At 65.5% G+C, this 57671-nt stretch carries 47 protein-coding genes and 2 pseudogenes (2 of these 49 only partly in view); 26 read left to right on the top strand and 23 right to left on the bottom strand.

The genetic code is table 11. The annotated features are described in order from the left end of the window. The 3 genes from EDF39_RS03610 to EDF39_RS03620 form a co-directional block, all read left to right on the top strand. Positions 1–666, top strand: partial view of a carbohydrate ABC transporter permease gene (locus tag EDF39_RS03610; protein WP_123940561.1) — the 3' portion only. Its footprint begins 279 nt before the window's first position; only the last 666 of its 945 coding nucleotides appear in the window; the start codon falls outside the window, past its left edge; its stop codon occupies positions 664–666. A 31-nt stretch (positions 667–697) separates the two neighbouring features. Beyond that, positions 698–2623 carry an alpha-amylase family protein gene (locus EDF39_RS03615; RefSeq protein ID WP_123940563.1) on the top strand — a complete coding sequence of 642 codons (1926 nt, stop codon included), beginning with the start codon at positions 698–700 and terminating at the stop codon, positions 2621–2623. 227 nt (positions 2624–2850) lie between these two features. After that, positions 2851–3318, top strand: a complete 468-nt coding sequence (locus EDF39_RS03620) for a hypothetical protein (protein ID WP_123940565.1) — start codon at positions 2851–2853, stop codon at positions 3316–3318. A gap of 302 nt (positions 3319–3620) precedes the next feature. Here the strand turns inward: EDF39_RS03620 and EDF39_RS03625 are convergent, their stop codons facing one another. The 3 genes from EDF39_RS03625 to nirB are packed head-to-tail and all read right to left on the bottom strand — an operon-like array spanning position 3621 to position 8133. Beyond that, complete coding sequence (locus EDF39_RS03625; protein WP_123940567.1) at positions 3621–4763, bottom strand: uroporphyrinogen-III synthase; 1143 nt, start codon at positions 4761–4763, stop codon at positions 3621–3623. Positions 4764–4768: 5 nt separating this feature from the next. Further along, positions 4769–5545, bottom strand: a complete 777-nt coding sequence (cobA, locus tag EDF39_RS03630; protein WP_123940569.1) for a uroporphyrinogen-III C-methyltransferase — start codon at positions 5543–5545, stop codon at positions 4769–4771. After that, positions 5542–8133 carry a nitrite reductase large subunit NirB gene (gene nirB, locus EDF39_RS03635; protein WP_123940571.1) on the bottom strand — a complete coding sequence of 864 codons (2592 nt, stop codon included), beginning with the start codon at positions 8131–8133 and terminating at the stop codon, positions 5542–5544. The genes cobA and nirB overlap by 4 nt, the downstream gene beginning before the upstream one ends. 162 nt (positions 8134–8295) lie before the next feature. Here nirB and nirD point away from each other — a divergent pair, with 162 nt between their 5' ends. The 3 genes from nirD to EDF39_RS03650 all read left to right on the top strand — a co-directional run bounded on the left by nirD (position 8296) and on the right by EDF39_RS03650 (position 10743). Then, complete coding sequence (gene nirD / locus EDF39_RS03640; protein WP_123940572.1) at positions 8296–8619, top strand: nitrite reductase small subunit NirD; 324 nt, start codon at positions 8296–8298, stop codon at positions 8617–8619. Next, positions 8616–9383 carry a sirohydrochlorin chelatase gene (locus EDF39_RS03645; protein ID WP_123940574.1) on the top strand — a complete coding sequence of 256 codons (768 nt, stop codon included), beginning with the start codon at positions 8616–8618 and terminating at the stop codon, positions 9381–9383. The genes nirD and EDF39_RS03645 overlap by 4 nt, the downstream gene beginning before the upstream one ends. 100 nt (positions 9384–9483) lie before the next feature. Continuing rightward, positions 9484–10743, top strand: coding sequence for an NADH:flavin oxidoreductase/NADH oxidase (locus EDF39_RS03650; RefSeq protein ID WP_123940576.1), 1260 nt, complete (start codon positions 9484–9486; stop codon positions 10741–10743). Positions 10744–10873: 130 nt separating this feature from the next. Here EDF39_RS03650 and EDF39_RS03655 read toward each other — a convergent pair whose 3' ends face one another. Continuing rightward, a complete protein-coding gene (locus EDF39_RS03655) occupies positions 10874–11797 on the bottom strand; it encodes a helix-turn-helix domain-containing protein (RefSeq protein ID WP_123940578.1) in 924 nt (307 codons plus the stop codon). 102 nt (positions 11798–11899) lie between these two features. Here EDF39_RS03655 and EDF39_RS03660 point away from each other — a divergent pair, with 102 nt between their 5' ends. Further along, entirely contained in the window at positions 11900–12769 is an 870-nt protein-coding gene (locus EDF39_RS03660) for an oxidoreductase (RefSeq protein ID WP_123940580.1), read from the top strand. A 63-nt stretch (positions 12770–12832) separates the two neighbouring features. Here EDF39_RS03660 and EDF39_RS03665 read toward each other — a convergent pair whose 3' ends face one another. From EDF39_RS03665 to EDF39_RS03680, 4 genes are all read right to left on the bottom strand, one after another. Further along, positions 12833–14803, bottom strand: coding sequence for a glycoside hydrolase family 127 protein (locus EDF39_RS03665; protein WP_123940582.1), 1971 nt, complete (start codon positions 14801–14803; stop codon positions 12833–12835). Between the two features lie 3 nt (positions 14804–14806). Then, positions 14807–15607 (bottom strand): carbohydrate ABC transporter permease, encoded by an 801-nt coding sequence (locus EDF39_RS03670; protein ID WP_123942250.1) that lies wholly within the window; start codon positions 15605–15607, stop codon positions 14807–14809. A gap of 86 nt (positions 15608–15693) precedes the next feature. Next, positions 15694–16671 carry a carbohydrate ABC transporter permease gene (locus tag EDF39_RS03675; RefSeq protein ID WP_123940584.1) on the bottom strand — a complete coding sequence of 326 codons (978 nt, stop codon included), beginning with the start codon at positions 16669–16671 and terminating at the stop codon, positions 15694–15696. Between the two features lie 28 nt (positions 16672–16699). Continuing rightward, positions 16700–17959 carry an extracellular solute-binding protein gene (locus tag EDF39_RS03680; RefSeq protein ID WP_233572950.1) on the bottom strand — a complete coding sequence of 420 codons (1260 nt, stop codon included), beginning with the start codon at positions 17957–17959 and terminating at the stop codon, positions 16700–16702. 164 nt (positions 17960–18123) lie between these two features. Here EDF39_RS03680 and EDF39_RS03685 point away from each other — a divergent pair, with 164 nt between their 5' ends. From EDF39_RS03685 to EDF39_RS03700, 4 genes and pseudogenes are all read left to right on the top strand, one after another. Further along, positions 18124–19146 (top strand): LacI family DNA-binding transcriptional regulator, encoded by a 1023-nt coding sequence (locus tag EDF39_RS03685; RefSeq protein ID WP_123940586.1) that lies wholly within the window; start codon positions 18124–18126, stop codon positions 19144–19146. A gap of 356 nt (positions 19147–19502) precedes the next feature. Beyond that, positions 19503–20411 (top strand): hypothetical protein, encoded by a 909-nt coding sequence (locus EDF39_RS03690; RefSeq protein ID WP_123940588.1) that lies wholly within the window; start codon positions 19503–19505, stop codon positions 20409–20411. Further along, a complete protein-coding gene (locus EDF39_RS03695) occupies positions 20402–21679 on the top strand; it encodes a hypothetical protein (RefSeq protein WP_123940590.1) in 1278 nt (425 codons plus the stop codon). Before EDF39_RS03690 ends, EDF39_RS03695 begins: the two co-directional genes overlap by 10 nt. Further along, positions 21676–22194: pseudogene (locus EDF39_RS03700) on the top strand (ABC transporter ATP-binding protein); the annotation flags it as partial. The gene EDF39_RS03695 and the pseudogene EDF39_RS03700, both read left to right, overlap by 4 nt. A gap of 287 nt (positions 22195–22481) precedes the next feature. On the opposite strand, the gene EDF39_RS03705 reads toward EDF39_RS03700, so the two are convergent. After that, a complete protein-coding gene (locus EDF39_RS03705) occupies positions 22482–22667 on the bottom strand; it encodes a hypothetical protein (RefSeq protein ID WP_123940594.1) in 186 nt (61 codons plus the stop codon). A gap of 9 nt (positions 22668–22676) precedes the next feature. Further along, complete coding sequence (locus EDF39_RS03710; protein ID WP_123940596.1) at positions 22677–23237, bottom strand: hypothetical protein; 561 nt, start codon at positions 23235–23237, stop codon at positions 22677–22679. A gap of 216 nt (positions 23238–23453) precedes the next feature. Between EDF39_RS03710 and EDF39_RS03715 the strand changes: the two genes are divergently transcribed. Both EDF39_RS03715 and EDF39_RS03720 read left to right on the top strand, forming a co-directional pair. Beyond that, entirely contained in the window at positions 23454–24260 is an 807-nt protein-coding gene (locus EDF39_RS03715) for a nuclease-related domain-containing protein (RefSeq protein ID WP_123940598.1), read from the top strand. 60 nt (positions 24261–24320) lie between these two features. After that, entirely contained in the window at positions 24321–24932 is a 612-nt protein-coding gene (locus EDF39_RS03720) for a class I SAM-dependent methyltransferase (protein WP_123940600.1), read from the top strand. Positions 24933–24970: 38 nt separating this feature from the next. Here the strand turns inward: EDF39_RS03720 and EDF39_RS03725 are convergent, their stop codons facing one another. Further along, on the bottom strand, positions 24971–25753 hold the full coding sequence (locus EDF39_RS03725; protein WP_123942254.1) for an alpha/beta fold hydrolase: 783 nt from the start codon (positions 25751–25753) through the stop codon (positions 24971–24973). A 171-nt stretch (positions 25754–25924) separates the two neighbouring features. Between EDF39_RS03725 and EDF39_RS03730 the strand changes: the two genes are divergently transcribed. The 6 genes from EDF39_RS03730 to EDF39_RS03755 all read left to right on the top strand — a co-directional run bounded on the left by EDF39_RS03730 (position 25925) and on the right by EDF39_RS03755 (position 31842). After that, on the top strand, positions 25925–26740 hold the full coding sequence (locus EDF39_RS03730; protein WP_123940602.1) for a G5 domain-containing protein: 816 nt from the start codon (positions 25925–25927) through the stop codon (positions 26738–26740). Between the two features lie 315 nt (positions 26741–27055). After that, entirely contained in the window at positions 27056–27637 is a 582-nt protein-coding gene (locus tag EDF39_RS03735; protein ID WP_123942256.1) for a recombinase family protein, read from the top strand. A gap of 273 nt (positions 27638–27910) precedes the next feature. Beyond that, positions 27911–28438, top strand: a complete 528-nt coding sequence (locus EDF39_RS03740) for an RNA polymerase sigma factor (protein WP_158613148.1) — start codon at positions 27911–27913, stop codon at positions 28436–28438. Positions 28439–28934: 496 nt separating this feature from the next. Continuing rightward, on the top strand, positions 28935–29819 hold the full coding sequence (locus EDF39_RS03745; RefSeq protein WP_158613149.1) for an META domain-containing protein: 885 nt from the start codon (positions 28935–28937) through the stop codon (positions 29817–29819). 635 nt (positions 29820–30454) lie between these two features. Then, a complete protein-coding gene (locus EDF39_RS03750) occupies positions 30455–31096 on the top strand; it encodes a hypothetical protein (RefSeq protein WP_123940607.1) in 642 nt (213 codons plus the stop codon). Beyond that, entirely contained in the window at positions 31093–31842 is a 750-nt protein-coding gene (locus EDF39_RS03755; protein ID WP_123940609.1) for a hypothetical protein, read from the top strand. Before EDF39_RS03750 ends, EDF39_RS03755 begins: the two co-directional genes overlap by 4 nt. A 39-nt stretch (positions 31843–31881) precedes the next feature. Here EDF39_RS03755 and sigK read toward each other — a convergent pair whose 3' ends face one another. Continuing rightward, positions 31882–32460 carry an ECF RNA polymerase sigma factor SigK gene (gene sigK / locus EDF39_RS03760; RefSeq protein WP_123940611.1) on the bottom strand — a complete coding sequence of 193 codons (579 nt, stop codon included), beginning with the start codon at positions 32458–32460 and terminating at the stop codon, positions 31882–31884. A gap of 243 nt (positions 32461–32703) precedes the next feature. Here sigK and EDF39_RS03765 point away from each other — a divergent pair, with 243 nt between their 5' ends. Genes EDF39_RS03765 through EDF39_RS03780 form a run of 4 tightly spaced genes read left to right on the top strand, consistent with a single transcriptional unit; the run spans position 32704 to position 37258 of the window. Beyond that, entirely contained in the window at positions 32704–33843 is a 1140-nt protein-coding gene (locus EDF39_RS03765) for a glutathione-independent formaldehyde dehydrogenase (RefSeq protein ID WP_123940613.1), read from the top strand. Next, positions 33840–34178, top strand: coding sequence for a DUF3140 domain-containing protein (locus tag EDF39_RS03770; RefSeq protein WP_123940615.1), 339 nt, complete (start codon positions 33840–33842; stop codon positions 34176–34178). Before EDF39_RS03765 ends, EDF39_RS03770 begins: the two co-directional genes overlap by 4 nt. Before the next feature lie 33 nt (positions 34179–34211). Continuing rightward, positions 34212–35432, top strand: coding sequence for an alcohol dehydrogenase catalytic domain-containing protein (locus tag EDF39_RS03775; RefSeq protein ID WP_123940617.1), 1221 nt, complete (start codon positions 34212–34214; stop codon positions 35430–35432). Beyond that, the gene (locus EDF39_RS03780; protein ID WP_123940619.1) at positions 35432–37258 is read left to right on the top strand and encodes a thiamine pyrophosphate-requiring protein; all 1827 of its coding nucleotides are present in this window, start codon (positions 35432–35434) and stop codon (positions 37256–37258) included. The genes EDF39_RS03775 and EDF39_RS03780 overlap by 1 nt, the downstream gene beginning before the upstream one ends. A gap of 26 nt (positions 37259–37284) precedes the next feature. Here the strand turns inward: EDF39_RS03780 and EDF39_RS03785 are convergent, their stop codons facing one another. The 5 genes and pseudogenes from EDF39_RS03785 to EDF39_RS03805 form a co-directional block, all read right to left on the bottom strand. After that, complete coding sequence (locus EDF39_RS03785) at positions 37285–37974, bottom strand: DUF1345 domain-containing protein (protein ID WP_123940621.1); 690 nt, start codon at positions 37972–37974, stop codon at positions 37285–37287. 67 nt (positions 37975–38041) lie between these two features. After that, positions 38042–40453 (bottom strand): annotated as a pseudogene (locus tag EDF39_RS03790) (phosphoketolase); the annotation flags it as partial. 334 nt (positions 40454–40787) lie between these two features. Further along, positions 40788–41750 carry a helix-turn-helix domain-containing protein gene (locus EDF39_RS03795; RefSeq protein ID WP_123940625.1) on the bottom strand — a complete coding sequence of 321 codons (963 nt, stop codon included), beginning with the start codon at positions 41748–41750 and terminating at the stop codon, positions 40788–40790. 82 nt (positions 41751–41832) lie between these two features. Then, positions 41833–42444: a TetR/AcrR family transcriptional regulator gene (locus EDF39_RS03800; RefSeq protein WP_158613150.1), complete on the bottom strand. Its 612-nt coding sequence runs from the start codon at positions 42442–42444 to the stop codon at positions 41833–41835. Between the two features lie 727 nt (positions 42445–43171). Continuing rightward, entirely contained in the window at positions 43172–44416 is a 1245-nt protein-coding gene (locus EDF39_RS03805; RefSeq protein WP_158613151.1) for a GAF domain-containing protein, read from the bottom strand. 1360 nt (positions 44417–45776) lie between these two features. Here EDF39_RS03805 and EDF39_RS03810 point away from each other — a divergent pair. Further along, positions 45777–46685, top strand: a complete 909-nt coding sequence (locus tag EDF39_RS03810; RefSeq protein ID WP_123940631.1) for a PhzF family phenazine biosynthesis protein — start codon at positions 45777–45779, stop codon at positions 46683–46685. A 489-nt stretch (positions 46686–47174) separates the two neighbouring features. Continuing rightward, positions 47175–47747: a recombinase family protein gene (locus EDF39_RS03815; RefSeq protein ID WP_123940633.1), complete on the top strand. Its 573-nt coding sequence runs from the start codon at positions 47175–47177 to the stop codon at positions 47745–47747. A gap of 239 nt (positions 47748–47986) precedes the next feature. On the opposite strand, the gene EDF39_RS03820 is transcribed toward EDF39_RS03815, so the two are convergent. From EDF39_RS03820 to EDF39_RS03835, 4 genes are all read right to left on the bottom strand, one after another. Further along, positions 47987–50578, bottom strand: coding sequence for a S8 family peptidase (locus EDF39_RS03820; protein WP_233572953.1), 2592 nt, complete (start codon positions 50576–50578; stop codon positions 47987–47989). Next, on the bottom strand, positions 50571–51539 hold the full coding sequence (locus EDF39_RS03825) for an AAA family ATPase (RefSeq protein WP_123940635.1): 969 nt from the start codon (positions 51537–51539) through the stop codon (positions 50571–50573). Before EDF39_RS03825 ends, EDF39_RS03820 begins: the two co-directional genes overlap by 8 nt. A gap of 453 nt (positions 51540–51992) precedes the next feature. Further along, complete coding sequence (locus tag EDF39_RS03830; protein ID WP_123940637.1) at positions 51993–53642, bottom strand: UvrD-helicase domain-containing protein; 1650 nt, start codon at positions 53640–53642, stop codon at positions 51993–51995. Then, on the bottom strand, positions 53639–55348 hold the full coding sequence (locus EDF39_RS03835; protein ID WP_199726131.1) for an ATP-dependent endonuclease: 1710 nt from the start codon (positions 55346–55348) through the stop codon (positions 53639–53641). The genes EDF39_RS03830 and EDF39_RS03835 overlap by 4 nt, the downstream gene beginning before the upstream one ends. Before the next feature lie 185 nt (positions 55349–55533). Here EDF39_RS03835 and EDF39_RS03840 point away from each other — a divergent pair, with 185 nt between their 5' ends. Then, on the top strand, positions 55534–56127 hold the full coding sequence (locus tag EDF39_RS03840) for a L,D-transpeptidase (protein WP_123940639.1): 594 nt from the start codon (positions 55534–55536) through the stop codon (positions 56125–56127). Between the two features lie 138 nt (positions 56128–56265). On the opposite strand, the gene EDF39_RS03845 is transcribed toward EDF39_RS03840, so the two are convergent. Both EDF39_RS03845 and EDF39_RS03850 read right to left on the bottom strand, forming a co-directional pair. Beyond that, positions 56266–57084: a hypothetical protein gene (locus tag EDF39_RS03845; RefSeq protein ID WP_123940641.1), complete on the bottom strand. Its 819-nt coding sequence runs from the start codon at positions 57082–57084 to the stop codon at positions 56266–56268. 332 nt (positions 57085–57416) lie between these two features. Beyond that, positions 57417–57671 carry the 3' portion of a hypothetical protein gene (locus tag EDF39_RS03850; protein WP_123940643.1) on the bottom strand. 12 nt of this gene lie beyond the right edge of the window, so 255 of the gene's 267 nt are visible here — the last part of the coding sequence; its start codon lies off the right edge, out of view; it ends in the stop codon at positions 57417–57419.

The raw sequence follows: 57671 nt of genomic DNA on the forward strand, positions 1-57671 counted from the left end.
GCGGGAACGGGCCAGAGCCTCGGCGGCGAGTTCTTGAACAGCCTCGCCGTCGCGATCCCGGCGACCGTCCTCCCGATCATGTTCGCCGCCTTCGCCGCCTACGCCTTCACCTTCTTGGAGTTCCGCGGCAAAGAGCTCTACTTCGCCGTGATCGTCGGCCTCCTCGTGGTGCCGGTGCAGATCGCGCTGATCCCCGTGCTGCAGACCTACAAGGCGATCACCCAGGCGACGGGCATCCAGATCACGGGCACCTACCCGGCGGCCTGGATCGTCCACTCCGCCTTCGCGCTTCCCCTGTGCATCTTCATTCTGCGCAACTACATGTCGACCCTGCCGAACGCGCTCATCGAGGCCGCTCGCGTGGACGGCGCCTCGCACTTCCAGATCTTCTGGCGGCTCGTCATGCCGATGTCGATCCCGGCGCTCGCCTCGTTCGCCATCTTCCAGTTCCTCTGGGTGTGGAACGACTTCCTCGTCGCCTACATCTTCCTGGGCAACGGTTCGCCAGTGCTCCAGCAGGGGCTCCTGGGCCTCCTCGGCCAGTACAACCAGGGCTGGAACCTGGTCGCGGCCGGCGCCTTCATCGTGCTGCTCGTGCCCCTCGTCGTGTTCCTGTCGCTGCAGCGGTTCTTCGTGCGGGGCCTGACCGCCGGATCGGTGAAGTAGAGGCCGGCCGGGCGCGGATCCTGGGCTTCCGATGACGATCCACAGCGACGTGGCCGCCACCCAGCGCGAAGAGTTCACACGGAGGGTCGAGGTCGAGGAGCTCCGGCTCCGCGAGCTGTTCGGGCGTCTCTACGGAGGCGACCCGCGGCTCGCGGAGACCCTCGACGGGCTGCTGGGCGACGTGCGCGAGGCCTGGTACTCGCGGCCTTCTGAGCTCAAGGCGCTCGACGAGCAGCGCCAGCGTGACCCGCGCTGGTTCGAATCGACCAGGATCCTGGCCGGCGTCTGCTACGTCGACCTCTACGCCGCTACCTTCGCCGATCTCATCGAGCGCATCCCGTACTTCGAGGAGCTCGGGCTGACGGTGCTGCACCTGATGCCGGTGTACGACGCGCCCGAGCCGAACTCCGACGGCGGGTATGCCGTGTCGAGCTACCGGGCCACGAAGCCCGCGCTGGGCTCGATCGAGCAGCTCCGCGACCTGGCGACGAAGCTGCGCGCAGCAGGCATCTCGCTGGCACTCGACTTCGTCTTCAACCACACCTCCGACGAGCACGAGTGGGCGCAACGGGCGCTCGAGGGCGACCCCGAGTACGAGGACTACTACTGGATCTACCCCGACCGCGAGATGCCCGACGCGTTCGAGCGGACCACGCGCGAGATCTTCCCCGACAACCACCCGGGCAGTTTCGTACCGGTGCAGGGCGATCGGTGGGCGTGGGCGACGTTCCACTCGTTCCAGCTCGACCTCAACTACTCGAACCCCCGCGTCTTCCGGGCCATGGCGCGCGAGATGCTCTTTCTCGCGAATCTCGGCGTCGAGATCCTGCGCATGGACGCGGTGGCCTTCATCTGGAAGCGACTCGGCACCTCGAGCGAGAACCTCCCCGAGGCGCACCTGCTGTTGCAGGCGTTCCACGCGGTGGTGCGCATGGTCGCACCCGGGGTGCTGTTCCTGTCTGAGGCGATCGTCCACCCCGACGACGTCGTCGACTACATCAGCCCCGACGAGTGCCAGCTGAGCTACAACCCGCTGCAGATGGCGCTGCTCTGGAGCACCCTCGCCACCCGCGACGTCGGCCTCCTCGCCCAGGCGCTCGCGCACCGGCACGCCCTGCCTCCGGGCACCGCGTGGGTCAACTACCTCCGCAGCCACGACGACATCGGCTGGACCTTCGCCGACGAAGACGCACGCCAGCTCGGCATCGACCCCGACGCGCACCGGCAGTTCTTGAACCGCTTCTACGTCGGACGCTTCGAGGGCAGCTTCGCTCACGGCACCCCGTTTCAGACCAACCCGAAGACCGGCGACAGCCGGGTGTCGGGGGCGACGGCGTCACTGGCCGGCATCGAAGTCGACCCCGAGGGGGCGATCCGGCGGATCCTTCTGGCGCAGTCGATCGTGCTGTCGACCGGCGGAATCCCGCTGCTCTACCTGGGTGACGAGGTCGGGCAGACGAACGATTCGAGCTACCTCGAGGATCCCGGAAAAGCCGCTGACAGCCGATGGTCGGGCCGACCTCCCTACCCCGGGGCGCGGTACGCCGAACGGCACGATCTCGCGAGCGCTTCCGGCCGCCTCTACGCCGGGGTGCGGCGGCTCCTCGCGGTGAGAGCGGAGCTGCCCGCGATGGCCGGCGGGGCGCTTATGCCGTTCGAGACGCATGACCCGCGGGTGCTGGGGTTCTTGCGGCCCGGGGGTGAGGTTGGCGGTGCTGGTACCGGTGCCGGTGCCGGTGCCGGTGCCGGTGCCGGTGCCGGTGCCGGTGCTGGTGCTGCTGCTTGGGCTGCGTCTATGCTCGTTCTCGCGAATTTCGGGGACGACGCTGCGAGCGTCTCGGCGCTGACCCTGTCGGGGATGCCCGCTTCGGCCGTCGACGCGATGTCGGGCGAGACGTTCGACGTGCGGCAGCCGTTGGTGCTCGGGCCGCAGCGGTTCGTCTGGCTTCTGGTCTGAAGGTGGGCTCGGCGTCGGATCCGCGGGCCGAGCTCGAGCGCGCCGCCTACTCGCCGGGCGCCACACCCGAGGAGGCCCGCCTGGCGCTCGCGCGGCTGCAGGCGTGGGATGCGGCGGCTTCTCTGCCCTCCGCGCCGACTTTTGCTCCCGTCTCTCCTGCGACTCCGCTTTCCCCTCCTGCCTCTTCTCCTCTGGTGACTTCGCGCCCTCGAACCCCGCATCGCCGAATGGCCCTCGTCGCCGGCATCGGCGTGCTGCTCGTCGCAGGCGGCGTCACCGCCGGCATCCAGCTCGCTCAGCACAACGCCATCACTACCTCCGCCACCGCGCTGGCTCGCGCCGAAACCGACTCCGACCTCGGTCGTGCCCTCGCCCGCCCCCAGCAGCCCTCCGACCTTCCGCTGGGGTACCAGTCGGGCTCGGGCTCGGCCTACCCCGGCGACTCCTATCGCCTGGTGTTCGATGGGCAGCCGCGCGCCGGCTCGGCCGTGCTCCGCTGGCGCGTCTGGATCGGCCAGGGCATCGACTCGGGCCACCTCTGCCTCGTCGCCGCTTACAACTCGGCGCGCAGCGTGTCAACCTGTCTGCCCCGAGCCGAGATGCTCACCTCGACGGTCATGCTGACGAGCCCCGTCGGCGTGCAGCCGCTCTCGGTCACCATCACCGCCGGTCGGGTCGTCGTCGACGTCGGGTGAGTGCCGGTCGCTCACCACTGCGCCCGGCCCCGGCCCCGGCCCCGGGTGACAATTCAGGCCATAGCCGTCAGCCTGGGCCGGTCGCGGCCGGTTTTGCGGGGCGCAGATGCTTGTGGCCTGAATTGCCGCACCCACGTGAGCGGTGGCCGGGCCGGGGTCGGAGCTGGCCGGCTGTTGCGGTAACTCAGGTCATAGACGCGCGGATGGGCTGAGCGCCGCTGGTCTATGGGTGCCGGGCCCCTCTGGCCTGAATTGCCGAACGGAACGAACGCCGGGGGCTCGGCGGCAATTCTGACCGCTCGTCAGAGGGCCAGTCGATATCCGCGCTTGATGACCGTCTCCACGAGCCCCGGCACCTTCACCGTCTGCCGGAGGCGGCTCAGGGCTACCTCCAGCGCGTGGTCGTCGAGGAGTGCGGGGGTCGAGGCGGCCAGTTGGGCCCGTGAGACGACGTCTCCGCCAGCGGTGACGAGGGTGCGGAGCAGCGCGAGGGCCGTCGGAGGGAGGACGGCGCGCTTGCCGTCGATGCGGACGACGGCGCCGCGGAGCTCGAGTGGCCCGTGACGGGTATCAATCCGGGTGACTCGCTGCTGTTCGAGTTCGTCGCAGACGAGTTTGATGAGAGCCCCGAGGCGGAACCGATCGGGTTGTATGACGGGGATCCCCAGGCTGATCAATGGGCTGGCGGTGACGGGCCCGACGGCTGCGGCGAGGACCGCGGAGCGGAATCCCTCGGCGACCTCGGATAGCCGTCCGAGCGCTTCGGCCGTGCTGAAGAGAGCGTCGACGGCTGGCGCGCTCGTGAATGTGACCGCGTCGAGCTGTTGGCCGGAGATGGCCTCGATGAGCCGCTCGACACGGGCGTCGGAGGTGTCCGGGCTCAGCCAGCGGTAGGGGGCGACCGTCAGGACGCGGTGGCCAGCGGCGCGAAGCCGGTCGAGCTGGTGCTCGTCGGTGTAGCCGTGAAGCTGAATGGCGACGGTCTTCGGCTCCGGGAAGTCCGCAAGCGTCTTCGTGACGAGGCTCGCGGTCGTCTCCTGGTCGCTCATGCCGGTGTCGTTGAGTCCGGCGGCTCGGATCCCGCCTCGGGCTTTGGGGCCACGCACGAGGATGGTGGTGTCGGCGAGGCCCTCGACGAGCTCGTCGCCGAGACCCCCCGCATCGGCGACCTCGAACCAGCGGCGTATTCCGTACGAGGTCGTGGCAAGGAGAACGTCCGGTCGGGTGTCGATCATCGCTCGGGTGTCAGCGAGGATGGGGTCGTCGTCGACCTTGTCGGCCATCGTCAGGGTCGGTGCGTGGAGGACCGTCGCTCCACGTCGCTTGAGCGCGTCGATGAGGTCGGCCGACCGGCGGTCACTGGTGACGCCGATACGGAAGCCGTCGAGCTGGTCGGAGCGGAAGCCGACCGAGGCCGATTCGCCGCCGGAGGGGACATCGTTCATGGCCGCTATTCCAGTGGAGCGAGCGATGTCGCCGCGTCGAGGACGAACGTGCAGTTCGGGTCGTCCCGGTTCGCCAAAGCGACCACTTCGCCGATCACGAGCACGGCAGGCGAGGTGACTCCGGCTGCCGCGGCGTCGTAGACGATCCGGTCGAGCGAGGAGAAGAGCGAGCGTTGTTCCGTGGTGTAGCCGCGTTCGATGACGGCGATAGGAGTGGCCGCCGACAGTCCGTGCCTCATGAGTCCCTGGGTGATCTGCGGCAGGTTGGACACGCCCATGAGGACCACGATCGTGCTGGCGAGCCCCGCGAGTCCTCTGAGCTCGGTCTCGCTGAGGGGCGCGTGGCCCGAGACGACCGTGAACATCCGGCTGACCTCGCGGTGGGTGACCGCGATACCGGCGGCGGCGGGCACGGCCACGGCGCTCGAGACGCCTGGGATCACCGACACCTCGATCCCGGCCCGGCGGCAGGCCAGAACCTCCTCGCCACCGCGACCGAAGACAAACGGGTCGCCGCCCTTGAGGCGGACCACGCAGGATCCTGCGCCCGCGTGGTCGACCAGCAGCTTCTCGATCTGAGCCTGGGGTATGGGGTGGTGCCCCGGTGTCTTGCCGACATCGATGAGAACGGCATGAGGAGCAAGCTCAGCGAGACGTCGATGGGGTGCGAGACGGTCGAACAGCACCACATCGGCCTGGGAGAGGGCTTTGACGGCTCCGAGGGTCAGGAGGTCTTCGTCGCCGGGGCCGCCGCCGACGAGGAAGACGCGGCCGAGCGTCACAGGTCGGACCGCATCGGGATGCGGGGGCCGGAGAGGAGCACTCCCTGGCCGTCGGCCTTCTCGGCGTCGCTGGCCGGCCGGACCTGGCCGCGGGTCGGCACGCGAACGTGGCTCGGGTCGGGCTCGTGCGGGGCGTTCACGAAGGTGCGGAAGCGGCGGAGGCGCTCGGGGTCGCGGAGGGTGGCGGCCCACTCGTCTTCGTAGTTGTCGACGTGTTTCGCCATGGCCGACTCAAGTTCGGCGGCCAATCCGAGCGAGTCGTCGACGACTACCTCGCGGACGTGGTCGAGGCCGCCGTCCATCTCATCGATCCAGCGGGCGGTGCGCTGGAGGCGGTCGCCGGTCCTGATGTAGTACATCATGTAGCGGTCGATGTACTTGATGAGCGTCTCGTCGTCGAGGTCGGCGACTAGGAGCTGCCCGTGGGCCGGCTGGTAGCCGCCGTTGCCGCCCACGTACATGTTCCAGCCCTTGTCGGTGGCGATGATGCCAACGTCTTTGCCGCGGGCTTCGGCGCACTCGCGGGCGCAGCCCGAGACCCCGAACTTGAACTTGTGCGGTGCGCGGAGGCCGCGGTAGCGCAGCTCCAGGCGAACCGCCATCGCGACGGCATCCTGGACGCCGAACCGGCACCAGGTCGAGCCGACGCAGCTCTTCACGTTGCGGAGGGCCTTGCCGTACGCCTGCCCCGACTCGAAACCGGCGTCGACGAGCCGACGCCAGATGTCCGGCAGCTGGTCGAGGCGCGCCCCGAACATGTCGATCCGCTGTCCGCCGGTGATCTTCGTGTAGAGGCCGTAGTCGATGGCCACCTGAGCGATTACGGCGAGCTTCTGCGGCGTCACCTCGCCGCCTGGCATTCGAGGCACGACCGAGTAGGAGCCGTCGCGTTGGAGATTCGCCAGGGCGCGGTCGTTGGTGTCCTGGAGGCCGGCCCGACCTTCGCCGAGGATGTAGCCCTGATGCTGGCTGGCGATGATGGAGGCGATGACCGGCTTGCAGATGTCGCAGCCGCGGCCCGACCCGTAGGTGGAGATGATCTCGTCGAAGGAGGTCAGCCCGGTGACGCGAACGGTCTCGTAGAGCTCCTGGCGCGAGAGCGGGAAGTGCTCGCAGAGCGCCTTGGACACGGCGAGGCCCGACTTCGCCAGCTCCGTCTCGAGGATCTTCTTCACCAGCGGCACGCAGGATCCGCACTGCGTCCCGGCCCGTGAGCAGGTCTTCAGGGGGCCGAGCTCGGTGCAGGCGTCGCCGTCGGGTGTGCCGATGCCGTGGACGGCGTCGCGGATGGTGTGGGCCGCGACGTTGTTGCACGAGCAGACGAGGGCGTCGTCGGGAAGTTCCGTGTTCGCCGGCCCGTCGCCGCCGGCCGCGGAGAGGTAGACGCCGGGTTCGTCGGCGAGCTCGGTTCCGAGCAGCGGCCGCAGAAGCGAGTACGGGCTGGCGTCGCCCACGAAGATACCGCCGAGGAGCGTCTTGGCGTCGTCGGTCACGACGAGCTTCTGGTAGACGCCGCGCACAGGATCCGCGTAGACGACCTCGAGCGCTCCCTCTGTCGATCCCAGCGCATCCCCGAAGCTGGCGACGTCGACGCCGGCGAGCTTGAGCTTCGTCGCGTCGTCGATGCTGGTGAACTCGGCGGTGCCGCCCAGCAGCCGGTCGGCGACGACTTCGGCCATTGCGTTGGCGGGCGCGACGAGCCCGGTGCAGCGACCCTCGAACGACGCCACCTCGCCGACGGCGAAGACGTCGGCGACGGAGGTGCGGCAGTCGGTTCCGATGGCGATGCCGCCGCGGGGTCCGAGGTCGAGGCCGGCGGCGCGGGCGAGTTCGTCGCGAGGGCTGATGCCGATGGCGAAGACGACGAGGTCGGCGTCGAGCTTCTGCCCGTTGTTCAGCCGCACGCCGGTGACTGTGACGCCGTCGGCGGCGAGTTGCAGGTCGCGGGGCCGGGTGCCGAGGTGCAGGGCGATCCCCTTCGCGGAGATCACCCGGCCGAGTGCCTGACCGGCGCCCTGGTCGAGTTGCGCCGACATCAGCCATGGTCCGGAGTGGACGAGTGCGGATTCGGCGCCCCGGGCAGCGAGACCGCCTGCGGCCTCGAGCCCGAGCAGGCCGCCGCCCGCGACGACGACCCGGGGGGCGCGGCCGAGTGCCGCCGCGAGGCGATCGACCTCGTCACGGAGCCAGTCGACGTCGTCGATGGTCCGGTAGACGCGGATCTGCTCGGATCCGGCGATGTCGGGAACCGGAGCCGAGGATCCCGTCGCCAGCACGAGCTCGTCGTAGGGCAGGCGTCGCCCGTCATCCGTCTCGACGACGTGCCCGACCGTGTCGATCGCTGTCGCTCGCACACCGGAGAGGACGGCGACATGGTCGGGGTGCCACTCGCTCTGCGGCCGGAGCGACAGATCGACCGCCTCGTGCAGGCGCTGACTCAGGGCGACCCGATCGTAGGGCGCATGCGTCTCCTCGGAGACGACGGTGATGCGGGTGGTCAGCTCGGGATCGCGAGCGCGGAGGGCGTCGGCCGTGCGGTGCCCGGCCGGGCCTCCTCCGATGATGAGGATCTCGCGAGGGGTGGTCATGTCAGCAGACGTTACGGCGTGGCCGTGACGCCGTCGTTTCTGTCGTGTGTCGAGATCTTTACGACCACCCCACAGCAGGTGATGGGCGTTGTGAGGCTGGTTTCACGCGCGCGTAACCAGACTCAGCCGCTGGCTGAAACACGGTCCACGTAGCGTCATCCCATGACCTGGACGACCGCCTGCGCCGCCGCCGAGCTGGAGCCCCTCTGGGGCGAGACCGTGCTGCTCGACGGCCATCAGATCGCTCTCATCAAAGTGTCGGACGACGAGCTGTACGCGGTCGGAAATCAGGATCCGCACACCGGCGCCTTCGTGATGGCGCGCGGCATCGTGGGCTCCCGCGGCGATGCACCGACGCTCGCTTCGCCCCTCCACAAGGAGGTCTACGACCTCCGCACCGGCGCGGGTCTCTCGCATCCGGGCCTCAGCATCGACAGCTATCCGAGCCGCATCGTCGACGGCATGGTCGAGGTGCAGCTGCCGTGACTCTCTCGCTCGCTGCGAGCCCGCCCGCCCTGCTCGCCATCTCGCACGGGACCTCCTCGCCCGCCGGCCAGCTCGCCGTCGAGAACCTCGTGGCGGCGGTCGCCGAGGTCGCCACCGCATCGGTCCGCGGTGGTCACGTCGACGTGCAGATGCCCGACGTGCCCGCCGTCCTGTCGTCGCTTCCACCGGACGCCGACGCCGTCATCGTCCCCCTCCTGCTCAGCGCCGGCTTCCACGTCCACGTCGACCTCGTGAACGAGGCCGACAAGGTCGACCGCGACGTGGCGATCGCCCGCGCACTCGGGCCCGACGACCGCATCGCCCGGCTCCTCGCCCGCCGGCTGGGCGAAGCGCGCCTCCGCCGGGCCGATCGCGTCGTGCTCGCTTGCGCCGGCTCGACCGACGCCCGGGCCGTCGAGGACTGCTTCGAGATGGCACGGCGCCTCGGGGTGCTGATCCACCGGGAGGTGAGTGTCGGGTTCATCAGCGCGGCTCAGCCGCCATTGGCGGACGCCATCAGGAACTCCCGGGAGGGGGAGCCTGACGCTCGCGTGGTCGTGAGCACTTACCTGCTCGCGCCCGGCTACTTCAACGACCTCGCCCACGCGATGAACGCCGACCTGATATGCGACCCCCTCCTCATCACGGAGGGGCCAGCCCCGCGCGAACTCGTCGAGGTCGTACTCGATCGCTACGCCGACGCCGCCGCCCGCTACGCCGACACCCGCGCGCACCGACCTCTCACCCGTCGTCAGCGGGCGTGAGCAGAAAGTTACCGCTCGGCAACGGCCGCGTAATCGCCGCGGGCACATGCCGATGGTCCACTGATCTCACTCCCACCCCCGCCCCCTCGAAAGGATCCCGATGCCGAACCTGTTCACGCCCTACACGCTGAAGGGCGTCACGCTGCGAAACCGCATCGCGATGTCCCCGATGACCATGTACCGCTCGACCGACGGCAAGTTGGACGACTTCCACCTCATGTACCTCGGCGCCCGCGCCGCCGGCGGATTCGGCCTCGTGTTCCCCGAGCAGATCGCGATCACCCCCGACGGCCGCACCACCACGCATTGCGCCGGCCTCTACGACGACGACCAGATCGAAGGCCATAAGCGCGTCGTCGACATGATCAAGTCGATGGGCGGCGTCGCGGGCATCCAGCTCGGCCACACCGGCCGCAAGGGCAGCCTCGTCACCCCGTGGGAGGGCGGCCACATGCTTCCCCCGGAGCACGAGGCCGGCTGGCAGACCCGCGCTCCCTCCGCCATCGCCTACGGCGGGTCGATGCCGTACGTGCCGCGCGCGCTCACCGTCGAGGAGATCGCACAGCTCATGCAGGATTACGCCGACACGGCTCGCCGTGCCGTCGAGGCCGGCTACGAGTGGGTCGAGATGCACTTCGCTCACGGCTACCTCGGCAGCGAGTTCTTCTCGCCGCTCGCCAACCAGCGCACCGACCAGTACGGCGGCAGCCTCGAGAACCGCACCCGATTCCACCTGGAGGCGCTCGACGCCGTCCGCGCCCTTCTGCCCGACCACATCCCGCTGACGATGCGGCTCGGCATCGACGACCTGCACCCGGGCGGCGCCACCGTCGACGAGTCGATCACCGCCATCGGCTGGATGAAGGAGCACGGCCTCGACCTCGCCGACCTCAGCATCGGCTTCAACACCGACGACATGCGCGGGGACATCCCCATCGGCACCCTCGGCGGCATGGTCAAGAACGCCACCCGCGTGAAGGAGGAGGTGGGTATCCCGGTCGCCACGAGCTGGAACCTCGGCCAGCCCGAGATCGCCAACCGCGTGATCGAAGGCGAACTGCTCGACCTGGTCTACCTCGGCCGCCCGGCCCTCGCGAATGCCCACTGGCCCGTGTACGCCGCGCGCCTCCTCGGCTACGCCGACCCGTTCAGCCTCGTTCCCGAGGACTGGGCCTGGTGGCTGCGCAACCTCCGCGGCGCAGACGAGGCCATCGGCTGGCCCGCCGCTACCGACGGCGCGTCGCTCACACAGGTCGCCGGGGTCGCCGCCGCGGCGCCGATCGTCGACGAGACGGTCGCGGAGCCTGCCGAGGCTCTCGCCGAGGACGCTGTAGAGGAGCGCGAGCTCGAAGTCGCCTGACCGCCCCCGCGCCGAAGCCCCGAACCGTTCGCGGTTCGGGGCTTCGGCGTGCCCGAGCACGGCAATAGTGCGAGCCGCGCGGCCGGTGCGGCAATTCAGGACTAAGGCACGAGACGGGGCGCGGCGGGGGCTAGTTGCCCGGGCCCCGCTGCTTATGGCCTGAATTGCCACCAGCAGCCGCAACACCCGCAGCGGCCGCCCCACCCGCACCCGCCCCACCCGCACCCGCCCCAACCCCCACGCTCAGCGTCGCGAGCAGCCGCAGCAGCCCGGCCGAGTCGGCGTCGTCGGCCGCGTGCAAGATGACCAGGAGTTGCCCGTCGGTCCCGCGGATGGCGAGCTTCTCGCGACGCAGCGTCAGGTCGCCGACCTGAGGGTGGCGGTACTGCGTGGTGCCGCCCTGGCCCGCACGCACATCGTGTCGGGCCCACAGGCGGCGGAACTCGTCGCTGGCGAGCGACAGCTCACCGACGAGCTGCACGACGCGCGGATCGTCGGTGTCGGTGCCGATCGCCGCCCGGAAGTTAGCGACGATGCCGGGGAGGAGGCGCGACCAATCGGGGTAGAGCGCGCGCTCATCGCGGTCGAGAAACACGTCGCGAAGCCGGTTGCGGCCGACGGCGAGGCTGGGGTTGAGGGCGGTCGCCAGGTCGTTCGTGGCGAGCACGTCGAGGGCGCGGCTCTCGACGAAGGCCGGCAGGCCGAGCACTCCGAGCAGCTGGCGGATGGATTCGGGGGCGACTTCGCGTCGGATCCTGGGCTTCGCGGTGCGAGCGGAAGCTGGCTGACCAAGCCGGACCAGATGCTCGGTCGCCTCGTCGTCGAGCTGGAAGACCCCGGCGAGCGCGGTCAGCACCTGCACCGAGGGGTTGCGGTCGCGGCCCTGCTCGAGGCGGAGGTAGTAGTCGGCGCTGATCCCGGCGAGCATCGCGACCTCTTCGCGGCGGAGTCCGGTGACGCGGCGGATGCCCCCGACCCGCAGGCCCACGTCGCTCGGCTGCACGAGTTCGCGGCGTGCGCGGAGGAACTCGCCCAGCTCCGTCGACTCGCTCATGGGGCAACGCTAACCCCGCGCGCCCCGATCGTGCCTGGCCCTGCCAGACCCAGGAACGCCGGGGCACTGCCGCCCGCGCTCCACCAGGCGCACGATGGATGCATGACCAACACCACTCTTCCCGGCGGCGTCTTCTCGGCCGCGCCCGACCTCCAGCTCACCCGCGTCGGATACGGCGCCATGCAACTCGCCGGCCCCCACGTCTTCGGCCCGCCTGCCGACCGCGACGGGGCGCTCGCCGTGCTGCGCGAGGTCGTCGAGCTCGGCATCACGCACATCGACACCGCCGACTTCTACGGCCCCTTCGTCACGAACGAGCTGATCAAGGAGGCGCTGCACCCCTACACGAGCGACCTCCGCATCGTCACGAAGGTCGGTTCGCAGCGCGATGACGAGGGCAACTGGATCCCGTCGACCACCCCCGAGTCGCTGACGAAGCAGGTGCACGACAACCTCGGCCGTCTCGGCGTGGAGGCGCTCGACGTGGTGAACCTGCGTATGGGCGGGTTCGACGCCCCCGAGCCGGGCTCGATCGCGACCGAGTTCGAGGCGCTCGTCGCCCTGCAGAAAGAGGGGCTCATCAAGCATCTCGGGCTCAGCACCGTCAACGCCGAGCAGATCGCCGAGGCCCAGGCCATCGCGCCCATCGTGACCGTGCAGAACTTGTACAACATCGCCAACCGCCGAGACGACGCGCTGATCGACTCTCTCGCGGCGCAGGGCGTGTCGTACGTGCCGTACTTCCCGCTGGGCGGCTTCACTCCACTCCAGTCAGAAACTCTAGGATCCGTCGCGGCCGAACTCGACACCACCCCGATGTCCGTGGCCCTCGCCTGGCTCCTTCAGCGGTCTCCTAACCTGCTGCTGATTCCGGGTACCTCGTCGCGCGCGCACCTCCGCGAGAACGTGGCCGGCGCCGGGCTCGAGCTGTCGGCCGATGTCGTCGCGCGCTTGGATGCGATCGGCGCCTGACACCGGCGCTCACGTGATCGCAGGCGGGGCGGCGGATCAGCCGCCCCGCCCGAGAAAGGGCGATCAGTCGGTCGGCAACCACACCCGCATGGTCGACGGGCCCTCGTTCGCCCAGGTGGCATAGGGGCGAAGGATCCCCTCCGACGCCCCCCGACCCTCGTCGGCAGGGGCTTCGCCGTACGGCCACCCCGCCCGTCCGAGGCCGTCCGTGCCCAGGGCTCCGGCCGTTCCGGGCGCGGCAGGCGTCACCAGCGTCACGCCGGCCCCGGTGTCGGTCGTCACCAGCGGCGCGGTGGTGTCGACCCGCACGTCGTTGACCGTGCGCCCGGAGGCGGGCTCTTCGAGGCAGAGCACGAGCGGCCCGCGCTCGACGGCGACGGTGCCGCGAACGGCGTCGATCCGCGGGTCGGGTGTGACCCAGCGCGCCTCCATCGGCAGGTCGAGAACGACGGTGTCGCCGGGGGCGAACCGGCGCGTGACGCTGACCGTCTCGCCGTCGACCCGCTCGGGAGCGTCGGATCCGACGGTGACGTCGGCGTGGCCGGCCCAGGCGGGGATCCTCAGGGTCAACGTGACCTCGCTGGTCGTCTGCTCGCGCGAGGTGACCACGATGCGGCCCTCGGCCGGGTAGCCGCTGACGACCGAGAACGAGACCGGGGTGCCCGAGTCGAGCGTCGTGTCGATGTCGTAGCTGCCGTACTGGTGCAGCTGCAGGCCGTCGTGGGTCTTGGTCGCGAAGTAGAGCTCGACGCTGGCGAGGGTGCGGGCGACGTTCGTCGGGCAGCACGAGACCTCGAACCAGGGTGCGCGGAGGCTCGACAGGGCCCGGGCGTTCAGCTCGTCTTCGTCGGGCACGGTGCCCGGAACGCGCTGGTGCAGCGTGTTCGTGTAGAAGAACGCCCGACCGTCTTCGCGCGGCGACGCCATGACGTTGTTCAGCAGCGTCCGCTCGAGCAGGTCGGCGTACTTCGTGTCGCCGTGCTGCAGCAGCAGCCGCCACGACAGCATGTTCGAGCCGATGCCCGCGCAGGTCTCGGAGTAGGCGCGGTCGGGCGGCAGCTCGAAGTCGGCGCCGAAGGCCTCGTCTTGGTGGTGCGATCCCATTCCGCCGGTGATGTAGGTGCGAGTCGCGACGGTGTGGCTCCACTGCCGCTCGACGGCTGCGGCGAGGGCCTGGTCGCCCAGCTCGACCGCGACGTCGAGCGCTCCGGAGGCGAGGTAGAGGGCGCGCACGGCGTGACCGCGGAGGGTCTCCGCTTCGCGCACCGGCTGGTCGTCCTGGAAGTACTCCTGACCGTACTCGATCGGCTTCAGTAGACCGTGGCCGCGACGCTCGACGAACAGCGCCGCGAGCTCGAGGTAGCGGGCGTCGCCGGTGGCGCGACCGAGCTCGGCGAGGGCGGGTTCGATCTCGGGGTGTCCGCACACGGCCTCGCGCCCGGACGGGCCGAAGGTGGCATAGAGGTGGTCCGCCAGGCGGATGGCGACATCGACGAGGCGGCCGGATCCTGCGGTTCGGATTCGCGCGACGGCCGCCTGAATCAGGTGACCGAAGCAGTACAGCTCGTGGCCCCACTCGAGGTTCGAGTAGCGGGCGGGCTGGCCGGGGCGGCCGAAGCTGGTGTGCAGGTAGCCGTCGGCCTCCTGCGCCGAGGCGACCCGGTCGACGAGGGAGTCGTAGCGCTGCTGCAGGTCGGGGTTCTCGCCGTGGCCGAGATCCCACGCCATCGCTTCGAGCAGCTTGTAGATCTCGGAGTCGACGAACTCGATGCCGGAGTGCTCCCAGTCGGTCTCGCCGCTGGCCGCCCGGTCGAAGTTGCCGATCCAGCCGATCCTCTCCATCCACGCCTCGCAGTGGGCGAGGACGACGTCGGAGTTCGTACGCTGCCACGAGCGCCAGTAGCCCTGGGTCAGCCGGATCTCGGTGGAGTCGAGCGGGGTGAGCTTCGAGGTGGACGGGGCGACGGGACCGCCTCGGAAGGTGGAGTGCGTCTGTGGGTCGGAGGGGATCGGGGTGTCGATGAGCTGGGTCATGGGTCAGTCCTTCACGGCGCCGGCGGTGACACCGGCGGCGACATAGCGTTGGGCGACGACGAGGAGAATCGTCGCGGGGATGGAGGCGACGACGGCGGTGGCCATGATCGCGTTCCAGTCCTGGTTGTTGTTGCCGATGTAGCGGTAGATGCCGAGCGTGATCGTCTGCGACGTGCCGCCCGAGTTGAGGGTCGACGAGAAGACGAAGTCCGACCAGGCCCAGAGGAACGCGAAGAGGCTGACCGTGACGACCGAATTGCGGCTGACCGGCAGCACCACCGAGGTGAACGTGCGCCAGGTGCTGGCGCCGTCGAGCTTCGCGGCCGACATCAGCTCGTCGGGGATCCCCGACATGAACGCGGTGAAGATCAGCACGCCGAACGGCACGGCCAGGGTCGAGTCGGCGATGATGAGCCCGCCGGCCTGGTTCAAGATGCCGAGGTTGAGGTAGATCGCGTAGAAGCCCATCGCGATGATCACCTGCGGGATCATCTGCGCGACGATCAGGATGAACGACAGCGCGCCACCGCCCCGGGGGCGGAGCTTGGCCAGCGCGAACGCGGCCGGTGCCGAGACGGCGACCGTCAGCACGACGGTGCCGAGGCCGACCAGCAGGCTGGTGCCGAGGTAGGGCAGCTGCTGCTGGATCACCTGCGTGTAGCCGTCGAAGGTCGCGTTGAAGGGGAACCACGACGGCGGGGTGCTGCGCATCTCGGAGGCAGGGGTCAGCGAGACGTTGACCATCCAGTAGACGGGAAACAGCATGATGGCGGTGAAGAGCACGCCGAGGGCGGTCTTCCACATCGTGCGCGGGCCGCGGTTGCGTTTGGGCGCGTTCGCCGATGCTGTTGTCGGGCGGGCCCCGGCGGGCCGGGTGAGGGTGGCGGACATTACTGAGCCTGCTTTCTCTGCACGCGCAGGTACAAGAACCCGAAGATCAGGGCGATGACGATGAGGAGGTTGCCGACGGCCGCGGCCGGGCTGAAGTTCGGCAGCGTCGAGCCGAATCCGAGCTGGTACGACCAGATGGCGAAGGTGGTCGACGCGTTGCCGGGGCCGCCCTTGGTCATGATCCAGATGATGTCGAAGACCTTCAGCGTGTAGACGAGGCCGAGCAGGATCGTGATCGCCGAGACCGGCTTGAGCAGCGGGAAGGTGATGCGCCAGAACTTCTGCCAGGCGTTCGCCCCGTCGAGCGAGGCGGCCTCGTAGATGTCGGTCGAGATGTTCTGCAGCCCCGAGTAGAGAATGACGAGGTTGAACGGGATCCCGATCCAGATGTTCGCGATGATCACCGCGACCAGCGCCCACTGCGGCGACGTGAGCCAGTTGATGCCCGGGCCGCCGAACGACGTCATGACCGAGTTGATCACGCCAGAGTCGCTGTTCATCATCCACGACCAGGTGGACGCCGAGACGATCAGGGGCAGCAGCCACGGCACCAGGAACAGCGCTCGAAGGGTCGACGAGAGACGGAAGTTCTGGAAGAAGAACACCGCCAGCGCCATCCCGATCGAGAACTGGAAGGCGATCGACACCCCGGTGAAGAGGAGCGTGTTGCGAAGGGCCGGGCCGAACGTAGGATCCTGGAACACGGCTACGAAATTGGCCAACCCGACGAAGGGCGCTGTGCCGTCGATGAACGACCGCACCGTGTAGTCGCGCACCGCCAGGTCGACGTTCTTGATCAGCGGGTAGGCGTAGAAGATCACCAGGTACGCCACGACGGGCAGGATGAACGCCCACGCGGTGAGCTGGTCGGCACGGAAGCGCCTCTTCAGCGAGGGGCGGACCGGGGGCCCGGCGTCGACGGCCGGGCTCCCGGCCGGCGGAGCGGCCTCGGGGCGTTCGATGATGGTGTTGCTCATGGTGCGTGCTCCTTCGAGGCCGCTGGTGCTACTTGGTGGCTGCTGCCGCAGCCGTTTGGGCCTGCTTCAGCGCGTCCTCGGCCGACTGCGAGCCGCTGAGGCTGTTCTGCACGGCCTTCCACATCTGCTCCGAGATCTTCGGGTACTTCGTGCCGAGGTTGTCGCTGGTGCGGCCCTTGGCATCGCCGACCGCGGTCACCCACGGCTCGAGGTCGGGGTTGTCAGCGACTTGCTTCTCTTGCGCGGCCTTCGTCGGGGCGACGTACGAGAGCGTGTTGTCGGTCGAGACGACGTTCGCGGTGCTCGTGAGGCACGACTGAATCTTCGCCGAGACGGCGTAGCGGGCGGAGTCTTTCTGCACGGGGATCGTCAGGAACTCGCCGCCGGTCGGAGCGGGAGCGGCGCCGCCGTCTTTGGCGGGGATCGAGATGATGCCGTAGTCGATCTTCGAGGCCTTGACGCCGGCGAGCTGCCAGGTGCCGTTCTCGCTGAAGGCGAAGTCGCCGGTGAGGAACTCCTGCCACGACGTGGTCTGGGTGTTGTTGATCACCGAGTTGGGGGCGTAGCCCTTGTTGACCCAGTCGGTCCAGAGCGACAGGGCTGAGACGGCGTCGGACGAGTCGAGCTGGTCGAGGTTCGCGCCCGACCCCCAGTACCAGGGCAAGAACTGGAAGCTGCCCTCTTCGGTGCCGATGCCCGCAAAGGTGATGCCCTTGTCTCCCTTGGCCTTGACCTTCGCGAGTGCGTCGGTCAGCGACGTCCAGTCGGTGATCTTCGCGGGATCGACGCCCGCCGCCGACAGGATCTTCTTGTTGTAGTAGAGGGCGAGGGTGTTGGCGCCGATGGGCACGCCGTACGTCTTGCCGTCGACCTGACCGGCGGCGAGGATGTTCGCCTCGATGTCGGTGGTGCTCGTCTTCGTCTCGGCGGTGTCGGTGAGCAGGCCGGCGTCGGCGAGCGTCGAGACGACGGGGTTGTCGACGAGCAGCAGGTCGGGCGAGTTGCCCTGCTGGCCGGCGAGGAGGGCCTTGCTCGTCAGGTCGGAGGTGTCGTAGCCGGTCCGTTTGACGGTGACGCCGGCTTCCGTGCCGCACTTCTCGACGAGCTTGGTCCACGCCGACGAACCGTCGAACTGGGGGTACGGATCCCAGAACGTGTAGGTGCCGGAGGCGGCCGAGCCGCCGTTGCCGCCGGCGCCGCCGGTCGAGCAGCCGGTGAGCGCGGCGGAGGCGGTGGCGATGCCGACGAGCGCCGCGAAGGCGCGTTTGCGGCGAGGGGTGAAGATCACAGTGATTCCTCTCTGAATGCAGAGTGTCTGCAGGTTGCCTGGGTCAAGAGAGGCCCGCTGTGAGGGTGATCTCTCCGATGAAATCAAAACCGAAAGCGGTTTCGGTAGGAACCTAATAGCCGATTAGTTTGCTTGTCAACGACTTCATGAACTAATTTCGGAACATGGCCGAACAGCAGCGGGGCGACACGGGCGCTCTCCCGAAGTCGACGCTCGCCGACGTGGCCCGCCTGGCCGGTGTCTCGATCGCCACCGCGTCGAAAGCCTTGAACAAGAAGACCCACGTGCGCGAAGAGACACGCAGGCGCGTCGAAGAGGCGGCCAGCTCGCTCGACTTCACCCCGAACTTCTTCGCCAAGGCCCTGAACTCGACGCGCACCAACACCATCGGCATGATCACCAGCGACCTCGACAACCGCTTCGTGCTGCCGATCCTGATCGGCGCCGAAGACGCGTTCGGTTCGGGCTCCCTCTCGGTGCTTCTGGCCGATGCTCGTGACGACGTTCTGCGCGAGCAGCTCCTGGTGCAGACCCTGCTCACCCGGCGCGTCGACGGCCTCCTCATCGTGGGTCGCACGACGAACTCTCGCCCGCCGGCGACCGTGCCCGGCGACGTGCCGGTCGTCTACGTCTACGCACCGTCCGACGACGATGCCGATACGTCGTTCACTCCCGACAACGTGATGGCCGGTCGCCTCGCCGCCGAGCGCCTGCTCAAGGCGGGCCGCACTCGCATCGCCCTCGTCAACGGCGAGGCCTCGTACGCCGCCGCCCGCGATCGCGCGGAGGGCGTCGCCCAGGCGATGGAAGAAGCAAGGATCCCACTGGTCGGCGGCAAATCATTGTTCGGTCAGTGGGGCGAGGGCTGGGGTCGCGACTGTGCGCGGCTCCTCGCTTCGGCGCACTCCGACCTCGATGGCATCGTCGCCGGCAGCGACCACATCGCCCGCGGCGTCATCGACGCCCTCCGCGAGGAGGGCCGCCGAGTGCCCGACGACGTCTCGGTGGTCGGCTTCGACAACTGGGACATCCTCGTGCGCGAATCCCGCCCGCCCCTCACCAGCGTCGACATGAACCTCGACGACCTCGGCCGCTCCGCCGCCCAGGCCCTCGTCGATGCGATCGACGGTCGGCCGCGCACCGGCCGGCATGTGGAGCCGGTGCGGTTGGTGGTGCGGGAGTCGTAGGGGCCGCCGAGTAGACGTCGTTGCGCTCCGAGATGCGATCGCCGACTGAGTTGCCTGGCTTGCGCTGAGCTCCATCCTTCAGTATTAATATTCCAGGGGGAAGGCAGATGGTCATCTGCCGGGGATCGGTCTTGGAGATCGTGCTTCGCGCCTGGCGTGCGGCACGCCATTTGTCGCGCCGGTGAGGGCGTTCACTCACGCCCATGTCATCCCCCTGAATCAGAAATGAAGGGTGAGATGACTTGGACGGAGCTGTCGCGTAATGCCCCAAGTGAGTCGACGGGAGGGGTTGCCGGAGCGGCCCTTCCCGTCCTTGCCGCATCGACGTCTGTGAGCGAATGACTCCACTACGCCTCGTGACCATCGCCCTCCTCGTAAGTCTCTTTTCGACCATGGGAGGCGTGCTCGGAACGTACAACCAGATCCAGACTGCACTCTCTCTCGAGGGGAACAACCTCTACTCCAGTCAAAGCGTTGACGTGGACGAAAAACCTTCGACAATTCGCGATGCCTTGGAAAAAGCCGGTGCGAATGCCCGGGTCTTTCGCGATCTGACGAACGACGGAACGGTACGGGCCTTCATGGAGTTCGGGCGTCCGTCACCCTTGCCTCTCCATTCAGGACGGCAGCTCGGGTCAGGTGGCGACCGCGGCGCACTGGTGGGCGCCGACGTCCGGGTGACTACCGACAAGGGCCGGAAGTCATACGTGTTCGAGGGTGTTTCTTACCCTGTCGTCGGCCAGCTGGGGCTTCATGCCGAGAGCTTGCTTTCTCGCGCCGTCCTTCTAAAGGGTGCCGGTCTGTTCGACGGGGACGGCAAAGCTCGAATGGTTGTCGATGGCCCCGATGTCGCTGACATCCTGCACGGCTACTCAGCGACACCCGCGACCCACGACGGGGGAACAGATCGACGGACGAACATCGATTTCGTCTCACCGGTTCTTCTGGGCTTTGGCTGGGCGTTGACCGTAGTGGGGTCGGTCGTAACCGGCCTCCTCGCTGCTTCCTACGGGCGTCGACTCTGCGCCGTCCGGTTTCAGCTCGGGCTCCAACGCGTGAGAATCCTCGCCTCAAGTACTGCCCGTCTCCTGCTCGGCGCGGCCGGCCCGCTGCTGCTTGTCTGTGGCATCACGCTGGCCCTGTCGCCCCCGGTTCAATCAGCTGGATCGATTCTGGGGAACACGCTGGCGCCAGCAACTCTGATCGTCGTCAGCTTCGTCCTCGCGAGCGCCCGGACCATCTGGAGGAAGCCTTCATGGGCCTGATCGACAACTTCCGGGGAACGTGGCTCCCGACCCTGGCCAAAGTGGTGATCATCACCGTGCTCGCCGTGACCGTCTACAACCTCGCCTCATTCGGGCAGTCGAGCCGCGACGCGGTCAACCGAAGTTTCGCGAGCTCCGCCAAGGTCAACTTCTACGGTCTATCGGACCAGCTCGCGGATCCTGAGCAATTCGAGCAGTACCGGTCGTCGTCGGAGAACATCCGCGAGATCGCGCGGTTCTATGACGACGTCGGCGCCGACGACCGACTCAAGGTGTTGTCGATATTCGATCAGAGCCTCCCGATAGCCGACTTCAACGGTGGCGAGTCGTTCGAATACGGGTACGGAACCGAGATCGGAACCCAAGGGCCGCACGACGAGGAGGGCCTCGGCGCCGACGTGGTCAACGTGAAATCCGTGCAGATGAATCAGACCGCCTTCGACTTCTACAACCTCAAAACGGAGTCCGGCACTGCCCTGAACTGGGACGAGGTCGATTACGCCGCCGACTCGATTCCGGTGCTTCTCGGCGCAGATTATCGTGGCGTCTACGAGCTCGGCGACACCTTGAAAGGCAACTACTACTCGCAGATCGCCGAATTCTCGGTATTTGGTTTCCTGGAGGCCGACTCATCGCTGTTTTACCAAAACACCATCAACTTCTTCATCGACGACTCTGTCGTCATTCCGTATCCACCGACCATCGCCGACTTTCCGGAGTCGCAGTCGTACTTCTACGGCATTCTCGCCTTCGCGCTGATCAACGCGAATATCGCCGCGAGTACCGACATGAGCAGCGACGCCGTGCTGAGTGCACTCCAGGGAGCCGCCGCCCAGTCGGGGTTCCACGAATTCGCCCTGATAGGCGTTCCGGCCTACATCACGCAGTTCGGCCTCGTGCGATCTCTGATCACCGACAATCTGGGTCTGCTCGTGGCGATCGAGATCGTGCTCGCGCTCGGGGAGGGCGTGATCGTCGCGGCCCTGACGCGCCGAAACCATCGTCGCAGAGGCCAACGCGTCCGCACGCAGTGGGCTCTCGGGTGGAGTCCTGGGCGTCTCGAGCGGACCGTCATCGCGACGGTAGTCGTCGAGTACGCCTTGGTCGGGGCTCTCCTCGGTCTCGTAATCGGGCTCCTTCCCAACCACGACCCCGGCAGCGGGCACCTACTGACACTCGGCCTAGCCGTGATGTTCATGAGCGACGCCGTCTGGCAACGATGGCTCCTGAAGACGACCCTTTCCGAAGCTGCGAGGAACACGGCATGAACCACATCATCGAATTGCGCGGCATCTCGAAGTCGATCAAGGAGCCCAACGGTGAGACGCGGATCCTCTTCAAAGACCTCGACTTCTCCCTGTCGGGGAACGAACGATCGGTCGCGCTCCTCGGCAGAAGCGGAAGCGGAAAGAGCTCCCTTCTGAGGATCCTGGCCGGCCTCGACATCGGCTACCGGGGCGACTACTTCTACCGAGACCAGCTGCTCCCGCGCAGGGCGAACGCGATGGCGAAACACCGACTCGACCACATCGGCATCGTGACGCAGCGCTACGACCTCATCAGCGACCTCAACGTCGAACGGAACGTCAAGCTGGCCCTTCGCGGCGGTGCAAGTGCTGATGAGGAGGCCGAAAAAGCTCTCTCTGCGGTCGGCCTGAGCGGCTTCGGCAACAAGCGAGTCCGCCGGTTGTCTGGCGGCGAGGCCCAGCGAGTAGCGATTGCCCGCGCCATCGTGAAGGCTCCCGAACTCCTCCTCGCCGACGAGCCGACGGGCGCCCTCGATGAGGCCACCGAGACCGAGGTGCTCGATCTCTTCACCTCCCTGGGTGATTCAGGGGCGCGGCTCGTCATCGCGACCCACAGCACGAGGGTGGCGGACTCCTGCGACCGGAGGCTCCTCCTCGAGGGGAATCGGCTCGTCGAGATCTCGTGAGCTTCTGATGCGGCGTCCGAGTGACAGCTCGTGTCAGTCAGGATCCGGGGTTCAGCGGATTGTGGCTTGGATTCTCGGCCTGGACCGATGAGCCCTAGCCAGTATTCGTGAAAGTCAGCGTGTGTCCGTCGTGTCGTTTAGACCCGCGGCGCCCGCCGACGTATCACGATGACCCCGATCAGCCACAGTGCACCCGTTGCCACCTCAATGGCTCCCAGAAGATAGCTGTGTCGCGCCACGAGCAAGATGACTCCGAGTATGAAGAACGTTGCACCAAAGAGGGTGAGGATCACCGTCAGCACTGCGCGGGTTGTTTTATCCACGAGGCTCCTTCAGGCGCTCTCGCGCGGTGCGGTGTTCAGCTGCAGTGTCAGTACTCGGATGCGACGGAGCTGCATCAGGCCTTGCCAGGTCGAGAAGATGGTGAAAGCGGACATGAAGACGACTTGGACTACGACTCTCCAGTCGCCGTCACCACCGGCGAGAACGACGATGCCGATGACGACGAAACTCGGGTAGAGGATCAGTCCGACGACGGTGAGCACCTTCCAGAACCGCCGCGCGTGTGCGAGCCACGGGAGCCACTCGGTGGGTTCGGCTCCCTCAGGTACCCAGCCCTTCTGCAGGGCCTTGTTGACACGTTGTCCGAGAGTGATCCCGTGGCTGGCGCTCCAGCGCTTAGACCACGCTGCCAAGACGGTGAAGCCCACCGCCAGGAGCGCTCCGAAGACGACGCCAAAGACGACGGCTTGTCGAAACGACGTTTCGACGAAAAGACACAGCCCGAAAATCACGACGGCCATCACCAGGCCGCCACCAATGCCGAAAACGGCCGACGGAACATGTGCGAGCGGCGCCCGGAAGTCGTCGTCGTCGGTCGTGAGCTGAGACAAGAAAACTCCGTCGTTCGGGCAGCGGTCTGATGCGGAGCATACCGGCGGGCTGCGCGGGCCGGTCTCCGGTGCGGGCTCGCACTGGCTCGGGGCCGAGCCACAGCACGCTCGGGGGTCTGGCTCTTGCCCCAAACTGGTGGCAGCGGTGCACACATCTCTGCTCCTACGGTGGGCGATGGGGGCCCACGGCGGGTCGCCCGGTAATAGGGGGCCTCCATGTCCGATTCGACACTCGCGGGCCGCGTGCCCGGGGAATCGCTGATGGCAGCGCTCCGGGATGCTGTGGGGCCAGAGGGGCCAACCTCCTTCGCGTCGCGGCTCTTCGGCCACAGCCCCATTCCTTCGACGGCGCGCAGCTGGTACGTCGGTCTGCTCGGCGAGCAGGCAGTCGCTGAGCGGCTTCGTCGCCTTCCCGAGGGGTGGCTCGTTCTCCATTCGGTTCCGGTGGGGGATCGCGGCAGCGATATCGATCACGTCCTTGTAAGCCCGTCCGGTCGCGTGTTGACGCTGAACACAAAACACAGTCCCGGCGGCAAGGTCTGGGTGTCACCCAAGGCATTCCTGGTGAACGGGCAGCGGCAGCCGTATCTGCGCAACTCCAGCCACGAGGCCGCGCGCGCCGCCAAGCTGCTCTCCGCGGCGACCGGGGAAACCGTCGATGCCTTGGCCGTCATCGTGGTCGTCGGCGCCACCGTGACCAACAAGGGTGAACCGAAGGACGTCGCCGTCGTCACGATCGACCAGCTCTTGCGGTTTCTCACACGCGCTCTCGCCGCGTCGAGGGGCTCCGTCCCGGCGGACGCCGTTCGCCACGCAGCCCTTCAGCCCGGCACGTGGGCTCGAAGCCAGCCATTGCGCACGCCTTCGACGAATCACATCGAGTGGTTCACGGGTCTGAGAGATCGCGAGCGGCAAGCTGCCCGCCGTCGAAAAGCCTGGGTTCTCGGATCGCTCGCCGTCATCGTGGGATTGCCCGCTGCCGCCGGAGTGGTCACCGTGGTGGGCGCGACCCTGCACGGTTGAGTGCGTGCTGGCGTCTGGTGCGGATGGCTCTGTCGGGTCTGCACTTCTAAGGTGTCTGTCATGGGCACTCACGTCGAAGCGTCGTATTCGAGGCGGGCCGAGGAATATACGCAACGACTCGGATCCTTGTCGGTCGCCCATGCGTCTGACGTGCAGCTCATCACTTCGTGGGCGGAGGGAGTCGACGGCCCCCTGCTCGATGCGGGATGCGGCCCGGGGCAGTGGACCGGCTATCTCGCCGAGCGCGGTCTTGATGCGAGGGGCATCGACCAGGTCCGTGAGTTCATCGAGCACGCCCGGGTGACCCACCCCCGAGCGCGTTTTGATGTCGGAAGCATCGACGCCTTGCCCGACTCGGCCGGCAGCCTTGCGGGCGTGCTCGCCTGGTACTCGCTCATCCACCACGAGCCGGCCTCGATTCGGCAGCCGCTCGCGGAGTTCGCTCGTGTCTTGCGGCCGGGTGGCGAGCTCCTCGTCGGGTTTTTCACGGGACCGGACGTCGAACCTTTCGACCATGCCATAGCCACCGCATACCGGTGGCCGCCTGAAGCCCTCGCGGCTGTGCTTCGCGAAGCGGGGTTCGAGGTCATCGAGACCCACACGCGCACGGCCGCCACTTCGACGCCTCGACCCCACGGGGCGATGCTCGCTCGGTTGAGTCGCGAACAGTAGGTCTCACCGGCGAAATGGTGCGGGCGATGCCCGGGTGTTTAGTCCACGAGGACAGTGCGCAAGGCATCCATCCACTGGTCGAAAGCGTCGAGATGCGCGTCGTGGGAGGCAGCGGTCACGTCGATGCGTTGAGCGTTCCGGCCTCGGCGGACGAACTCCAACTTTTGCTCCTCCGTGAACATGCCGCCGTCGGCGTAGATCACCAGGGTTGGTGTCTCGACTGCCTCCCACTCGGTCCAGCGCGGTTCACCCATTGCCTCGGCGGTGGCTTGCATGATGTCCGCGTCGAAGCGAGGGTGCAGGCCGTCGGGTCGCTCGTCGAGATCCTCGACCCAGGCGCGTGCGAGAGGCCCGTCGCCCAGGGCCGCGGCTGCCGCAGCTCGATCCGTGAATGGGACTTGCCAGGAGCGAAAGAAGTCGCCAAGGGCACTGTGCTCGCTAGCCGTCCCGCCGCCCTCGTTGCCCTCGAGTAAGACGAGCTGGCGCACGAGGTCGCCCCGGGCCGCGGCGACGAGCATGGCCGTATGGGCGCCCATCGACTGGCCGACGAGGATCACTGGCTCGGATGCTTCTTCGCTGATGACGTGGACCACGTCAGACACGAAGGCGTTGCGCGACGTGTCGGCAGGCCTGGTGGTGCTGCGCCCGTGACCTCGTTGGTCAATAAGGATCACTCGCCGCCCGCTAAGGGACTCGGCGGTCGGGATGAACTCTCGGCTGCTCCCGGCGAGGCCATGAAGAATGACCACTGCCGGCTCAACACCCTCGAAGATCGTGTAGGCGATCGTCACCCCGTCACCGACGGTCGTGTGCTTCACCATGGGTGCCACGGGGTCAGCTTATGGGCGGCCTCGAGCCCGTGTTGAGGGCCAAGGGGCGAACCGCGGTGGCATCGGCGAGGCGGGTACGCGTTTGTCCCCCTTATTGGGGTCACGTGGATTCACCGCAACCCCTGAGACTTGGGTTCTTCTCACTTTTTACCAAGGAGCTCCATGTCGTCCATCGAACCTGTCGCTCGCCACCGGGTCGCCCGCCTCGTGCGAGGAATTCGTCCCCTGACTTGGATCGGCGTAGGCGGCACCCTGCTTCTGGGGCTCATCGGTCTTGCTTCCGGCGGTGTTGGAGGCATGCTCGTGATGATCGCTCTCGTTGTGATGATCACGGCGATCTACGGTTTCGTGTTCCGCCGACACACATGGATGAGGCTCCCGCGCAAGCGCTCCGCCGGTGCCATCGGTGCGGGAGTAGCGCTTGTCGTGATGATCGCCTCAAGTGCGGCTCTCGGTGCCGGAGACACGACGTCGCCTACTCCGGTTGTGGCCGCCGTCTCGACCTCTTCGCCGGCTACGCCGTCATCCTCGCCTCAAACCCCCACTCCGACGCCCACGCCAACACCGGTGGTGACGACCAAGCTCGTCAAGAAGACCTCGTCTGTGCCGTTCACGTCGTCGAGTGTCAATGACGCGGCTCTCGACAAGGGCATAAAGCAAGTCACAGCCGCAGGGGTCAAGGGAGTGAGGACCACGACGTTCCGGGTCGTCATGACCGACGGCCACGAGACCAGCCGCACCAAGATCAGCCAGAAGGTCACTAAAGCGCCGGTGGCACGGGTGGTCCACATCGGGACCTACGTTGCTCCGGCTCCGGCTCCGGCTCCGGCTCCGGCTCCGGCACCAGCGCCTGCCGCCCCGGCTGTACCGGCTGGTGGAGGCGCGACCGCGCAGTGCAACGACGGCTCACTCTCGTACGCCGCCCATCATCAGGGGGCCTGCTCCCACCACGGTGGCGTCGCGATCTTCTATAAATGACGGACCAATGGACTGGGCGTCTGAGGCAAGTGCTCTTTATTAGTGGCCGCTTGGCTTGAATCCCGTTTCGACATCGCTAGATTCGCGCCTGTTCGGGCTCTTCTATCGTGTTTCGAGGTAGCCCCCAAGAGGGTGCTTTAGTCGAATTACTTCCAGTCCTGCAACCGTAGGGATATGGGATGTCCCATGGCGTCGTCTTCAAGCAGGGGCCGAGGCCCGACTTTCCGCCACGCCTAAGTTCCCATATCCATGTGCCAAAACGGTCTGCTTGGATTTGGGTGTTCATCGCTGGTTTTGGGACACCTGGAGGCGCTTTTGGGAAAGTTGATTGGGTACGCGCGCGTATCAACGAAGCAGCAAGGAACCGATCGTCAAGAAGTAGATCTCCTCGCTGCTGGCGTGCGGCGGGATGACCTCTACGTCGATCACGGTGTTTCGGGTGGTCGAGCGTCGCGCCCCGCGTTCGATCAGGCTATGAATGCGATCCATGACGGTGACACTTTGGTGGTGACGACCCTTGATCGTCTTGGTCGGTCGACGCAGAACATGCTCGATTTTGCCGAGGGACTTAGGTCGCGGTCGGCGGCGCTTCGGGTGCTCAATCTTGGGGGAGGGGATGTGGATACGGCGACGCCGATGGGGTCGATGGTGTTCACGGTGATGTCAGCCCTGGCGCAGATGGAGCTCGACATCAAACGGGAGCGGATCAACGATTCGGTTGCTAAGCGGCGCGATGCCGGCGGAGATCTGGGTGGTCGTCCTCGAAAGGTGTCGGATCGGCAGATCCGGAATGCGCTGCAGTTGATCGACGGGGGAGAGGCCGCCGCGGGTGTTCTCCGCGATCTGGGGTTGTCTCGATCGACGTTCTACCGTCGGGCGCGAGTTCTCGAAGGGTGATGGCCCCTGATGTCCGTCTTGAACGGGCCCTCGGCGCTGGCAGTGACAGATCTCACGCTGGGAAAGACGGCGACCTGAGTCGCTTTGCCGGGACTCTGCTTGCCGTCATCGCCGCTTGTGCCTTCGTCGTATTGGTCCGCGGCTACCGTCAGCACTCATCGTGCGACTCGGCCGACGTGCTCGCCCTGAAAGATTCTCGGGCGGGGGTGTCATGAATCAATGGCCTGAGGACATGTTCTGAGTGGAGGAGCATTCATGGGGGTACGAACGGAGGTGGCGGACGCCGACCTGCTCGAATTAACGAAGCAGGGCGACGTCCGCGCCTTTGCCGTGCTTTACAAGAGGCATGCCGGATCGGTGCTTCGCTACTGCTGGTCAAAGGCCGGCGACCAGCACACCGGTGAGGACCTAGCCCAGGACGTGTTCGTCGTCGCCTGGTCGAAGCGTAAGTCGGCGATCATCGTTGATCAGTCGTTCCTCCCGTGGCTGCTCACGATCAGCCGAAATCTGTGTCTTAACGACCGCCGGAAGTCGGCCCGTCGACGCCACCTTCCCCTTCACGAGTCAGAAAGTGAGCGCGATTCGGGGTCCGCCGATGACTCTGTGTGGATCCGCACGGAGCTAGGCAAGCTGAGCCCTACCGATCAGGAGCTGTGCCGCCTTTGCCTTGTCGAGGGCGCCTCCTACCGCGAGGCTGCCATAGCTCTCGGCACCACCGAGGCGGCGGTCGGTAAACGGTTGCAGCGCCTTCGAACCAGGCTTCGTGCAACCTTTGGAAACGATTCGGAGAAAACATCATGAAGACGCGACCTTTGCCGCCGCGGCCCGAAACGGAAGCCCTTGCGCAGGCGCTTCTTCCTGACGTCCTTCGACGCATCGACAGCCGCGAACGCCGGCGATCACGAGCCCGGCACGCCCTCGTCGGCGGCGTCCCACTCGTCTTCGCGGCGGCTTTCGTCTTCGTAGTTGGCGTACCGAATTCGCAGGTTGACCAGGAGTCCACGCCAGCGAGCGGAGTGATCGAGCCGCAGCAGGGAAGGGCGCCCTCCTCGGCTTCGGGTGAGCGAGCGCCGACGGTTGAGTGCATCACCCCATCCACCCGAGTGGGGCCTTTTTTCGCCCCCGGTTCGGCCCAAAAGGACCCGCAGGCCGCCTGCGAAGCCAAACTCGGTGTTCAGCCAGGCACCCTCCGCGACGCCGTCGCCTGCGAGTCCACCAACGGCCACGTCTCGGTGTATCCGCCCGCCACCCGCTGCTCGGCGCACGACCTCCGCCCTTGGAAGAAATGAGCTCACGCATGAGAAAAGGCCTTGCACTCCTCGCCGCCGGCATCTTCGCGCTCGGGCTCAGCGGCTGCGCGCAGATCGGCGACTGGGCCTCCACGATCGGCCCGAACCCGTTCGGGAGCACCGTTTACGACTCCACCGCGGGATCCGACGCGGGGACCTCGGTCACCTGGCTTGCCACGGACCCGCTGAGAATGTCCTTCGTCCGCATGAACGGCACCCTCACCATGGTGCTGGTCACCCCGTGCAACGCGATCAACCTTCCTGTTGACGTGCGAGGAGACGAGCTTGTGCCGCACACGGAAGAGATGAGCACCGGCGCCGTGGGCTGCCTCGGTAAGGAGGGTGCACAGGAACGCTGGGCCAGTGATTTCGTCACCAGGACCATGCAGATGGAGCGAACGAGCGACACCCTCGTCCTGAAGCACGGTGCCTCCCAAATCGACTTCCAGAAGAAGGACAGTGCGGCGCACGCCCTGAGTTTCTCTCCCATTACAGCGCCGACTCCCATCGGCACTCCCGTTGCCGAGGCGAAGCCGTTTAGTGACACCCGATACGTCTCGACGTCGGGTACGCAGGACGGCCGGCCGGTCGCTTGGGTGGCCGGCACCCCGCTGACGCTGTTCTTTGCCCGACAGGACGGCGCCCTGGTGATGGCTGTGACCACTCCGTGCGACGGCATCAACATCGAGGTCGACGTCGAGGCCGGCGGCGGCGACCTCGTGCCACGCTCCGATCGCGTCGGCGGTACCCAGATGCTTTGCCGGGGCGAGCGCGCCGAACAGGAGAAATGGGCGAGTGAGCTCATCACGCACCCCATGCACGTGACACGCACCGATACGACGCTCACCCTCGAGAGTGGTTCGAGGAAGGCTGAGTTCCAGGTCGTCGGGTAGCCGTGGTGCCGGGCGGGGCAAGCGCGCGGCGGAGAGCGACCTGCCGCACTCTGCTTCAGCGGTTCGCGAGGCTGATGTAGCCAAGAAAAATCGAGCGAGTCACCGTGTCTCGAAAACTCGTGGAAGCTTGTCGATACGACGAAAAAAGTGGAGACAACATTCCAAGACACCGCCTGATTCGCCGTCTGCGTGACATTGCGCCGGAGCGCGGGGACGTTCTCTCGATGGCCTAGAGAGGTCGAGACATCTCGCAAACCTTTAGTTTTTCGAGACTCCACGGGGCCGTTTACAACTCAAAGCTGCGCGTAATCAATCTCGCATTCAGAACTGCCTGGGCGATTGAAGCCGTTCATCCTCAATGGGCAGTCGAGGTGGTTCGAGAGGCTACAAAGCAATGAGGCAAAGACCGAAAGGGCGGTTTCAGTTAGCCTCCGCTCACCGTGCATCGTCACCGTGCGGGGTAAACGTGCATCCCCATGTCTACGAGGGCCGGAGCGTCGAGGACGTCACATTACGGGCGGTCGCCGTCCGCCTTTCGCACCCTGTCGATGCGTCGTTGTTGCGCTCGAAGGAGTCTCGCTGCCCGACCGCCGGTATGCTCCGAAACATCCTGTTGCCCGAACGACGGAGTTCTCTTGACCGACCTCAAAAACGACAGCGCCGCCCGGTGGGCTGCTGCTGCGCAACTTGCAGAAGGCGTCACCGACGACGGCTTCCACAAACGCAGGGCCCGCATCCTTCTCCAGATCGGCGTCCTCATCGCCGCGTCCTGGGTCACAGGATTCGTGGTGGCCCTTCTATTCCTTCCGGAATCCTCGTCAAGCACGGGCACCAGCTCTAATGGAGGCTCCGGGCAGTTGATCGTCCAGATCGTCTTCCTCAGTCTTGGTCTGCTCGTTGGCGTCGTAGGTTTCATCTGGGCCAAACGCACCGGGCACTACATCACCCGGTGGCGTGCCGTCGGAAGCCCATTGAATCGGCAAGAAAAGAAAAGCGTCAGAAAACAGATCAACGGAAAAGTCGAACCCGACACCGAGCACCTTCCCGTCGTCGCGGCAATCGCGAACCAAAACCGTCGCGCGACGCTCGGAATACCGCCAATCTACGCAGCTGCAGTCCTTCTGGCGATTGCCACCGCGGTCGGTTCCAATGAGCTGTTCATCAAGCTCCTCGAGCTCGGCGTCTCTGTTCTCTTCGTCGTGGTCGCCGTTCAGCTCGTCGTCTTCTACAGGAAAGCTGGCCACTTCATTGATCGGCACGGCCGTCAGTCCGCATGACCGACCAGGACGAATTTCGGGCACCACTCGCTCATGTTCCCTCGGGCCTCTTCGGCGGCGGTGCCGGCATGGTCATGGGCGCACTCATTCTTGGCCTGTCCCTCTTCGCCGGCACGTCTTTCCGTCAAGGTACTGTCATCGGAGTCGTTTTCGGTGTGCTCATCGGTATTGCCTTCACGGTGTTGGCCATGTGGGCCAAACGGCGAAACGCTACCCAGCAGATCACTCTCGGGCAACGCGTCAATAAGGCGCTCCAGAAGGGCCGCGTACCAGAAGGTGCTGACCCTGCCGAGTGGCGATCCAAGCTCGAACAGTCGCGCAAATTCTGGAGAATCATGACGACCGCCGGTCTGATCCTTTACCCGGCGCTTGTTGTCCTCGGGATTGTCGTTGTCGCCTCCGGTCGTGGCGGATGGAGAATAGGTCACTACGGTCTTACGACAATGATTACAAGTGCGCGCGGTGGCCTTATCGCTTTGGAAATCTGTGATGCCTTCGGCGCTCCAGTGACTATTGAGATCTTGACGTCTGCGTTTCATGAGCTAGTGGGCCGGGTGGCCGTTCTTCGGGAACGTACTATCCACGAGGATTTCTGCGCGGGTGAGCTCATGGAGTGCGGTCATCTGCTGAGCATGAGCACTCTTGTTAGCGCCAATCTTGGAGTGTGCGTTCCGCCCGTTCAAGAAATCATGCGGGCCCAATTAGGCGTCACGACGTCCTGGCTCGAAGCCACCCAGCCAGGCTAAGGAGCGTCATCGACGTCACCCCCTGAGCGTGTCGGCGAGCTAAGCCGCATCTACCACGAGCTTTCGGAGGGCGATGAGGCTGTCCCGGAGACGTGTTTTCATTGTGCCGAGAGGGACACCAGCTCGCACCGCTGCCTCCGTGTTCGTCAGCCCCTGAAAGTACGTGAGCTCCAACGCTTCCCGCTGATGTGGGGTGAGGTGACCCATCGCGGTGCGAACGCACTGATGCTCCAGTTGCACTTCGGCGGTTCCGGCAACGTCATCAACTGATTCTTGAAAATCTCGAATACCCACGGTCAGGTCACGGTCCCGACTCGACTGAGACGAGCGAACACGGTCGATTGCCCTTCGGTGAGCCATGGTCAACGCCCACGATGCCGCCTTTCCCCGCGTCGGGTCGAACCGTGACGCGGTCTGCCAAATCTCGAGGAACACATCCTGAGTCACTTCTTCTGACTGTGAGGAGTCGACCAGCACTCGCTTGATGAGACCGAACAAACGGCCGCAGATCCGGTCGTAGAACAGGGTGAAAGCGCCATGATTCCCCTCCGCAACCAATGCAAGGAGGTCTTCGTCTGTTCGTGGTGCGTCGGGCGGTGGGGTAGCGGCAAGCGTCATCGGGTTGTCCTTGAGTGCCGCAGTCTCGGCACGACCAACTGCGCCGGTCGGGTCCGGAGCAGATGACTGCACACTATGCGTTCGCATGCAACCATGCGCCCCCAGAACAGGGGTAGACCGGCACGCCAGAAACCCCCTCTCGACGTGTACCCCACTTGAAGGCGCCTTTCGCCCGGGCCGCCTACTGTCCCCGTCATCGGTGACCTGAGGATCAGGTCGCCCCGACTCGAGGAGCACATCCGCGTGAAGGCACTCATCTACCACGGCCCGAAAAACGTTAGCGTCGACGAGGTCGAGGACGCCAAGATCGAACACCCCGACGACATCCTGGTCAAGATCACCGCCACGAACATCTGCGGATCTGACCTGCACATGTACGAGGGCCGCACCGACTACGAGGAGGGCCGTGCGTTCGGCCACGAGAACCTCGGCGAGATTGTCGAGGTCGGCGCCGGCGTCTCGAAGCTGTCCATCGGCGAACGTGTCGTGCTGCCGTTCAACGTCGCGTGCGGCCACTGCAAGAACTGCGAGAAAGGCATGACGAGCTACTGCCTCACCATGCAGCCCGAACCCGCCTACGCGGGCGCCGCCTTCGGATTCGCCGACATGGGCCCGTACCAGGGCGGCCAGGCCGAATTGCTGCGGGTCCCGTTCGGCGACTTCAACGCTCTCCGCCTCGGGGAGGACTCGGTCGAGAAGGAGAACGACTACGTCATGCTCTCCGACATCTTCCCCACCGGCTGGCACTGCGCCGAACTGGCGCAGGTCGCTCCCGGCGACACCGTCGTCATTTACGGAGCCGGCCCGGTCGGTCTCATGGCAGCTCTCAGCTGCTCGATCAAGGGCGCTGCGCGCATCTTCGTGGTCGATCACGTCGCCGACCGGCTGAAGCTCGCCGAGTCGATCGGCGCGATCGCCGTGGACGACTCGAAGGTTGACCCAGTCCAGTACGTCCTCGACCAAACCCTCGGACTTGGAGCCGACGCTGGCCTCGAATGCGTCGGCTTCCAGGGCACCGGCACCGGCGGCAAGGAAGAGCCAAACCTCATCATGAACCGGCTCATTGCCTCGGTTCGGTTCACCGGCCACATTGGCGTCGTCGGCGTCTACGTGCCCGAGGACCCGAACGCGCAGGACGAGCTGGCAAAGAAGGGACAGTTCGCTCTCGATTGGGGAATGCTGTGGTTCAAGGGCATCTCGATCGGCACCGGCCAGGCTCCGGTGAAGAAGTACAACCGTCAACTGCGCGACCTCATCACGGCCGGCAAGGCGGAGCCGTCGTTCATCGTCAGCCACAACTTGCCCCTCGGCGATGCCCCAGACGCGTACAAGCACTTCGACGCACGCGACGACGGCTGGACGAAGGTCGTGCTGCACCCGTGACGAAAGCCGACCACGAAGGCACCCGACACGAGTTCGAAAAAGCGGTGAACATGACCGCCTCCGAAATCGAGAAGTGGCTCGGCACCGACGAATCGAAAGAGGTCGGACAGAAGACCGACGGTCACGAATCCGTTGGGCACGAGAGCGGACGCCACATCATCCGCATCCTGCACAAGAAGCAGGCCGACCTGACGGGTGCCGACTATGCGCACATGCGCAAGGTGATCGGCTACGTCGCCCGCCATTCCAAGCAGCGCCCCGAAGGTGACATCAGCGAGACTCCGTGGAGGTACTCGCTGATGAATTGGGGAAACGACCCGCAGAAGAAGAAGTAGACCGGCGAAGCCGGCAGAACGAAGGAGTACCTCATGAAGGCAGTCGTCTGGCACGGAGTCGGCGACATCCGCCTCGACTCGGTCGCGGATCCCACGATCCAGGAGCCCACAGACGCGATCGTCGAGATTACTCGCAGCGCCATCTGCGGCACGGATCTCCACTTCATCCGCGGCACGATGGCCGGTATGAACGAGGGCACGATCCTCGGGCATGAGGCGGTCGGCGTGGTCCGAGAGGTCGGTTCGGCGGTGCGCGGCTTCACGGCGGGCGACCGCGTGATCATCAACTCGACCATCTCGTGCGGCGTCTGCCGGTACTGCCGCGTAGGGCAAACGGCGCAGTGCGACTTTGCAAACCCCAACGGCCCGTCGGCCGGTACCAGCTTCTTCGGCGGTCCCGCCGGCACCGGCCCGGTCAATGGCCTGCAAGCCGAGTACGCCCGGGTGCCGTTCGCACAGAACACCCTCACGCCGATCCCCGATGGCGTCACCGACGATCAGGCGATCTTGCTGTCGGACATTTTCCCCACGTCGTGGTTCGGCGCCCAGCTCGCCGACATCCGTCGCGGTGACAATGTGGCCGTCTACGGTGCGGGCATCGTCGGCCAGCTGGCCGTCGCCTCCGCCTTCCGACAGGGCGCATCACGCGTCTTCGCCGTCGACGGCATCCAGACGCGTCTCGCGGTCGCCCTCGGCCAGCACGCCGAGGTGGTCGACTTCAATCACGAGGATCCCGTGGAGGCGATCATGGACGCCACGCGCGGCATGGGCGTCGACGCGGTCATCGACGCTGTCGGTGTCGACGCGCAGAGTCCGAAGTCGGGTCCAGCGGCCGAGGCCGCCGCTGAACAGTCGGACGATCTCGCGCGCGAGGTGGCGCAGGTGGCGCCCGAGCAGAACACCGACGGCGACAATTGGATTCCCGGAGACGCGCCATCGCAGGCCGCACAGTGGGCCGTCCAGACCGTTGCCAAGTACGGGCGAATCGGCATCATCGGCGTGTACTCGCCCGATATGGCGAGCTACCCCATCGGGGCCGCCATGAACAAGAACCTCACAATCCGCATGGGCAACTGCGACCACCACTCCGTGACGCCGCCGCTGGTAGACCTCGTCGCCACAGGGCTCTTCGACCCGACAGCGTTCATCACGCAGGAGCTGCCGACGACTTCGGCGATCGATGCCTATAGGAGCTTCGACCGTCGGGAAGAGGGCTGGCTGAAGACGGTCCTCGATGTGACGGCGGCGAGCTGATGGGAATCAATGTCAGCGAGTTCGTGATCAACCGGATCAAGGAGTGGGGTGTCAGCCGCGTCTTCGGATTCCCCGGCGACGGCATCGGCGAGTTCGACGGGATGCTCGGCAAGGCCGACCGCGACGGCGACGGCCTCGAGTACATTCGCCCGACGCACGAGGAGATCTCATCGCTGATGGCGGTGGCGCACGCGAAATTCACCGGCGAAGTGGGTGTCTGCATCGCAACGTCGAGCCCGGGCGCGTTCCACATGCTGAACGGCCTCTACGACGCGCAGATGGACAACCAGCCGGTCGTCGCCATCGTCGGCCAGCAAGGTCTGGCGTCCCTCGGAACATTCGTCCAGCAGGAATCGAACCTGGAGCGTGCCTTCCAGGACGTGGCCTGCTACGTCCAGACGATCACGACCCCCGACCAGGCGCAGGCCGTAATCGACACCGCCTTCAGGACAGCCAAGTTGCGTCTCCAGCCCGCCGTCGTGATCCTCCCGCACGATGTCCAGGCGATGCCGTGGTCAGAACCCGAGCCGGCCAACTGGGTCTCGCGGTCGAGTGCCGCCGCCCCGTCGACGCGCATCGCTCCGCCGCTCGATGAGATCCGGAAGCTCGCCGACCTCATCAACGCCGGGTCGAAGGTCTCCTTCCTCGTCGGGCACGGTGCGACGGGAGCGACCGACGAGGCCCTCGAGGCCGCCGAACTCGCCGGAGCGGGAATCATCACGTCGCTTCGGGGCAAAGCCGTCGTGCCCTCGGACATCCCGCATCACACGCAGCAGCTCGGCCTTCTGGGATCGAAACCGAGCCTGGATCAGATGAAGGGGTGCGACACCCTGATCCTGCTCGGCGCCAACTACCCGTACGGCCAATTCCTGCCCGCCACCGGCCAGGCCCGCGCAGCCCAGGTCGATCTGAAACCCGAGCAGCTCGGCATCCGGTACCCGACCGAGCTCAACCTGTGGGGCGACGTGAAGGCCGTCCTCACGGCGCTGATTCCTCTGCTGCAGCGTAAGGAGGACCGCTCCTGGCAAGACAAGGTCGCCAGCGAGATGGTGGCCTGGGAGAAAGAGATGCAGGATCAGGCCATGCTGTCGTACGACGACGGCGCCAACCCGCGCCGGGTGTTCCACGAACTCAATGCCAGGCTCCCCGAGAACGCGATCGTCACCTGCGATGCTGGCACGACCGCCGACTGGTACGGGCACCACATCCGGCTCCGCCGCGGAATGATGGGCGACATGTCGGGCCGCCTCGCGACGATGCTCGCCGCCATGCCCTACGCGACGGCGGCGAAATTCGCGTACCCGGAGCGGACGGTCGTCTGCACCATCGGCGACGGCGCCTTCCAGATGCTCGGCATGAACGAGCTGATCACCATCAGGAAGTACCTGACGAAATGGTCGAACAAGCAGCTGATCATCGCGATCATGCACAACGACGACCTCGGCCAGGTCTCCTGGGAGATGCGCACCGAAGACGGAAACCCGATGTGGCGCGGCTCGCAAGACGTCGAGACGATGAATTACGCCGCCTACGCCGAGCTGCTCGGCTTCAAGGGCATCACCATCACCGACGACGATCACACTGCAGCAGCCTGGGACGCCGCCTTCGCCCACGACGGCGTCACCGTCATCGACGCCCGCGTCAGCCGGAACGTGCCGCCCCTGCCGCCGCACATCACCGCCGAATACGCGATCAACACCGCCAAGTCACTCCTCAAGGGAGACCCGGTCGAGCTCGGCGTCGTAAAGGACTCGGCGAAAGCGATGGCTGCAGAGGGCGTCGATCGTGTGAAGGACGCCTTGCACCTCGGCCGCGAGACGGACTGATCGGGCCGACTTCACACAAATGCCTGCTATTTCAACAACGAGACGGCGCGGGCGATGACAAGCCCCAGCAGGATGAAGCCCGTGGCCGACTCCAGGGCCATGAGCGCTTTGGCGCGGATCGACAGCGGCATCGTGTCCGTCGGGCTGAAAGCCATCGAGTTGGTCAACGAGAAGTAGAAGTAATCGAAGTACGACGCTACCCACCCGGTCTTCTCTGATGACCGGGTTGCGACCTCCTTCACGGCGTCGGCGTCCTCGTCCTGTGGAAAACGGAAGTCGGCGTCGGGCATGCTCGCCCGCTCGGCGTGACGCCTTGTCACCGGTCCGCCGCGGTCGAGCTCCCAGTAGACGAGGGCGTACGCGATGATGCCGGTCAGCCACACCTGCAGCGCCGCCAGCAGCAGGCGCGGCCCGTCCTCGGACGAGGATGTCACCAGCTGCGTGACGAGCTGGGCGAAGGCGACGAGGTTCGCCGCGACGAGAAGGAATGCGATCCCGCTGGAGACGTACTTCGACCACCGCGTCTCTCGGTGCATCCGGGCCGGGTTGAGGACGATCAGCGGGATCATGGCGACGACTCCGACGGCGACGACGCCGAAGCGCAGCGGTGGCCAGAACGTGCTCGGGAGGGTCGCGTACAGCGCTAGTGCGACGAGGAGGGCGATTACGGCCGGTAGGCGGTGCTCAGAGCGCTCGCTCCACGGGGAGCTCGTCATCGTGAGTAGCCGGCGGATGCGGCTGCGGACGCGGCTGCGAGGTCGTCGAGCCTGACAAGAGGCTTGATCACGAGTCGGCTCCGAGACGCCAGCCGGTGACGTCGGGGTGGTCCTCGCCGTGCTCGTAGGCGTAGGCCCGCGCCTCCGCCCGAAGCCGCTCGAACTCGGCCGCGGCGTCTGGGTGCCGCGACGACAGCCCCGGCACGTACTTCAGGACGTCGAGAACGAGCTTGTACCGATCGATGTCGTTGAGCATGGCCATGTCGAACGGGGTCGTCGTCGTGCCCCTCTCCTGGAACCCGCGCACGTGGATGTTGTCGTGCCCGTGCCGGCGATACGTGAGTTGATGGACCAGCGAGGGATACCCGTGGAAGTCGAACACCACCGGGCGGTCGCTCGTGAACAGCGCGTCGAACTGGTCGTCGGTGAAACCGTGAGGGTGCTCCCGCTGATCCTGCAGCTTCATCAGGTCGACGACGTTCACCACACGCACGGCCACCTCGGGGAAGCTCCTGCGGATGATGTCGGCGGCCGCAACCGTCTCGAGGGTCGGCACGTCCCCGGCACAGGCGAGCACCACGTCGGGGAGAGGGTCGTCGCGACCCGGCGAGCCCGCGGTCCCAGCCCAGTCCCAGATGCTTGCCCCGAGCCGCACGTGCTCTTCGGCCTCCTCCATGCTGAGCCAGGCCGGCTGTTCCTGCTTGCCGGCGACGACAACTTGAACGGTGTCGACGTCGCGGAGCGCCTTGTCCATGACCGCGAGGAGCGTGTTGGCGTCGGGCGCGAGCGAGATCCTGACCAGGTGGGCCTGCTTGTTGACGACGACGTCGAGGAAACCAGGGTCCTGGTGCGAGAAGCCGTTGTGGTCCTGGCGCCAGACATGCGACGACAGCAGATACACGAACGACGAGATGGGACGGCGCCACTCGATGTCCTTGGTCGCCTCCAGCCACTTCGCGTGCTGATTGAACATCGAGTCGACGATGTGCACGAACGCCTCGTACGTGTTGAGAACACCGTGGCGGCCGGTCAGCAGATAACCCTCGAGCAGGCCCTGCAACAGGTGCTCGCTCAGCACCTCGGTGACGCGGCCGGAGCGTGCCTGGTGCTCGTCGGTGCCCAAGATCTGGGCGCCCCACTGCCGGTCGGTGACGTCGAAGACGTCGTCGAGTTTGTTAGACACCGTCTCGTCCGGGCCGAACAGCCGGAGCGTCGACGGGTTGTCGCGCATCACATCGACGAGCCACGCGCCAAAGCCCTTCGTCGCCGAAGCGCTCATCGTTCGCGAGCCGCCGGTGTCGATGCCGTGGACCCGGAAGTCCGCGAGTCGCAGGTCGGTGCGGATCCGGCCGCCGTTCGCGAACGGCGTCGCGCTCATGCGGGCGTCGCCGTGCGGCTTCACGGTCGAGAGCGAATCGTCGGGGATCCCAGCGTCACCGAAGAGCGCCTCCGGGTCGTACGACTTCATCCACTCCTTGAGCTGTCGGAGGTGCTCGGGGTTCTCCCGCACCTCGGCGAGCGGCACCTGGTGTGCACGCCAGGTGTTCTCGACCGGTTTGCCGTCGACCTCCTTCGGCCCGGTCCAGCCCTTGGGCGTGCGGAGGATGATCATGGGCCAGCGAACGGGCGCAGGATCGGCGGATCCGACGTCGCCCCCGCCCCGAGCCGCGGACTGGATCCCGTCGATCAGCCCAAGAGCCTCGTCGACAGCATCAGCCATGCGTTCGTGTACCGGTGCGGTCTCCTCGCCGTCGTAGCCGCCCGACACCACGATCGGCTCGTACCCGTAGCCGCGGAACAGCGCCAGCAGGTCGTCTTCGGGAATGCGCGCGAGGATGGTGGGGTTGGCGATCTTGTACCCGTTGAGGTTGAGGATCGGGAGCACCGCCCCATCGTGCTCGGGGTCGAGAAGCTTGCCCGCGTGCCAGCTGGTCGCGAGCGGTCCGGTCTCGGCCTCGCCGTCGCCGACGACGCACGCGGCGATCAGGTCGGGATTGTCGAGTACGGCACCGAACGCGTGCGACAGGGAATAGCCCAGCTCACCGCCCTCGTTGATCGAGCCCGGCACATTCGGTGCGTCGTGCGACGGGATCCCGCCGGGGAAGGAGAACTGACGGAACAGCTTCTGCATCCCGGCCTTGTCGCGTGTCACGTCGGGTACGAGTTCCGAGTACGTGCCGTCGAGCCACGCGTTGGCGACCATCGCCGGGCCGCCGTGCCCGGGGCCGCAGACATAGATCATCTGCCGGCCGTCGCGGACGATCACCCGATTCAGGTGCGCGTAGACGAAGTTCAGCGCCGGGGAGGTGCCCCAGTGGCCCAGGAGACGCGGCTTGATGCGTTCTGGTGCGAGCGGCTCCTGCAGCAGCGGGTCGTCCATCAGATAGATCTGACCGACGGTCAGGTAGTTGGCGGCGCGCCACCAGGCGTCAACAGCTTCCAGTTCAGAGGTCGAGGTCACACCTCTACTCTGCCCCCGTCTTTGTGAAGCCGACCGCGAGCCGTTAGCCGCTCGAAGGGTTGTTAGTCGACTAGTTGTCGGCGATCCGGGCTGATCTCGTAAACCGGCATACGGCCATGGTGACCGAGGCAGTGGCCAGGCTGATGAGTGCGTCGTGGGACGAGCTGCGGCGGCGTGCCCCTGTCATCATCAGTGGACGCCAGCGTGCCCTACGCCTTGAAGGACCGTGTAGGCGCTCTCATGAGCAGACGCGGCATCTGCTTCCACAGCTTTCTCGCCGTCCACGACTGGTTCTGCCGTGACGAGGACGCACCTCGGACAGGTTGCTTGTGACGATTGCGACTCTGGGCGGTTACCAGTTCGGGGTGGAGTGAGCGAGCGTGTGGGCCGGGTAGTGGCCGAAACGTTCGGCGTAGTGGGCGGCGAAGCGGCCTGCGTGGCCGATTCCCCATTTCCGGGCGACGGCTGCGACGGTGGTGGTGCTCGGGTCGGAGCGGGCGAGTTCGGTGTGGATTCGGTCCAGCCGTACTTGTCGCAGGTACGTGTTGGGGGTGACTTCGAACAGGCGGAGAAAGGCTTGCTGCAATGTTCGAAGACTGATGTTGGCAATTTGTGCCAGGTCGGTGGTGGTGATGGGCAGGTGGGCGTGTTCGTGAATGTATTCGACAGCGAGGCGCACACGGGCGTTTGTGGGCAGCAGCAGTTCCGGGGGGAGCTCGTTTGTGGTGAGGGGGTACAGCTCGATGAGGGCGACGGCTGCCATTCGTCCCATCTCGGCTTGCAGTATGGGGCTCGCAGTGCGGTCAAGGACAGTGTGGGAGATGAGAGAGACCGTGTTCCGCCATTGCTGAATGGTGGTGGCTGCGGGCATGACGGTGTGATCGAACCGGAGGGTTGCGCCATCGAGGCCCCGTTCTGCGAGGACGGCCGTGACGGCGTCGTGGTTGACCTGGATGAGGCGTTGGTCGTAGTCGGTGAAACTGAACCGGAAGGGGGCATTCGGCCACATCTGTGGCCGGCCGGGTTCCATCGTTATTTGCGTTTTCCCGACGTCGAGAAGGCCTTGTCCCCTGTTGGTCCAGGTGACAACGAAATCGTTCCCCGCGGGCATTTCGCCTTCAAGGTGGCCCTGGAATCGGACTGCTCGCACCGTCATGGTGTCGTCACCGGTAGCCGCATACCGGTAGGAGAATTCGGAGTCGGACTCTTCCGCGTGCCACTCGATCCCGTGATAGGCCACGGCGAGAACATCGCGGGCATCGTCGATGTTGGTTCCGCTTGAATCGTGGTGAATGCGGCCTGTGGTCTCAGTCATGGTCTCATCGTCAGTATCGACGATCAGTAGGCCCGATTTGGCACCTTCATCCAGAAAACGCACTGCTTCGAGCTGGTTGGGCTCAGAAGGAGTCGGGTGCGGCCTCGCGCTGGTGATAGACGGCCATCAGCATGGCTGCGGCGGCCCGAGCGGCCCGGGCGGGTTGCACCGTGTGATGGACTCCCGATTCGGCGCGGGCGCCTTGGATGAGGAGGGTGAGAGCTTCCGCAATGGGGGTGGGCATCCCGGCTCGAGCAACGAGAACGCTGATGTGCCGTTCCACTTCGGTGAAGTGTTGTTCGACGAGGCGGGCCACGACCGGGTCGTTCCGGCCGAGCTCACCGTTCGCGTTGATGAACGCACATCCCCGCCAGGTCTTGTCGGAGAAGGATTCCTCGAGGTACGAAAAAATGTTCAGGATCTCGTCGCGAGGGTCGTTGGTGGTGTCGCCGATGAGTTGTAACCGGTCCACCCAGCCTTGGTGCTTCCATGCGAGAACCGCGACAACGAGCGCCTGTTTGGTCGGGTAGACGGCATGGAGTAAGTCCGTGGTGATGCCGGCTTTGCCCGCAATGGCCTCGAGTGACACCGGGGTGATGCCGTTGAGGGTGAAAAGGTCGTCGGCGGCTGCGACGGCGGCGCGTTGAATGTCCGTCAGCGGGGTGGCCGCGGTGAGGGTGGGAGCAGGAGTCATAACCAGAATTCGGTGGGGGTGTTTGCCACCATACGTGTCTGCCCTGCGGGACTGTCCGTGTGGTCCACTTCTCGCCGAATAACAGTCCCAGCCGATCCGATAATCGCAAATCAGAGGCTGAAGAGCGGTAACCGCTCGTTTTCGGTGCGGCCCGGTTCTATCTTCGTGGTGTCGGACCGCTCTTGATCCGGCCTGGTGCTTGCACCCTCTTGGATAAGGAGCCATCCCTATGGACACCACCCCCACACGCTCAGCAGTTCACGCGGCAACGATGCCGACGTTTCGCCTCATTCCCGCCGATCGGGCCTCGTACCGTCCGGCAGCACGAACCGGGCACGTTCCTGTGTCCTCACCTCGGCACACCGCCCTTCCGGCACCGGTGACCGTGGGAGCGGCCATCACTGCTCTGGCGTGCAGTTCAATTGCCGCGGCCGCACTGATGATGGGTCTTGGCCGATGAATCGCAGAGACCCGGTGGTCGACATGGTCGATCAGAGCACCTACGTGTCGAACCCGGACGCAACGCCGGCGAAGATCCACGCTTATCCCAAACGCCGAATCACCCCAGGCGCGGATCAATCAGCGCCCCCGCGGCAGACAAGACGCGGCATCGGATCCCGCGCCAACGAGGCCAATGGGCCCCGCTATGCCGACTTTTTTGCCTCAGACACACAGAGCAGAGCCGCGTCCTAATTTTCTGGCCTGACCGCACCTACCGGTGGTGGGCCTAGAGGCCCAGCAAAGAGTGCTCCGGTGCGACGGGGTCTGGGGTAGCGGGTGTGGTCTCGTACCGGCGCAGTTCTGTTTCCGCTTGCATGGCGAGAATCTGGAGCGCCTCCATCGAGACGGCCGTGTCGGCCTTGGGGCTGCTGTTGTAGAGACAGAACGTGCCGATCGTCTCGCCGGTGGTGGAGGTGAGGGGGTGACCGGCGTAGAAGTCCATCCCGGTGATGTCGATGAACGCGTTGCCTTTGAACCGCGGGTCCTTCTGCGCGTCCGGAACGACGAGAGGGGCTTGCTGTTGGACGACGGCGTTGCAGTACACCAGTTCTGCCGGGGCCGATTTGGGGAGGACGTGGGTGTTGACGGCGAACCAGACCCGGTCGCCGTCGATCAGAGATACCCCTGCGAGATCGACGGCGAAGGTGTCTTGCGCCAACGCGGCGAGGCGCTGTAGTTCGTCGGAGCCACCCGTTGCCGCCTGGTCGATCAGAGTCTTCGTCCCGGACCAGGCGTACTCCGTTTCGACCAGAGGCTTTGGTGGTGTCGGGTTGAGAGCTCGCACTGTGTCTAAAGCGAGGGAGAGGTGCGTGGCGATATCACTGGCCCAGGACCGGTACACGGAAGTGGACCCAAGCGGCATGCCGGGGTCCATGACCGGTTCCGGGAGCCGGAAGTAGGTGATGGCCGAAAAGTCGGAAGTGATGTCTTCCACCACTTTGTTCATCCGGCCTGCATGGAACTCCGCCACATTCCCCAAGGCTTTGTTGTAGGGGGTGACGGAGCGCACCGGCTGCAGGCCCGCGACCACCATCGGCGTTCCCACGTTGGTCTTCTCGGTCAAGTATTCGAGGAGGGCCCGGTAGTCTTCTTCCCACTTTTTGAGCGGGGTCAACCGGACCGCGTCGTTCATCCCGAGCACGACCACCACGGCGTCGTACTGGGCGAGGTTGTGGTCACCGATCCACGCCCGGGTGGAGGCGATCGTCATGGCCTCGTCTCCGATGTAGTGAACCGAGCAAGGCCGGCCGGTCTCGGCTCGGCATTCGTTGGCGAGGTGTCCGGTGATAGCTAGACGGTGCGTGAGGACACCCCACCCGTGGAGGGGCCCGTTGCCGATGAGGAGCACGTTATCCGCGCCGGGTTGGGTGGCGGTGACCGTGGGGGCATCGAGGGGTTTGGGGGAGGAGCCGCCAGCAGCTATCTCGGTGGCGTACCAAGCCCGCATGATCGGTCGCAGAAACTCATACATGTTCGTGTCCCCTTTCGGGAATTCCAGGTGCCGGACCCGGGTGATACCCGCGGCATGGGGCGGACATGACACGCACCGTGACTCCATTTTTGTCTGGATTATCCGTTGCTGGCACCCCCAGAACGCGCGGCGACGTCGGCCCACCGGACGCGATCGCACCGCCGCGGGGACCCCCAAGGTGTGGGGTGCGCCGTCGACCAGACCAAGACCGGTGAGTCTCGCCTGCCTCATCAGGTCCGGAACCCCGGGGAAAGGGTGGGGTCGGTACCCGAACCGGACCCCACCCGAGACCTGCCACAGGTCGCACCCGATTGCGACGCAGCCCCTGATCTCTGACCGGATCGGTGAATCCGGCTGTATGTCATTGTGCGAGGGAATGTCACGAACGCCTGAGAGCCTGCGAACGGGACGTGGCATATCGAAGGTCCAGGATGCGTTGGCGGTGCACTGAGTGTTGGGTAGACGAAATGCGCAGCTCGCCTTCGGTGGGATCTCAGAGTGGAACGATTGGTCTGCCGGTTGGTAACCGGCGAAGGTCATGGTTCATAGGAGTCCACTGATCCGGTCTCTTGTCGGCGATGGCCGCGGGTCTCCTCGCCCGGGCGAGGAGATCCGCATTCCCGTGTTCGGGTATCGGTTGAACCTGCCTGGCGAAGTCGCAGTGGCGAATCTGCCGAGCGCCACGCGACACCGCTATGCCTGTAGCAGGCGAGGGCCGAGGAGGCCGCGCCGGCTATCGCACACGGGGCACCGTCACCGGAACCTTATTCGGACTACCTATCTGAGACGCAGGGGCCGGCGTGGTTTGGGGGAGTGGCTGCGGCCAGCGATCGTCCGGTAAACGATCGCCGCTGGGTCGGTTCCACCTGATTTCAATAGAGCCGCGACTGCGGGCCCAGGTGGTGTCGCTCATGCCGAAGTCCAGCGGTATGGGAAAGCGGGGTCGCCCGGACGTGTTCGATCAGACCGCCCGACGCGGTTGGCTTCCTGACGGGGTCTACCTTCCGTTGGGGTTCTACGACAGCGCACCTAACCCCCGGTAGGAGCCAGGTACGCAGTCTTGGGCCCATCAAGGACAACTTGGAGGACACGGCTGCGATCTGCTCCCTCTTCGGGGTGGTCGTGGCCGTTCCGGTAATTTTCGCTGCGATCGGTTAGGTGTCAGTGCCCCCTGTGTGCGGTCCGCTATCTGACGGTGACGACTGACGGTGGCGCGCCGTATGGTCCCGCGACGATGACGCGAAGCGGTGGGGCCTTCTTGTGGAGGGGCTTAGTCACCTCAACCAGGCTCACCCGTTCCGTGAAGGCGACGGCCGCACCCAAAGCTGAGATGGTCTATTGGGCCGAAGTAGGGTCGGGTATGACTTTTTCCGAGGCGAACCTAGGGGCTCTGGTCTCCGATCCCGACGTCCTCGAGCTCGCGGCATTCGCGGCTGAGGCGGGAGGCGGGAATCCCGCTGGGATCGTCCTCGACGCCAGCGAGCTGTCCACCGAACGGATGCAGGCGATCGCGACCCGGGTCGGGTTTCCCGAGACGGCGTTCTTGGTCGACCCGGCGGTCGGCGGCGACCCACGACAAGTGCGCATCCGCTACTTCTCGCCCGGTGCCGAGCTGCCGTTCTGCGGTCACGCCACCATCGCGACGGCCGTCGTGCTGGCCGAGCAGCACGGCATCGGCAACTTCGCCTTCGACACCGGGGTCGGCCCGCTCGTCATCGACACCGTTCTCGGCATTGACGGAACGGTCACGGCATCATTCACGAGTGTCGAACCGGCCGTTCGTGATCTCGATGCGGCAACCACGGGGATCCTGCTCGATCTTTTGGGGTTGACCGTTGGCGACCTCGACGAGCGGTGGCCGGTGCGGGAGGCCTACGCAGGCAACTGGCATCCCGTTGTGGCCATTCGCGAGGCAGAGACCTTCGACAGCTTCGGGTTCGATCCGACGCCCGTCGCCGCTCTGATGGCGAAGCAGGGGTGGAGCGGAACGATCACGGTCGTCCACGCGGTTCACGGGGCAGAAGGGCTCGTGGTCGAGGCGAGGAACCTCTTCCCGGTGGGATCGATCACCGAGGATCCAGCCACGGGTTCGGCAGCCGCAGCTCTCGGGGGCTACCTGCGTGAGATTGCCGCGGTCACCCCGCCAGCTCGATTCGTCGTGCACCAGGGTCGTCACGTCGGGCGTCCGAGCATCCTGGTGGTCGACGTACCAGCTGCAGGAGGGATCACGGTGAGTGGCACGGCCGTGCTGCTCAACTCCGCTGAGTGACCGGGCGCAACCAGGACCCCTCAGGAGAGCGGGTATTGCGCCCTGAGGTGTCTGATCCGGCACCCGCGACGACCTGAGCTGGGTCGCAGGCTCCGCCGGCGGTCGCTACGACGGCGGTGTCGAGCTGCGCTGGGATCGCGAGGTCGCACCACTCGCGCGCATAGCCGACAAGATCTGCGTCGTCGGCGACTGGACCATACGCCAGACGGTCATCCCGTTGCCGAAGTCGAGATTTCCGGGCTCACTCTCGACGAGGACTCCGCGATCCTCGCTCTGTTTTCCGGCCGACCGCCAATTCACGAGGAAGAGGACGCCTCGCGAGAATTGTGACGCGCAGCTGGCTGCTGCCCGATAGACGGTCGTTCATCGGGACACCTGCTCGAGTTGCTCTCGGCGGGATGCGGTCAAGAGGCGCCTGACCTGCGGATTCGCGTATGCCTGTCCCGCAAAGATGCCCGGTGACGGGGGTCTAAACGCGACAGTCGTCGGATGCTCATCGGATACGCCCGCGTCTCGACGTCTGGGCAAGACCTCACGGCACAACGTGACGGTCTTGCAGCACTCGGTGTTGACGATCAGTACGTGCATGTTGACCACGGGCTATCGGGCACGACTCGAGCGCGTCCGGGGCTCCGCGAGGCCCTCGCCGCGTGCCGTGCCGGCGACGTCCTGGTGGTCACCAAGCTTGACCGCTTAGCCCGCTCACTTCGCGACGCAACCGACATCGCGGACGAGCTCACGAAGAAGGGCGTCGCGCTCAACCTCGGGGGAGCGGTCTACGACCCCACCGACCCCATCGGCCGGCTTCTGTTCAACGTCCTAGGCATGGTCGCCGAGTTCGAGGCCGACCTCATCCGTGCCCGCACCCGCGAGGGGATGGCGATTGCTAAGGCCGCCGGCAAGCTCCGTGGCCGCAAGCCCAAGCTCACCCCCTCGCGGGAGAAGCACCTTGTGAAGCTGCACCACGGTGGTGCACACACAACGAGCGAGATCGCAGAGTTGTTTGGTGTGGCTCGATCGACGGTCTATCGAGCTATTCAGCGAGCGGCGCCCTCGGAGTAGTTCCCAGAACCGACGCCGGCCGACGACGTCTCACTTTTTGTGGTGAGTAATGCCTGTCGGGACACTTTAATCCTGGTCGCTCAAAGCTGCGGCGGTGCCGACGTGCCGGTGAATGACTTCGTGTGACCACATCCGTGGGGCGGGACGCGCATCCTGGCCGATGCGGCGGACTAACTCTTCTACGCCAGCAGCGATTCGCAAGGAGCAGGGAAGGTCTGAAAGCTGCTTGCGTGAACTTTTCAAGTGCCGTCGATGTCGATGGGAAGGTCAAGTTCTGTTTCGACAGCGGAATACAGGTCGATATTCTCGTCAGAGGTATGAAGCGAGAGAATTAGGGAGTATCGCACCGGAAGTTGTAGGCGATCTTTCCGTTTATTCCGTTTCCACCAACCTCCGACGGGGTAGACGCCGATGAGCCCGCACGCGGCCAGTTCTTGTCCGGTGCCCTGCCAGATGTCTTGGTGCAACGAGCCGAGGTCGCGCTGATGAGCTCCGATAAGCCAGTGCTCGGCGCCAGACGCTCGCGTTGTTGTGGGGGTGGGGTCGGCTGTGGTGGTCCCGGTGGCGTCCTCGTCGTGTTCGGCTTCTCGGTTCAGTCGTGAGATGAACTCCGCCTCGGTGAGGTCGGTGGGCGCCTTGAGCTCGAAGCGGAACGCGTGAGACGGGTACGTGTATCGCTGGCGCCAGCCTCGACGTGAGGCGGATGGTTCCACGAAGTAAGACAGAGTCACCCTCAACGTGACCACGCCGGCGCCGATCTGTTCCAGCACCTCGGTTGGCCATGGCAGATCATGCAGCCGGAAGTGCCGCATCGCGTAGTCGGTACCTTCGAAGGGGACAAAGGTGTCCTGAACGACCATGGTTACGGTCTGCCGAGATGAGCGGAGGACGGCATCCTCAGTGGGTACGCCCCATCCATACCGGCGCAGCAGCATCAATTTCTTCTCCCGCGCGGGTCCGACCGCGTCAATCTCTGCGCGCATAGCGTCAGTCCACTCAGCAGCATGAACGATCAGCCCGCGGACCGTTTCGGCCCAGTATTCCGGGTAGTGAGCCATAGTCAACGCGCTGAGCCGTGCGGCTTGCGCCGCGGCGGCGCTGGTCGCGTTCGCCGATGTCAACGCAAGGTCGTTGGTGATACCCGTCGATCGCAGCGACGCCACGGGGTGGCGGGTTTCAAACGTTCCGTGTCCGTCAGTAAGAACGTTGCCGCCCTCAAAACAGACGTCCGGTTTAATTGGCCATGGGCGTTTACCGAACAGTAGAGACGTTCGGCTATGCGGCGATAATTCGCCCGCCTGCGCTTGAGTGGACCAGCCCGTATAGTCAAGGTCGGCGGGGGTGGACGTCAGGTCGGTGTAGGCGCCCACGGTGAGGGCATTCCATGCTTGCGCGGGGTCGGCGACGGCAGAGGTGTCGGAGTTGTCCCGGTGATCGTTGCTGTACTGGTCGACGTTTCCAGCGGCAATCACCACAAGCCGAGTGGCATCCGGGTTGGGCGAGGAGAGCAGCTGGAGGTTTTCACCGTCGCGGACGATGTCACTGCCGACAGCAAGAGCGTCCACCGTGGCGGACCACAATGTGGGTTGGCCGGGCTTGTCTGGTGTGGTCGAGAGCGGCATACAGAACACCCGCGCACGGGTGCGTGTGAGCTCGACCCGAGCTACGGCATCAGCGGTGACGGTGCCGTAGTCCTGCGGATCGGTGTCTGCCTCGCCGTAATGGGGGAGGACCCGGACCGATTCCAGTCGGTGCTGCAGCTGCACCGAACCGGTTCCAGTGAGAAGCTCGTCCATGGGCCCGAGAAGCGCGAGGCCGGCCATGGCCGTACCGTGGCCTGCGCGGTCGGTCGCGATGGTGCCAATGACGGTGTGCAGGTCCGCCGAATCAAGGGAAGTGTGCAGGAGGCGGTGCGTGCGGAGCACTCCGGTATCGAGGTGAGTGACGGCGGGGGCGTTAATGTCGGCAGGGACAATGCGGGTGGCGAGATCCTCGACGTACTCGTCCTGCTCCGCTTGCTCGAGGTCATGGATGCTGTCGGTGAAAGCCGGCCGGCGTACTTCAGCCACGGGAATGGCGGTGAACGGAAGAACGTCGAGCTGGCTCCAAGTTGCCCGCACCCACATGATCACGCGGTCATTGAGAGTCATTGACCGGTCCAGGACCTCCCAGCCGAGAGCGGTGAGAAACGTCTTAGCAGTCTCGACTGTCCCTTCTGCCGGCTCTAGCCAGAGCTCCCACCAGTGCAGCCCTTGTGTGGGTGGCTCACCGGCGGATTGCCATAGGTCATGCAACACGGTGCGCCGGATGGCGGCGATGTTCGCCACCAGCTGCCGGTTTGCCGGGTTGCCCTCCGGGGTCTCCCAGTTCTTCTCTGCTCCTTTCGCGGACTTCTTTTCGAGGTAATCCTCGAACAACTTCAAGAACCGTGTTCGCCCGGTGTCCGCGACCCATACGATTGCGCGCTCGGGTTGTGTTTCAGTGGCTGGATGCACAGACAGCAACAGCCATCGTGGCGTCGATGGTGTTTTGGTTCCGCCGCGGGTGACTCGGTGAAGGGTGTCGAGCTTGAGCGGGAATGCGGCTGACGCACCTTCAAGGGTGATGATGCTACCCAGCGTGCGCAGCTCCGCAATGGTTAGGTTCGCTTCGGTGCGACTCTGGTCCGTTGCTACAAAAGCGCTGTTCAATTGACCATGCATTGCCCTTCCGTGCGCGCGGTACTCAACCTCTCGGATGAGTGGGTTGCCGCCGCCGCGGCGGTGAAATGACTCGTTCTTGGCACGATCGACCACATGCAGGTGGGCGAGGTGTCGAAGCTCTTCAGCCAAGGCTGGCAGCTCGACGGGTTGTCAACGCGGCCGCGAGGTCGGCTGCGGCGACCGAGCGTTGCCCTCGCATGAGGGCGCTCTTTGCGGCATCCTCGGATGCTTTGACAAGATCCGCGTGGCTAAGACCATCGGTTACGGGGTCGATGCTTTCCCACCGCATGCTCTTGACCAACGATCCCAAGCGCCCACGGATGACGGAGCGGGCTTGGAGCCGGTCGGGGAGTGTGTATGTCAGGACCATGTCGAATCGACGAAAGAGGGCCCGGTCGAGGATAGATCGGTGGTTGGTGGCGGCGACCACAAGGCTTTCTGGGCTCGCCTGTTCCAAGAACACCAGGAACGAGTTGAGAATACGGCGGGCTTCGCCAACGTCGTTCCCGGATCGGTCGGCGCCAAGCGCATCAAATTCGTCGAACAGGTACACCCCACGCCGGTCTGCGACGGCATCGAACACAAGCCGCAGCTTTCCGGCAGTCTCACCCATGTATCGGCTTAGGAGGCTGTCGAGACGCACAGTGAACATGGGTAGGTCGAGTTCGTGCGCTAGGACCGCAGCGGTCATGGTTTTGCCCGTACCCGGGGGGCCTTCCAGCAGCAGCCGGTGTGTGGGCGCGAATCCGTGCTCGAGGAGCACTGCGCGCTGCCGTTGCTCGGCCATGACCTGCTGTAACCGGCCGATCAGGTCAGTGGATCCGACAAAGGTGTCTAGGTCGACGTCGGGATGGGATGCCTCGACGAGATCCGCAAGATCGCCCCGAGGCTGCGCGAGCCGAGTGACGTTCTGACGCGGCGGTGCCTGCCGCGAGGTGTCCACAGCCTTTTTGATGCCGTCCGCGAGAACGTGATGGCCCTGCCGCGCTTCCCGTGCGGCGATCTGCAACGCCACCGAGTAGAACGCGGAATCATCACCGGATGCGTGGCTGCGGACCATCGCCGTGATGTGGTTACCCAGAGCCGCCACCGGTTCCCCCCTTCGCTCCGGGATCGCGCTCCCGCTCTTTGACAGTGTAGAAGCTCACATCCGGGACCGGTCGCCGCCGGGCCACGCGCACCCAGTCCAATAGCACTCATGCGCCGAAACCCGCTTCCAGAACCTTAGTCGCACTCGGTGGCGTCATGCTCGCCGTTGGAGGTCTGGTCATGCTCCGGGAGAGTGGCCGAGGCGCGGCGGCGTTCGGTGGTGGAGTGGCTATCGGACGGGCGTCTCTTTGCTCTCGAACTCCGCCCAGGACGCGCAATAGCGAGCCTCGCGCATCAGGAACCTGCGCGTAATGTTCCCGTTGGCGCAACGAGCACCGCTAGTCGACGCTTCACGTAGCAGACCATAAGTCGGCGCTGGCGCTCGTCATTGACAGGCTGTGATCGGACCTGTCCACGGCCCGAAGCTCCGACTGATGTGTTGTCTCCAGGACTATCAAACCGCTCGCATCAGCCGCGCGACGGCGGGCCGGGTGGGTTTACACGCCTTCTCGAGGGTTGGCCACCACCTTGAAGGTCTGCTCGGGAAGGTACCCCATTCGTTCGTCACCATTGCCGCCGTCGTGAGGAACAACCCCTTGCGAGCACGAGAAAGCATCACCAGCAGGACCCGTCGTTCCTCGCGCAGCGCCGGAGCGGACGTGGATTTGCGATGTGGGATGTGGCCGTCCTCGAGCCCCATCACTACGACCCAGTCGAACTGCTGTCCCTTGCCGACGTGTGCGTTGAGGACGTGGACGCCGGGGGAAATGGACGCGACTGATTGAGTGTCGCGGAATCTTTTGACGACGTTGCGGACGGAATCGCCGTCGCTTCCGAACTCGAGGATCTGCTCGCAGGCCTCAGCGACGCTGCGGGTGGTCTCCACGTCGTCCGTGGGGATTGCAGCAATAACGCGTGCGTGAAGTTCCGCGACTTGCTCATCAAAGGGGATGTCTTCGGGGATGCCGCGAGCCCAGAGCTTGACGAGTCGAACGATCTTCGGGGTGTCGAGGACGATGTCCCAGAACTGGGGTTCGGTATCCGCGGTCTGGTACCGACGTTCCAGCGCCTGCCGACGTGGCTTGGTCTTGCAGATGACCCCGATGGTGTCGTCGGGGTACTTGTGGGCCAGGTAGTCGGTGAGGGCGACGATTCCAGATGCTTCATCTTCGTCGGTTGCGTAACGCACGGCATGCGCGTGGCCGCCATGTCGCCATGCGTCCGGGTCGGCGGCACGGAGCGGTGTGGCCCCGAGTTCCTCCGAGGCTGCGTTCACGACGTCGAGGACTGCCGGCGACGATCGGAAGGATATGTCGAGCCCGATTTCGGTTTGAGCGTGGGCGGCGAGATCGGGGTAGACCCTTTCGGGGTCGGCTCCAGCCCAGCTGAAGATGCCTTGGTACGGGTCGCCAACGTATGTCCAGTTTCGGTCGCAGAGCCGGGATGCGATCTCGTATTGCTGGGCGGAGAGGTCCTGGAACTCGTCGACGAGCATTGCGTCGAAGTGCTCGCGGAACAGCTGACCGACGCGATCGTTGCGGAGGATCAGCTGCGCATACCGTTGCAGATCGCCGTATTCGATGAGCTCTGCGTCGGCGAGGCGCTCCTGGAACCGGACGCCCAAGGTGTTGCCCCTGGTAGTGAGGATGGCGAGTATCTCCACGTCCGTGAGCGCGGACCGTTTCGTCATCTCGAGGGCGTCGTGGTCTTGCTTGCTACCGAAGGACCCGAGGTCCTGCAGAGTGCGCCGGATCCACGCCGGTCTCGCCACGGCGTGCGCGGTCGGGATCCCGATCGTGGCGTGGTGGGCTTCCAGGATGCGTGCACTGATTTCGTGGAAGTTCGCGACGGTGACTGATGCTCGGACGCGTTGGTGCCCGAGCTGGTCGACGAGTCGGTTGCGCAGGTTGTCGCGTGCTCGGTTCGTGAACGTCAACGCCAGGAGCCGGTGTCCCGGTCGCACGGTTCCGGTCTGCAGCAGGTGCTTCGCTCGCATTGCGAGCACCTCTGTCTTTCCGCATCCGGGAGGCGCAAGCACGAGCACGCGGTCGTGGGGGGATTCGACGGCGTCGATCTGCGCCCCAACTGGGTTTCGGGCGGTCATTTTGCGGGGTCCAGTGATTCGAGATATCGCATCAGCCCGCCGAGGGCGGGGCTGGCGTCTAAAACCTCCCGGGTCAGGTGCGGAGCGAGGGCTCGTGCTGCTGGGACCTTGCGGTCGCTGCTGCTGGTGAGGAAGTCGCCGACCTGCTCTGCGGTGAGGGAGTCTAGGTCGGCTGCGCCTGTGCTTTGCAGAATTCCTTTTTCGCGCCAGGCGCCTTCGGCGACGAGCTTCTCCGCACACGCCCGCGGGCCAAACGCGCGCGCGTACTCGTACTCGAGTTCCTTCCGTGCTACGAAGAACCCGTTTTCCTCCATCTTCTTTGGGGCTATGCCTAGGTTCCCTGACCAGGTGTTTTCCATGTCTGCGTCACACAGCCCGCAGATCGGCAATTTGAAGCCGTTCCGGCCGACGATGTTGAGGACGTGGATGAACTTGGTGGCACCGTCCAGCGAGAATACGGTGATCCCGAGTCGGTCAAGGTTTAAGCCGATCTTCGCGGCTGCGGCCTCGACGATGATGCGGTCCGCGAGCCCCTCCACGAACAGAATTCTGCGGGCAGTAAGCCCTTCGAGTAACTGCGGCGACCACCACTGCAGCCGTTCCTTCTCGACTGCGGTGAAGCTCTTCTCCGGGAGTTGCCGCGCGGCGCTGTCGGGGTCGATCACGAGAACGTGTCTCGGTTCGAAACGTTGCACGATGTACGGGGAGTGGGTGACGACCAGCCGCTGACGTTTCGACTCCGCGAAGAGTGTCGCGACCGTTCGTTGGCTTGAGGCGTGCAGATGGATCTCGGGCTCGTCGACGGCGACGATATTCGCGCTGGCCTGGGCGAGGTCGAAGAATGTCAATGACATCAGTTGCCGCATCCCGTCGCTCTGTTCGGCGAGGCTCTTCAGGGCGTCTCCTTCGCGGAGGAAGATCGTGACGTCTTGGAGCGGGTTCTCCGACGGGTCTGCCGCGGTTCGGATCGCAAGAGATTGCGCGTCGTATCCGCGAGGTACGGAGCGAGAGAGGTGCTGAGCGATTTCTTGGCGCAGATTCTGAAGCGCGTCACTCGCTTCGAGTTTGTCGTTGAATTGCTCGAGGAGGACTTCGAAGTCGGTGAGTGACTCGCCGAAGTTGACGTTGTCGATCATCGTACGGATCGGGCTGTTGCGACCTTCCATCGCATCAACGCCGGATGCTCGGGTGGCGGGAAGGTAACGCCAGCCCAGGATTTGAAGTTGTTCGCGTGTGAGGCCCCGCCGGTTTCCTGAGTCCGGGAAGAACCTTTGGATGGTGATCGCGTCGGGGTCCTCGTCTGAGACGCGGGCCTCGAAGTGGAGGACCAGCTCGTACGGGTCGTCTGCATCGATTTCGAACGGGAACTTGCCCGCGTCTTCGAGCTCGAAGTCACCGAGCGTCGCAGTGACGACGAGGGCTTCGACACCATCACGGATATCCGCCGCCGTCAGGCCCGCATACATCTGTTGAACCGTCGCACCGAGAAGGAGATTCAGCAGCCGCAAGATGGACGTCTTGCCGACGTCGTTAGCGCCGATGATGACGAGGTGCTCGCGCACCTCGACATCCATATCGTTCAGGACCGCGTGGCCTTCGATGGTGAACCGGGTGAGCCGCATCTCGCCTCCGTGCAGGTGTAGCAGCGCCCAACTCGGACAGGCAGGCTCCGACAGTCTCTCAAGTTCCCGGGGAAACGCCGCCACGCCGCGCGGTTTGAAGGCTCGTTCGAGCGCAGCAAGTCCTCCAGGGACAGCAAGGTTTTGGCGCGATCACCGTGAAGGTGGAGCGGCCTCGTTCCTCGGACCGCTTCGTCCGGTAGAGCATCGTCTATGGAGACGTTGCGTCCAAACGTTGGCGTGGTCTCAAGTCGACAACATGCGACCCGGCCGTGCCGCCGACGGTGCACCGATCGGCCTCGACGGCTCTCCCGAGCACGCGTGTCGCGCAATCGACGGGTCTCTCGAGCACCTCGGCACCGACAACGAAGGAGTCGTTCCCGGTCGCGACGGGGACCTGCGGCACGCCGACGCCGACCGGGTCGTTCTACCTGACCGAACTGCTCGCGCCAACCGACCAGGGCTACGGGCTCTTCGCCTACGGACTCTCCGCGTTCCCGGACGCCCTCAACTCTTTCGGCGGAGGCCCCGGCCAGATTGGCCTGCACGGCATGGGCAACGAGGCCAGCATCGGCCATGCCGTGAGCCACGGCTGCATCCGCTTCTTGAACGCCGATATCAGCGAGCTCGCCGCGATGCTGCCGCTCGGGACGCCGATTACGATCACACAGGTAGCCGAACAGGCCCTGCCGTCATCGCATTCGTGTTCGCCCCGACGGGCGTTGCGCCCGTGGGCGACAGCTCGACCCTCGAGACGCCGCTTGCAGCGCACCAATCGGGAGAACCCTCGCCGACAGGGAACAGGTCGACGTCGGTCGTGTACACGGAGCACGGCCCGCTTCGACCGCGCCGATGTGGGCTGGTGAACGTTAAACGCACTTGCAGCCAGGCATGCACCGACCCCGTCACACGCCAGCACTGACCGCTCCCCTGGCCCGCTATTTGCTCCACCGGCCTCGCTGCCTACGGAAAGCGACGTCGACCCTTGCCGTGGGGATCGGTGCTTATGCCCCGGCGGTGATAGGGGGGACGGGGACCGAAGGCACGGCAGTAAGCGGGGCGGCGAGGTCTCCGACTAGGTTGCGGAACTTTTTGAGGGTTGCATCGAATAAGGCAGCTTTCCACAATGGCAACCAGCAGTGATCCCAGACGAGGTCGTGCTCGGTGACGTCGGGGCAGATCATCACCCCGGCGATTCGGAGCTGTAGGAGCATGGTGTCGAGGTAGTCGTCGATGCCCTTGGTGGCCCCGTCCAACGCGAGCTTGACCACACCTGTGATGCAGCCCTGTATGACGGCTGACTCCAAGTCTAGGTCCTCTTTGGGGTCAGGTCCGGGCTTCGACCCGGGACCATCACCGTCTGTCGCTACAGGATGTGACGCCACCGCCGAGGCGCGTGCTTGTTTCAGGTACGTCGTCGCTTTTTCCGCGATCATCTCTGCGAGGCGGTCTTTGACGATCGCCTCGAGGGCTTGAATTTCTTCGATGGCCCACACGATGCTCGCGAGGAGGTCACACCAGAAGTGGTCCAGGAGTTGGTTTGTCAGGCGGCGGCGCTGCGGCTTCGTGGTGTTACTGAGGAGAGTGACCGAGGTGTTGACGAAGAGCTTTACGACCTTCTCGAGCTGTGCGCGCTCCGTTGGATGCGTGACGAGCCAGTCGACCATGTTGACTGTCCGCGCATATTCAAACGCGGCGGCCGAGTTGGCCCTCGACAGCACTTGGGACCGTTGAGACTTCCTGGCCTGAGCTATCCGTTTTTCAAGGCGGTCCCTGGCGAGGGCTTGGCGCTTGTCGACTTCGGTGCGCTCATCGGGCAGCACTGCTGTTTCCGCCGTGACAGCCCAATGCAGTCGCCCGTCAAGCCCGTGCCGGGCATGTAAGCAGCTGCAGCGGCAGCCAGGCGTCATTGCCGTGGCGCAACTTCCAGTATGTCGAGACAATGCGCTCCCCCTCTTTCTTGAGGAAGCGTACTAGCATTTTTGAGGGATCGTCGTCTCCACCTAGAACGACCACCGCCAATCTTGCCTGCCTGCCCATGCCTTCCGGTGCACCTTCACTCGGGCCGATTTCGAAGACGCCACCGTCCGCGACCTCCTCGGCGTCCCCGGCGTCCCCGGCGGCCGATCGTTTTACGGGCGGTGTTTCGCCTCGGTCACTTTTTACTTTCTTGCAGGTACACGCGGATGACCACAGCGCGGGTGACGAGGACTGCAACGACGATCCATGTATATCGAATCCAGCCGGCGGGGAAAAGAAGGGTGGGCGCCAGCAAGCAAATGCCCCAAAGCGCTCCCACGAGTTGCACCTTGATCATCCGGTTCGTGTCGCGGTCACGAGCGTCCTGGGCTGACCGGCGCTCCTTCGCTTGAGCCTCGACGCCTTCGAAGGCGTCGTCCTTCTCATGAAG

The organism is Frondihabitans sp. PhB161, assembly GCF_003814635.1.
In the GTDB taxonomy this organism is placed as follows: domain Bacteria; phylum Actinomycetota; class Actinomycetes; order Actinomycetales; family Microbacteriaceae; genus Frondihabitans.

What these genes read in the sequence shown, in the direction of transcription:
- EDF39_RS03805 (WP_158613151.1), bottom strand. Translation starts at nt 44,416, where the DNA reads ATGTATGAGTTTCTGCGACCGATCATGCGGGCTTGGTACGCCACCGAG.
- EDF39_RS03815 (WP_123940633.1), top strand. Translation starts at nt 47,175, where the DNA reads ATGCTCATCGGATACGCCCGCGTCTCGACGTCTGGGCAAGACCTCACG.
- EDF39_RS03665 (WP_123940582.1), bottom strand. Translation starts at nt 14,803, where the DNA reads ATGACCCAGCTCATCGACACCCCGATCCCCTCCGACCCACAGACGCAC.
- nirD (WP_123940572.1), top strand. Translation starts at nt 8,296, where the DNA reads ATGACCTGGACGACCGCCTGCGCCGCCGCCGAGCTGGAGCCCCTCTGG.
- nirB (WP_123940571.1), bottom strand. Translation starts at nt 8,133, where the DNA reads ATGACCACCCCTCGCGAGATCCTCATCATCGGAGGAGGCCCGGCCGGG.
- EDF39_RS03625 (WP_123940567.1), bottom strand. Translation starts at nt 4,763, where the DNA reads ATGAACGATGTCCCCTCCGGCGGCGAATCGGCCTCGGTCGGCTTCCGC.
- EDF39_RS03660 (WP_123940580.1), top strand. Translation starts at nt 11,900, where the DNA reads ATGACCAACACCACTCTTCCCGGCGGCGTCTTCTCGGCCGCGCCCGAC.
- EDF39_RS03755 (WP_123940609.1), top strand. Translation starts at nt 31,093, where the DNA reads ATGACCGACCAGGACGAATTTCGGGCACCACTCGCTCATGTTCCCTCG.
- EDF39_RS03675 (WP_123940584.1), bottom strand. Translation starts at nt 16,671, where the DNA reads ATGAGCAACACCATCATCGAACGCCCCGAGGCCGCTCCGCCGGCCGGG.
- EDF39_RS03720 (WP_123940600.1), top strand. Translation starts at nt 24,321, where the DNA reads ATGGGCACTCACGTCGAAGCGTCGTATTCGAGGCGGGCCGAGGAATAT.
- EDF39_RS03655 (WP_123940578.1), bottom strand. Translation starts at nt 11,797, where the DNA reads ATGAGCGAGTCGACGGAGCTGGGCGAGTTCCTCCGCGCACGCCGCGAA.
- EDF39_RS03780 (WP_123940619.1), top strand. Translation starts at nt 35,432, where the DNA reads ATGGGAATCAATGTCAGCGAGTTCGTGATCAACCGGATCAAGGAGTGG.
- EDF39_RS03730 (WP_123940602.1), top strand. Translation starts at nt 25,925, where the DNA reads ATGTCGTCCATCGAACCTGTCGCTCGCCACCGGGTCGCCCGCCTCGTG.
- EDF39_RS03800 (WP_158613150.1), bottom strand. Translation starts at nt 42,444, where the DNA reads ATGACTCCTGCTCCCACCCTCACCGCGGCCACCCCGCTGACGGACATT.
- EDF39_RS03775 (WP_123940617.1), top strand. Translation starts at nt 34,212, where the DNA reads ATGAAGGCAGTCGTCTGGCACGGAGTCGGCGACATCCGCCTCGACTCG.
- EDF39_RS03670 (WP_123942250.1), bottom strand. Translation starts at nt 15,607, where the DNA reads ATGTGGAAGACCGCCCTCGGCGTGCTCTTCACCGCCATCATGCTGTTT.
- EDF39_RS03810 (WP_123940631.1), top strand. Translation starts at nt 45,777, where the DNA reads ATGACTTTTTCCGAGGCGAACCTAGGGGCTCTGGTCTCCGATCCCGAC.
- EDF39_RS03785 (WP_123940621.1), bottom strand. Translation starts at nt 37,974, where the DNA reads ATGACGAGCTCCCCGTGGAGCGAGCGCTCTGAGCACCGCCTACCGGCC.
- EDF39_RS03715 (WP_123940598.1), top strand. Translation starts at nt 23,454, where the DNA reads ATGTCCGATTCGACACTCGCGGGCCGCGTGCCCGGGGAATCGCTGATG.
- EDF39_RS03745 (WP_158613149.1), top strand. Translation starts at nt 28,935, where the DNA reads ATGAGAAAAGGCCTTGCACTCCTCGCCGCCGGCATCTTCGCGCTCGGG.
- EDF39_RS03650 (WP_123940576.1), top strand. Translation starts at nt 9,484, where the DNA reads ATGCCGAACCTGTTCACGCCCTACACGCTGAAGGGCGTCACGCTGCGA.
- EDF39_RS03615 (WP_123940563.1), top strand. Translation starts at nt 698, where the DNA reads ATGACGATCCACAGCGACGTGGCCGCCACCCAGCGCGAAGAGTTCACA.
- sigK (WP_123940611.1), bottom strand. Translation starts at nt 32,460, where the DNA reads ATGACGCTTGCCGCTACCCCACCGCCCGACGCACCACGAACAGACGAA.
- EDF39_RS03695 (WP_123940590.1), top strand. Translation starts at nt 20,402, where the DNA reads ATGGGCCTGATCGACAACTTCCGGGGAACGTGGCTCCCGACCCTGGCC.
- EDF39_RS03620 (WP_123940565.1), top strand. Translation starts at nt 2,851, where the DNA reads ATGGCCCTCGTCGCCGGCATCGGCGTGCTGCTCGTCGCAGGCGGCGTC.
- EDF39_RS03725 (WP_123942254.1), bottom strand. Translation starts at nt 25,753, where the DNA reads ATGGTGAAGCACACGACCGTCGGTGACGGGGTGACGATCGCCTACACG.
- EDF39_RS03685 (WP_123940586.1), top strand. Translation starts at nt 18,124, where the DNA reads ATGGCCGAACAGCAGCGGGGCGACACGGGCGCTCTCCCGAAGTCGACG.
- EDF39_RS03830 (WP_123940637.1), bottom strand. Translation starts at nt 53,642, where the DNA reads ATGACCGCCCGAAACCCAGTTGGGGCGCAGATCGACGCCGTCGAATCC.
- EDF39_RS03795 (WP_123940625.1), bottom strand. Translation starts at nt 41,750, where the DNA reads ATGACTGAGACCACAGGCCGCATTCACCACGATTCAAGCGGAACCAAC.